Raw genomic sequence first — 56,833 nt, forward strand, 5'->3', positions numbered from 1 at the left:
GCCGGTCCGCGACGCGCAGCAGGAAGTCTCCGCGTTCGGGGGCGGGGAGCTGGGACCAGGTCCCGGTGTCGAAGGCGTGGCGGGCCGCGGCGATCGCGGCCTCGGCGTCCGCGGGCCCGGCCTCGGAGACGAGTGCTACCGGCTCGCCATTGGCCGGGCAGAAGATCTGCCTGGTCGCGGCCGAGCTGGCCGGGCCAAAGCTGCCGTCGATGAACAGCGTTTCGCCGCCGTGCAAGCGCGGATTCTGGTTGCCTTGAAGGCTCTTGGCTAGTTGAGGTTGCAGGTTCATGTGTTCTCCAGAGAAAGTTTCGAAGGTTATCGGTAGCGGCAGCGCCGGGTGCGGCAGTTGCCCTAGCGCTCGGGGTCAGTGATGGTTCCGTATTTCAGCGCGTTCCAGAAATCGCCGCGCACGTAGCGCTGTTCGGGCTCCGGATTGTAGTCCCAATGGTGCACCTTGCCCTGCTGCAGCGAGTTGGCGACCACCCGGCGGCTTGACTGGCTGTCCAGGATCTTGGACTCCAGCCGGGGCAGGTCGTACCGGAATTCCAACGCGCCGCGCATTGCCGCGACGACCTCGGCATGCTGCGGGTCGGTGGCTGCATTGTGCAGTTCATCGGGGTCGGCCGCCAGATCGAAGAGCTGCTCCGGGTCTCCCGGGCAGAGCACGAACTTGTAGTTCCCGCGGACGATGGTCAGCTGCGGACGCAAGGTCCCTTCGGCCAGGTATTCGATGACCACATCGCGGTCCCCGGCTCCGGCTGCGCCGCGCTGCGCGCGGCGCATCGATTCCGTCAAGGAACTGCCCGGAAGCTGCGCCGCTTCCATGCCGGCCAAGTCCAGGAGCGTCGGCGCGAGATCGAGCAGGGACACCGGCTCGGCGAAGCGGCCGGTGGGCACCAGATGCGCCGGCCCGTGCATGATCAGCGGGACCCGCGAAGACTGCTCATAGGGGGACATCTTGAACCACAGCCCCTTTTCACCCAGCATGTCGCCATGGTCGCTGATCACGATGATCACCGTGTTGTCGTCGAGATCCAGTGCCTGCAGCTGGGCGCGGATTCGCCCGATCTGGTCATCGATGTAGCTCACCGCCGCGTAGTAGGCGCGGCGCGCCCGGCGCACGCCGTCGAGATCCGGATAGCGCTGGTCGAAGCCGCTCATCGCGCGCAGGCGATGGCTATGCGGATCCTGGGCGCGGTCGGGAACCTCGGGGTGCGCCGGGTCGGGAATCTCGCCGTCGGCAAACCGGTCCCAGTGCTCGCGCGGCGGCTCATAGGGGTCGTGCGGGTGGATGAAGGAGGTGACCATCAAAAACGGCAGGTCCTCGCCCGCGGCCTGGTTCGCCCGCACCCGGTCGTTGAGATGGCGCAAGGAACGGAACGTGACCTCGTCGTCGAAGTCCTGCTGCACGCTTGCCTTGGACACCCCGGCCTCGAAGACCGCGGCGGCATCGTGGTACCACTGCAAGCGCTGTTCCAGCGGGCGGGTCCAATCCGGGATCATGTCCAGATCCGCCGGGTAGACATCCGTGGTGAGCCGCTGCTCGAATCCATGCTGCTGGTCCGGGCCGATGAAGTGCATCCGGCCAATGAGGGCCGTGTGGTATCCGGCCCCGCGCAGCCGGTGGGCGAAGGTGGGAATCGAGGCGGCGAAGTCGTCGCCGTTGTCGAAGCAGCCCAGATCCGAAGGCATCTGTCCGGTCATCATCGAGGCGCGTGACGGGGCGCACAGCGGGGTGTTACAGTAGGCGCGGTCGAAAACCGCCCCGGATTCGGCCAATGCGTCGATATGCGGCGTCTTGGCTGCCTGATCTCCGTAGGCGCCAAGCGCTTGGGCGGCCATCTGGTCGGCTTGGATAACAATGATGTTAGGTCGTTTGATTGACATCGTTTTTTCCTTTCGTAGTAACTGAAATTGGAGCTAGTTGATGAGTGCATGCTGTGGAGCCCAGCGATCGGGGAATACCCCTCCTGCGCGGCCGGTGCCGGCTGCGGCCCGGCAGGCAAGCCAGCTGGAGATCCTGGCGGCCCGGGCTCCGGAACAGCTGCGCCTGCTCGGATTGGCCGGCGGCAGCTTCCTGATGGGCAGCGAGGACGAACTGGCCTACCGGGCAGATGGCGAAGGCCCGGTGCGTGAAGTCGCCGTGCCGCCCTTCGCCATCGCCGCCACCGCGGTAACCGTCGCGGAATTCGCCGTTTTCGTCTTGGCCACCGGATACCGCAGCGATGCGGAAGTCCACGGGGATTCCCTGGTCTTCGCCGGGAACTTGTCAAACGAAACACGCAGGCTTGCAACGCCCGACGAGCATGCCCCGTGGTGGTGCACGGTCGCCGGGGCCAACTGGCAGCGACCCGAAGGTCCGGACTCGGATGCCCTGAAGCGGGCAAACCATCCGGTGACCCACGTATCTCTGCGCGATGCCCTAAGCTACGCGCAGTGGGTCGGCGCCCGGCTGCCCAGCGAGGCAGAGTGGGAATTCGCCGCCCGGGGCGGGCTGGAGCAGCAGCCTTATCCCTGGGGCGCCGAATTCGAGCCCGGGGGACAGGCCCGGATGAAGACCTTCGCCGGAGAATTCCCGCATGGCCCCACCAGCCCGGTCGGCACCGTGGAGGTGGCCGCATATCCGCCCAACGGATTCGGCCTCTACAACATGACCGGCAACGTCTGGGAATGGACCTCGGGGATCTTCTCCGCTGAGGATCCGCGTCCCGCCGTGCGCGGTGGTTCGCACATGTGCCACGCCTCGTATTGCCGGCGATACCGGACCTCGGCACGCACCGCCGTCACCGCCGACACCTCGCTGGCCCATACGGGATTTCGCTTGGCCGCAGACGTGAGCTGAGCTGCGCCTCCGGCGACCGGCTCAACGCCGCGGTTCGCCGCCGGGTTTATCCGGGGAGTCCACCACCGGCTGCAGCGAAATCTCCCCGGTTTTCGGATCCCAGCCGTCGGCCCACTCGCCCGTGGCGTAGCTGTACCCCACCGGCTGTCCGTTCTCGTCCGTGCGCTGATACCACTCGGTGTATTCCTCGCTGGTGGAATCCACATCGGCACCGGCTCCTTCGCCGGGCGTCGTGGCGACCACGTGCAGAGCGAAGTCGTCCCCGTAGCGGTCGACACCTTCGAATACCGCGTTATTGATCGCATTTTCGGCGTAGTGGTGCCGCAGCGCGAACGGATCGGTCCGCAAATCGCGGAACCAGGCGACGATGATCAGCAGCATGATGAAGGCAAATGGGACCGCGCTGACGATGACCAGTTGCTGGAGGCCTGCCAACGCAGAGGAATCGCCGAGCAAGAGCATGACGACGGCGATCCCGGACATCACCAGGCCCCAGAAGACCACGATCCACCGGCTGGGTTCCTGATTGCCCCGGGAGGTCAAGATGCCCATCACCACCGAGGCCGAGTCAGCGGAGGTGATGAAGAAGATCGCCAGCACCACGATGGCCACGTACGGCAGCCACTGCAGGTACGGCAGATTCTCGATCATGGTGAAGAACACCTGCGGGGCGGGCATATCGGCGCTGAACCCCGGCATTCCCTGCTGGTACATCCAGATCGAGGTGCCGCCCATGATGCCGTAGGCGACAAAGAGCAGCGATGAGGGAATCAGGATCGTGCCCAGCAGGAACTGCCGGATGGTCCGCCCCCGCGAGATGCGTGCGATGAACGAGCCGACGAATGGCGACCAGGAGATCCACCAGGCCCAGTAGTACACGGTCCAGACGGACTGGAACTCCTGGGTTTCCGCGCCCCAGGACAGCGAACGCCCCATCAGCTCGAACATCGAACCGAGATATTCCATCAATGACGAGGGCAGCAGATTGAGCAGAAACAGCGTGGGGCCAAGGAACAGCACCAGCCCGACGATGCCCACGGTGAGGATGATGTTGATGCTCGACAGATACCGGATGCCCCGCGAAACCCCGGAAACCGCCGAGATGATGAAGGCAACCGTCAGCAGGAGAATCAGGATGACCAGCATGTTATTGGTCAGTTCACCCGCGCCGGTGACGATGGTGATGCCGGTGCCGATTTGCATCGCCGCGATGCCAAGAGCCGCCGCGGTGCCAAATAGTGTGGCCACGATCGCGAACACATCGATGAGCTTGCCGGCGAAGCCTTCCGAATATCGCTGGCCGAATAAGGTGCGGAAGATGGAGGACATGAGCAGTGCCCGGCCGCGGCGGTACGCCGCGTAGGCGATGGCACCGCCAACCAGCGCGTACATGGCCCAGGCATGGAAGCCCCAGTGGAAATAGGTCTGCGCCATGGCGCCGTGCATGGCCTCGGTAGTTTCCGCTTGGTGCGTCAACGGCGGAGGGGCAATGAAATGGGTCAGCGGCTCGGACGGGCCGAAAAACAGTACTCCGATGCCGATGCCGGCCGCAAAGAGCATCGCGACCCAGGAGAAAGTGCTGAATTCCGGCTTTTCTCCGTCCTTGCCGAGGCATATTTTTCCATAGGGAGAGATCGCCAGGCCTATCAGGGAGACCAGGGTGATGATGGCGACGGTATTGAACAGCCAGCCCAGGTTGAGCGTGGACCAGGAGAACGCGGCGGAAGCTATATTGGCAACGCCGGCCGGATCGAGGATTCCCCACACGACGAATCCAATGGTCAGTGCCCCGGTGAGGCAGAGGACAAGCTTGCTGACCTGGTAGCGACGGCGCTGTTCGTCGATTCCGATACCCGGAACAAGCGCCGGGTGGATATTATGCGGATATCCGGGTCGGCGAAAATCGAGATTGGGCAACCGCCGCCGAGACTTTTTCCGTTTTCGGTCCTGCGCAGTTTCCGCCCCAGGGGTGGGCCGGGTTTCATCGGTTTTGGACATGGAAATTCTACCTTTGGTGATGCAGGGGCACCCCGGCGGCGTGGGAACAGGCATGGCGGATGAGAGAGCGAACGACATGACTGAACGGCCAACGGGGGCGCGGTGCGATTAAGGAGCTGGGATGAGTGAGCCGGCATCGAAGCCATGCTCAAGTGGAACCAAACCATCGAGGCCTGGTTCAAAAGTGCCTACACGGGTGCCGTGTGGCTACGGCTCGCAGCCCCACCAGCCAATGGCATTGGATTCCCAGGAATCATTCTCGTAGCCTGCGGTTCGCCGAGGAGAGTTTATGCGAAGCTTCTCAGCTGCATTGATGCTGGACAGATTGCGCGCAACAGAGATCGACCAGTCCGTGGACTGTGTGTGGAAATCGACGTGGCGCATGACACAAGACCCTAGACGTGGCGCATCACGGAGTCAAGGAAGCCTGGAAAAATCTTCGTACCAAGAAGCCGCGTCCGGCCCTCGAACGGTTCCTGCGCCAGCGGATGATCCGGCGCGGCGCCCGATCGGACGCACTTATCCACAGATTTTTCTGGCGCATCCCGGCGGGCCGCGCATCGGGGCACACTGGTCTGCATGGACACCACCGACCTGGATCAGGCCCTCGACGGGTACGGCCAGCTGCTGGAGACGCTGCAGCCGACCGACGCCGAGGCGTGCCGCCGGATCGACGGGGCCGCGCTGCGGGCGGTCATCGAACAAGAGACCCAGGTGCTCATCGGATTGCGGCGGGCATTGCAAGACACCGCAGACCCACGCCTGGCCCTGGAACTACTGGCCGCCGCGAAGCGGATCCAGGATGAATGCACCCGGATGAGCCTGGTGGCCGCGGATCGGCTGGCCGCCACCAACGCGCACCAGCTGGAAGCCGAAGAGCTCAACGAACTGCGCGTCCAGCCCGCCGATACCACCCGCGCCGCACGCCGCGCTTCCGGGCGCTCCTGCTTCAAAGACCCTGCAGAGCTGCTGGCCAGCTGGCTGAAGATCAGCTACGCCAAGGCCAAGCGGATGATGCTCGACGCCAGCGACCTGATCGGGCGTCGTGATCCCGCAGGGCAACCGGTGCCTCCACGCTTCCCGCATCTGGGCCAGCTGCTCGATGATCCGAAAGTCAGCCCCGAGGCGGTCTGCGAGACCAGCAAGAAGATCTCGCGCCGCGAACCGGAAGACACCACCTTTGAAGGCACCCCGACCGAGCCGACGCTGCTGGACAACTCCGGAATCGCGGTTGAAGAACGTGCGGCACAGATCCTGCACGATGAGCTGACCGAGAAGGAAGCCGAGAAGAAGATCGGCAGCCTGATCACGATCGCCAGCTCTCATCCCGAGACCTCCACCGCTGCGGCGCTGTGCCGGGGCATGTATCGGCGGCAAACCAGCAACCCACAGGTCGTTGAATTCGTTTTGCGCGTCGGGTTGCTCGAAGCCGAAATGCTCGACTCGCTGATCGCCCAGGCGAACAACCCGAAAACCCAGGCCGGCCAGCGCGCACGGCAAAACCCGGGTCATTCCGGGACGGCGCAGGGATCGGACTCCCTGCCCGAACAGCCCCAGCTGCCCGACTTCCTGCCTCCCGAGGCGGCCGGTGCCCGGTGGGAACCGGAGGCGCCGCAGATGCGGGTGAGCCCACCGGAACGAGCGTTGAATGCGCTCTTGGAACTGCTGGGCACTTCCGGAGAGGACGCCGGGAGACGCCGCATCGAACCCGAGGTCATCGTCCACATGAAAATCGATGATCTGCGAAACCTGGCCGGGGCCCACGGGCGAACGGCCCATGGAATGGATCTTCCGCCGGGGGAGCTGAGAAAACTCTTATGCGATGCGAAGATCATTCCGGCGGTGTTCGGCGGGCGCGGTGAACTTCTGGACTTCGGCCGAGCTAAGCGGCTGGTTCCGCCGAGCCTGCGCAAGGCGGTGCTGGCGCGGGACCGTGGATGCCTGGTGCCTGGCTGCACCACGCCTCCGGAACGGGTGGAAATCCACCACATCAAATCCCACGCCGACGGCGGGGATACGAGCCTGGAAAATTCCGGGCCAGGCTGCGACGCGCACCATACGGCCTATGACCTCGGAATTATCAAGGTCATCTTCCAGGACGGGCTGCCGTGGGTGATCCTGCCCAAGCACATCGACCCGGAGCAAAAGCCGCGGCGCAATACCTACTGGGGCGAGGACGGCTAGCCGGAGTTCCCGCGCGCCGAACCGCGGCCTGGTCAATACGAGACCGAGCCCCACGAGCCGGTCGGCTCAGGCAAGGCAACGTCCGCCCGCTGCACCCTGATCTATGCGGAACTGCTACGATGAGGCACCCCAAAGCAAAGGAGCGTCCCGTGGGCAAGGTGGTCATGTACGGCTCGGTGTCGGTGGACGGTTTTATCGCGGATGCGAACGACCAGCCCGGAGCGCTGTTCGACTGGTTGACCGCCGGCGAAGTCCCGTTGGACGGGAGCGGCGCCTTGAAGGTGTCGCAGGCATCCTACGACTACACCCGGCCATACTGGGACCGGATCGGGGTGACGATCGTCGGCCGCCACGTCTTCGACATGACGGATGGCTGGGACGGGAAGCCGCCGAGCGGGGTCGAGCACATGGTCGTCGTGACGCACCGGCCGAAGCCCGAGGGCTGGGATCCCGAGGCGCCTTTTCACTTCGTCGACGGCGTCGCAGCAGCCGTGGCCAAGGCGCAGGAGCTCGCCGGTGAGCGCATCGTCGAGGTCTCCGCTGGCGATGTTGGCGGCCAGGCGCTGGCCGCGGGCCTGGTCGACGAGGTGCGCATGGACGTCGTTCCCGTCGTGTTCGGCTCCGGCAAGCGCTACTTCGGGCCGGCCCACGCCCAGCACCCGCTGGAGGATCCCGACGCGGTGATTCAGGGCGACCGGGTGCTCCACCTGCGCTACCCGGTGCGCCGTTAACCGAGCGTGCTGCGACGACAAAATCCCGGGGCGCCGGCGAATTCAATCGCTAGCGCCCCGGGATTCGCGCGGAGTAGCGCAGGCAAGCTGCGCCGGCTAGGTGCCTAAGGTTCCCAGGTTCTGGAACTTCTGCTGCCGGCGCTCCAACCTGTATTCGTCGGGAATCACCCGGGCCAAGGAAACCTCGGCGGCGATCGCCGCACAGAGCTTCTGCGCGAATTCACGCGGGTGCCCGGCGGCCTCATCGAGCTCGTCGACCACGTGGTCGACCAGCCCGAAGCCGCACAGCGAGCCGACTCCGATGCGTTGCGCGCGGGCCATCTGGGGCGCCTGCTCGATGCTGCGGTGGATGATGGCGCTCGCGCCTTCCGGCGGCAGCGGCGAGAGCCACGAATTCTGCGCGGCAATGGTCCGGTCGGCCGGGAGCAGCGCCAGCGCGGCCCCGCCGGTGCCCTGGCCAAGCAGCACCGATACCGAGGGGGAGCGAAGCCCGATCAGCTCGCTCAGCGACCGGGCGATCTCGCCGGCCAGCCCGCCTTCTTCGGCCTCGGCCGAAAGCTCGGCCCCGGTGGTGTCGATGATGGTCACCAGGGCCAGGCCGAGCTCCTGGGCCAATTGCATGCCGCGGCGTGCCTCGCGCAAGGAGGCTGGGCCCATGCTGGAGGTGCTTAGGTGGCGTGGACGCTGCTGGCCAAGTACCACGCATCGCTGGTCGCCGAAGCGCGCCAGCGCGAGAATCAGGCCGGGGTCCTTTTCCCCCTGCCCGGTCCCGTTCAGCGGCAGCGCGTCGTCGGCGGAGGCGAGAACCATGCGGGTATCCGGGCGGCGCGGATTGCGGCTGATCTGCACCGAATCCCACACATCAGGCGTGCTGCCGGGCGCCGTCCGGCCCAGCGGCGCGGGCAACGAAGCGCCCACCTCGGCCGGCTGCAGGATCCGCAATGCCCGCAGCACCAGCTCGGGCAGTTCCTGCGGGTCGACCACCGCGTCGATCAATCCCTTGCGGAAGAGGTTCTCGGAGACCTGCACTCCTTCGGGGAACTTTTCCCCAGATAGCGACTCATAGACGCGGGGTCCCAAGAAGCCGAGCAGCGCTTCGGGTTCGGCCACGGTGATGTGTCCCAGCGAACCCCAGGAAGCCATCACCCCGCCGGTGGTCGGATGGCGCAAATACACCAAATAGGCCAGACCGGCTTCCTTATGCCGGCGCACCGCATCGGTGATCGCAACCATGCCGAGGAAGGCCAGGGTGCCTTCCTGCATCCGGGTGCCGCCCGAGGCGGGTCCGGCGAGCAGGGGCAGCCCTTCGCTGGTGGCCCGCGTGATCGCGGCGACGATGCGTTTCACCGCGGCTTGCCCGATGGACCCGGCCAGGAATTTGAACTCCGAGACGATCACCGCCACCGGCCGCCCTTGGATCATTCCCTTGCCGGTGAGCACCGATTCATCGGCACCGCTCTTGAGCCGCGCGGCGTCCAGATCCGCCGCGTAGCTTTCGCTGAGCTCGGGCTGGCGCGGGGTGCTGTCCCAGGATTCAAAGGAGCCTTCGTCCAGCACGATGCCGAGCAGTTCGGCCGCGCCGAGGTGAGCGGTTTTGGTGTTCATGACCGTTCCTCCCTTCCGGCGTCCAGCCATTGTTCGATGTCCGCGGCGTCGGCGTTCAGCAACGGTGGGGCGCTATGCCTGGTTTTGGTGGTTTCCGCGCTGGTGGCGGGGTCGAAGAAACGCAATGGCGGGCCGGGGAGGCTGATCTTGCCCAGCACCTCATGCTCGACCTCGACGATGAGCCCCTGGGATTTGACCTGTTCCCATTCGTAGACTTCCTCGATGCTCCGCACCTTGCCCGAGGGGATGCCCGCCGAGTCGAGCAGGGCCAGAAGTTCGGTTGCCCCGTAGCCGGAGAAGGCCTGCTCGATGAGCGGGTTCAGCTGCGACCGGTGCTCCACGCGGGCGGCATTGCTGGCGAAGCGGGCATCGTCGGGTGCCAGGCCGAAGGTCGCCGCGAATTTCTGCCAGAGTTTTTCGCTGCCGACGCTGATCTGCACCTTGCCTCCGTTGCAGGGGTAGAGGCCATAGGGGGCGATGGACGGGTGGTGGTTGCCGATGGCGCGGGGGTTCTGGCCGGCTACGGTGGCCCGGGTTCCTTGGAATGCGTGCACCCCAACGATCGAGGCGAGCAGCGAGGTGCGCACCACCTGTCCGCGCCCGGTCTGCTCGCGTTCCAGCAGTGCCGCCAGGGCGCCAAAGGCGCCGTACATCCCGGAGAGCAGATCCGCGATGGGCACCCCGACCTTCTGCGGATCCTCGGGGCCGGAACCGGTAATCGACATCAGCCCGGCCTCGCCCTGCAGGATCTGGTCGTAGCCGCTGCGGTGGGCCTCGGGCCCGTCGTGGCCGAAGCCGGTGATGGACATGATCACCAGCCGCGGATTGAGCTCGTGCAGCACCGCGGTGCTGAATCCGAGCCGCTCCAGCACCCCGGTGCGGAAGTTCTCCATCAGCACGTCGGCGTGCTTGATCAGCTCAACGAGCTTTTCCTTGTCCGCCGCGGCTTTCAGGTTCAGCGACAGCGACTGCTTATTGCGGTTGCAGGAGAGGAAATAGGTGGCTTGCGGGTTGTCCTCCGGTCCGGCAAAGGGCGGACCCCAGCCTCGGGTGTCGTCCCCGGTTTCGACGGATTCCACCTTGATCACCTTGGCGCCAAGGTCGCCCATCATCATTCCCGCATGGGGCCCGGCCAGCGCCCGGGTCAGGTCGAGCACCACGTATCCGTTCAAGGGGCCGGCGGTGGTTGACTGCATTTTCTCGGCAACGGCCGTCGTAGAGCTCAAGGCTCCTCCTAGCAAATCTTGGATTGAATGGGGAGTGCGGGCTTAGAGCCAGCCCGGCAGCACCAGCGTGGCCCAGGCCAGCAGCGGTCCGACGAGGACAACGATGCCGCCGTAGCCGAGGACCTGCTTGTAGAAGCGGTCCTTGTCCGTGCCTTCCGGCGCATTGGCCAGCACCAGCGCGCCGTTGGTGGAGAACGGGGAAACATCCACCACGGTGGAGGCGATGGCCAGCGCGCAGATCAGGCCGACAGCGCTGATGGATCCGGTGTTGAGGAAGGGGATGGCCAGCGGGATCAGCGCCGCCAGGATGGCGGTGGAGGAGGCGAAGGCCGAAACGAGTGCGCCGATGTAGCAGATCAGCAAGCCCGCCAGCAGCGGTGCGCCCAGGGTGGCCACGGCGTTGGAGGCGTATTCGATGGTTCCGGCTTCTTGGAGCACACCGACGAAGGTGAGCATGCCGCAGATGAGCAGCACCGTGGACCAGCTGATCTTGTTGACCGCGCCCTTTTGCCCGGCCGGGTTGACCAGGGCGAGGAAGACCGCGATGGTGATGGATACGAATCCGACATCGACCTTGAAGCCCAGGGCGATCACGGCCAGGGCGATCAGCCCGATGATCGTCATGGTCTGTCCGAAACGCTGGCCGGGCGCCTTGGGCGCTGCGCCGTCTCCGGCCGGATCGCGTGGCCCGTAGGTGCCCGATCCGCTGCCCTTGAAATCGACGTCGGCCCCGCGGGTGCCCACGGATACCGACAGGCGTGCCTCCGCGACGCGTTCGGCAATGGCGCCGGCGCGCTGTCCGGCGAGCTTCTTGCCGCCGAGCACCAGGAAGAGCACGACCGCGATGACGAGGTTGAATACGAAGCTGGTCAGGAACAATGCGGTGGGGCTGAAGGGGAAGCCGGCTTCTTCGATGAGTCCGTTGACGATGACGCCGTAGACGGCGATCGGGGAGAAGCCGCCGGCCTGCGCGCCGTGCACGATGAGCATGCCCATCATCAGCGGGTTGATCTTGTATTTCTGGGCGAAGGTCAGACCGATCGGCGCGATGATCGCTACCGCCGCCGGGCCCAGGGCGCCGATGGAGGTGATGGCCGCGGTGATGGCGAACATGACCCAGGGGATCAGCGAGATTCGATTGTCGACGAGCTTCACCGCCTTGTCCACCAGGACGTCGATGGTGCCGTTATTCTGCGCGATGGCAAACAGATAGGTGACGCCGACCAGGGTCAGGAACAATCCTCCGGGGAAGTTCGCGAGGATGTCCTTGGCATCCATGCCGAGAAAAACCGTGCCGAGCAGAAATGCTCCGACGAAGGCCAAAGCCCCCATGTTGATCGGGAACATCGTGGCAATTATGAACATCACCGCCAGCACGATGATGGAAACAAGCGCGACAGACATGGGAATTCCTTTTATTGAAGGTTGCGTGGTCGTTGATTTGCCTGTGATGGGCATCACTGGCTCACTGGCCTAGCCTCCTAGACTCTCGGTGTCTTGTCAAGCGAATTTTCGGTGTAGGTTTGAGCTATAACGCATTCGTGAGGAAGGAATCAAGGTGGCTGAAGCCAAGAAGCCCAGGCAGTTTGCAAAGGTGCAACGCCCGCGGCTCTATGAGCAACTGATGCAGCAGATCCTGACTTTTGTGGAAGAAGAGCAGCTCGGCCCCGGCGACCATCTGCCGGCGGAACGCGAATTGGCGGAGCAGCTGGGCGTTTCGCGGGCGACTCTCGCCCAAGCGCTGGTGGCTTTGGAAGTTCTCGGAGTCATCGATGTGCAGCATGGCACCGGAGCGGTGCTGATGTACCGGCCCAGCGTCGCCACCGTGCTGCGCGATCTGCGGGCGCACAAAAACCGCTTGCCGGATATCGTCGAGGCGCGCAGCACCTTGGAGGTCAAGCTGGCCGCGCTGGCCGCCGAGCGCCGCACGGAGGCCGACCTGCAGAAAATTGACCAGGCGCTGGAGGTGATGGCCGCAGAAATCGGCGATGGCGGACGCGGCGCGCGCGGGGATGAGCTGTTCCATGAGGCGATCACGGGAGCGGCGAAGTCATCAGTGCTGCAGAAGCTGATGACGTTCATCGCCGAGATGGTCCTTGAAACCCGCATCGAATCCCTCGGGCAGCCCGGTCGTCCCGAGCGTTCGCTGGAGTCCCACCACAAGATCGCCGACGCCATCCGCGCTGGTGATGCCCAAGGCGCCGCCGATGCCATGGGTGAGCATATTGAGATGGTGTCCGATGTGGCATTGCTGAAGGACGATAACTAGTCGCATCACAGGTGCCTTCGGCCCGTGGGACGGACGTGCCCCGGTGCCTCGGCTCTAGTATTCCTGCATGTGCGCGGCGATCTGCTGAATTAAGGCGCTGACCAGGGCAGGTTGTCGCCGCCTTGGCATCGTGAGGATCTGCGCGGTGCGTTCGGCCAACGCCGGATGGTCGATCGGGATGAATTTCAGGCCGTGGCTCAGGCCGTCGCGGCGGGCGAAATGGCTCAATAGAGTCACCCCGGCTCCGGAGCGCGCAAACTCCATTGCCGGGTTGATGTGATCCGTGGTCAGCACGATTTTAGGTGTGAGGCCTGCCATGGACGTGGCTATGTCGAAGAGCTCGCGTTGGGTGATGCCTTTCGCGGGCATGGACATCGGATAGTCGCATAGCTCGGCCAGCGACACCTCGGTGCGAACCGCCAGGGGATGCCCGGTGCTGACGACGGCATATGCCGGCGCAGGGCAGGAATGCTCGACGTTGACGCCGCGCTGCGGCCCCAGCGCAAAAATTGTGGCGAGGTCCGCCGTTCCTTCGATGACTTGCCGGGTGGCCTCCGCGGAGGGCAAGACGCTCAGGTGAACCGAAACCTCGGGGTGCTCCTTGCAAAAGGCCGACACCGCCCGCGGTGTCAGCGATGCCGCCAGCCCCTCCGAGCTGACCACCTCGATGATCCGCGATGCCCCGATGGACAGTTCGCTCAGATCATGGGTCAGCTGCTCGCCCTCGGCCAGCATGCGACGGGTATGCGCCAGCAACAGGACTCCCGCATCCGTCAATTCCATTCCACGGGCGTGGCGGCGGAAAACCGCGGACCCGACTTGATGCTCGAGCTGGGTGATCTGGCGGCTAATGGCCGAAGCGGAAACATGCTGGGCTTCGGCCGCTTCGGAGATGGAGCCGGTGCTGGCCACTTCGTGGAAATAGCGCAGCGCGGTCGGCAACGTTTGCATTCCTGGGAACTCCGCTCGACTAGCATTTTGCGTTTAACTCAAACCTCATGCAGGAAACGGCACTGGTGCGCACGTAATTCATCTCCTACTGTGATCTACAGTACCTCACTGGGATAAGGGAGAAACCATGCAGAATAGACGAGATTTACTGGCTACTGCGGATCAATATGTCGACTCGGGCCAGCTGTTCGAGGATCTGTCCGAACTAGTTGCCTGCCCTACCGTCAGCACCGACGCAGCCATGAGAGTTGCAATGAACTCATATCTTGATGAGGTATTGCGCGCCAGGCTGGAGCGCATGGGTTTCACGGTGCAGTTGGATCTCGACTGGCAAGGTTCGGGCAATTCCTTCCTTCGCGCGGTGCGCACCGAACACCATCAGCACCCAACGGTGCTCTGCTATGGGCACGCCGATGTGGTTGATGGCCAAGCCGGCCAGTGGGACGAAGGACGCGAGCCCTTCGTCCTGAGCGCCGAGGGCGACAGATGGTACGGACGCGGAACCGCAGATAACAAGGGCCAGCATTTGGTGAACCTCAAGGCACTGGAGATGGTCCTGGCCCAGCGTGGCGCGCTCGGGTTCAACCTCGTCTTCCTCTTCGAAGCCGGCGAGGAAATCGGTTCGCCGCACCTGCAGGAATACGCCGCCGCCCATCGTGGTCAATTGGCCGCAGACGTGTTCATCGCCTCCGACGGTCCCAGGCTGTCCGCCGAGCGGCCCACGATATTTCTCGGCGCGCGCGGTGGAGCCACCTTCGAACTCAGCGTTCCGCTGCGTCCGGGCGGCTACCATTCGGGCAATTGGGGCGGGCTCTTGCGCAACCCCGCGACCACCCTCGCAGGTGCCATCGGAGTGCTCGTCGATGGCCATGGGCGCATCCAGGTGCCGGAGTTGCTTCCTAGCCAATTGCCTTCCTCGGTGCGCCAGTCGCTCGAAATGGTCAAGGTGGGCGGTGGCGCGCAGGATCCTGAACTGGATCCCCATTGGGGCGACACCAGCCTGAGCCCCGCTGAGCGGCTCTATGGCTGGAATACCTTGGAGGTACTCGCCCTTCGCTCCGCCGATATTTCCCGGCCGGTTAATGCCATTCCCGGCGAAGCGCGCGCGGTATTGCAGCTGCGCTTTGTGGTTGGCACAGATATGCATGAGCTGGAGGGAGCGATTCGCCGGGCGTTGAACGAGGCCGGGTATCCAATGGTGCAGCTGAAAATGGGCCAGTGCTTCGCGGCGAGCCGAATCGACCCCGATAACCCATGGGTGCGCTGGGCCAGCGATTCTGTCCAGCAGACCACGGGCATGCCCACCGTGGTGCTGCCGAATATCGGAGGCTCGCTGCCCAATGAGGTCTTTGAAGCAACTCTGGGCCTGCCGACGTTGTGGATCCCGCACTCCTATCCGGGGTGCCAGCAGCACGGGCCCAATGAGCACGCCCTGGAATCGGTGCTGCGGCAGGGATTGAAAATGATGTGCGGACTCTTCCATGACCTGGGAACTCGCAATGACCTGCCACGCACGGTGGCGTTGACCAATGAGAAGATTTAGGACCCAGCATGGAAAATCACCAGCAATCACCAGTTGAGGAACAAGCCGGCCTGCATCAACGGCCGGAGCGTGCCGCCTCCGGCGCGCCGCAACGCCGCCAGTCAGCAGCCCGCGGGATTGCCGCGGCCACCGTTGGAAATGCGCTGGAATGGTACGACATGTCCATCTACGCGCTGCTGGCCATCTATATCGGCCACAATTTCTTCCCCTCGGATAATCCGGCGGTAGAAGTCATCCAGGCCTTTGCGGTCTTCGGCGTCTCCTATCTGATTCGTCCGCTGGGCGGGCTGGTGCTGGGGTCGTATGCGGACCGCAAGGGGCTGAAAAAGGGGCTGATCCTGACCATCAGGCTCATGGTGCTGGGCACGGCGATCATTGCCCTGATGCCGGGCTATGACACGATCGGGATGCTGGCCCCGCTGGGACTCATCGTGGGCCGGCTCGTTCAGGGATTCTCCGCCGGCGGAGAGTTCGGCGCGGCCACCTCCTACCTGCTGGCGCAGAACAAGGAGCGCAAGGGATTCCTCGGCAGCTTTCAATTCGCCAGCCAGGGGTTGGGTGCCTTGATGGCCGCGATCACGGTGGTCGTCTTGACGAGCATTTTCACCACCGAGCAAATGAACGAGTGGGCCTGGCGCATCCCGTTCTTCATCGGCCTGCTGGTGGGACCAGCCGGCTGGTGGATACGGCGTCACGTCGACGAAGCACCGTTGCCGGAACGCCCTGCCACCGGCCCGCAGGGCGCAGTGCCCGCGGTGCATGCTCCGGTACGCGAGCTCTTTCGCTCCAATAAGGTCTCGGTGCTCATGGCCGGCGGCGGGCTCGCCATTTCCACGGCGCTGAACTTTGTGCTGCAGTACATGCCGACCTTCGGCATCAACCACCTGGGGATGAGCCCTACGATCTCGTTCTCCTCGCTGATTATTTCCGGGGTCATCCTGACCTTCGCCACCCCGGTGGTCGGGCACCTTTCGGATCGCTTCGGCAGGCTGCGCATCATGGTTCCGGCGGCGCTGGCGATCATGGTGCTGACTATCCCGTTGTTCCTCTGGCTGATCGCGGGCCAGACCTTCCTGGTGCTCGCGGTCGTCATGACGATCCTGGGGCTGCTGAAGGCGTTGTATTTCGGTGCGCTGCCCTCGGTGATGGCGGACGTCTTCAGCGATTCCACGCGGGCTACGGGACTTTCGTTCAGCTATAACGCGGCGGTGGCGGTATTCGGCGGATTCACCCCGATGATTTGCGCTTTCCTCATCGAGGCCACCGGGCAGCCGATCGCACCAGGTTATTACCTGGCGGTGCTGTCCATCGTCAGCATCGTGGCGCTGGGCTCGGCATTCCGTTTCCGGGCGGTGCGGTAGGGCGGGTGGCGCACGAACCCCTGTGTGGCGCCCCGGCAGCCTGAAGGGGAATGAGGGGCAACGGCAAAACCCCGGGGCGCCAGCGAATCTAATCGCTAGCGCCCCGGGGTTTTCACGTAGTAGCTCAGGGAAGCTACGTCGGTGGGTTCCTAGACCTGGTTTCCGAGCTTGAAGCCCTTGGAAGCCTGGCCGCGGTAGGTGCCGGTCTCGTCCTTCTCGCGGGTGTAGGAGAAGCCGTCGGCGCCGACGGTCACCGCCATTTCCGAATTATCGGTGCGCTCGATGATTTCCTGCACGTTGCCGTCCAGGTCCAGCACCTTCGAGGCTTCGGTGTACCACGATGGAACTACTGGGTTGCCCCACCAGTCGCGGCGCTGGTTGTCGTGCACATCCCAGGTGATGACCGGGTTGTCCGGGTCGCCGGTGTAGTAGTCCTGGGTGTAGATCTCGATGCGGTGGTCATCTGGATCCAGGATGTAGAGGTAGAACGCGTTGGACACACCGTGGCGGCCCGGGCCGCGCTCGATGCGGTCCGAGATGCGCAGCGCGCCCATCTTGTCGCAGATCTGGATGATGTTGTGCTTCTCGTGGGTGGAGAAAGCCACGTGGTGCAGGCGCGGGCCGTTGCCGCCGGTCAGCGCGGTGTCGTGCACGGTGCCCTTGCGGTGCATCCAGGCGGCGTAGGTGGTGCCTTCTTCGTCCTGGATGTCCTCGGTGACGCGGAAGCCCAGGTCTTCGAGGTACTTGCGGCCGCGCGGCACATCCGGGGTGACCTGGTTGAAGTGGTCCAGGCGGACCAGCTCGCCGGCGGAGTACAGGTCATAGCGCATGTGCAGGCGCTCGACGTGCTCGGTCTCGAAGAAGAACTCGTACGGGAAGCCCAGCGGATCCTCGACGCGCACGGCATCGCCGATGCCGCGCACGAAGCCTTCGCTGCGGCGCTCGGTGCGGCAGCCCAATTCCTTGTAGTACGCCTCGGCGGCGTCGACCTCGGCGGTGGAGCGCACGCGGAAGGCCATGGCCTTCAGCGCGGCTACCGGGCCGAGGGTCAGCACCAGGTTGTGGTGGATGAACTCCTCGAAGGAACGCAGGTAGATCTGCGTGTCGTCCTCGTAGGACACGTGCAGGCCGAGCACGTCGACGTAGAACTTGCGCGAGGCGGCCAGGTCGGTGACGACCAGTTCGGCGTAGGCGCAGCGCAGGATGTCCGGCGCTGGAACCGTTGGGGTGGCGATGGGGTTGGAAATCTCTTTGCTCATTGTGTTGCTCCTTTGCGAATGGGCAGGGTAAGTAGTTAGGCGCCGAACTTCGGGGTGTGCACATCTCCCAGGGTGATGTGCACGGCCTGCTGGTCGGTGTAGAAGTCGATCGAGCGGTAGCCGCCCTCGTGGCCCAGGCCCGAGGCCTTCACTCCGCCGAATGGCGAACGCAGGTCGCGCACGTTGTGCGAGTTCAGCCACACCATGCCGGCCTCGATGTCCTGCGCGAAGTTGTGGGCACGCTTCAGGTCGTTGGTCCACAGGTAGGCGGCCAGGCCGTACTTGGTGTTGTTCGCCAGCTCCAGGGCTTCTTCCTCGGTGTCGAATGGGGTGATTCCCACGACCGGGCCGAAGATCTCTTCCTGGAAGATGCGTGCATCTGGTGCGACATCGGCGAAGACGGTCGGGGCGACGTAGGAGCCGTTTTCCTGGCCTTCGGGCAGGTTCTCCGGGCGGCCGCCACCGGCGACCAGGCGGCCTTCGGACTTGCCGATTTCCACGTAGCTCATGACCTTGTTGTAGTGCTCCGGGTGGACCAGCGCACCAACCTGGGTGGTTGGATCGTGCGGATCGCCGACCTTGATGTTCTTCGCCCGGGCCGCGTAGGCCTCGACGAACTTCTCGTAGATGCCGCGCTGGACCAGGATGCGCGAACCTGCGGTGCAGCGCTCGCCGTTCAGCGAGAACACGCCGAACAGGGTGGAGTCGATGGCCGCGTCGAAGTCTGCATCGTCGAACACGATGGCCGGGGACTTGCCGCCCAGCTCCATGGACATGCCCTTGAGGTTCTCCGCGCAGTTGCGGAAGATCAGCTGGCCGGTGGAGGATTCGCCGGTGAAGGAGATCAGCGGGACCTTCGGGTGCTTGACCAGTGCGTCGCCGGCTTCCTCGCCGATGCCGTTGACCAGGTTGAAGACACCGGCGGGCAGGCCGGCCTCTTCGAAGATGGTGGCCCACAGCGAAGCGGAGAGCGGGGTGAACTCCGCCGGCTTGAGCACCACGGTGCAGCCGGAGGCGATCGACGGGGCGAGCTTCCAGGATTCGAGCATGAACGGGGTGTTCCAGGGGGTGATCAGCCCGGCGACGCCGATGGGCTTGCGGTTCACGTAGTTCAGCTGCGAGCCCGGGACCTTGAGCGCATTGTCGTGCTGGGCGACGATCAGGTCGGCGAAGAAGCGGAAGTTCTCCGCGGCGCGCTGGGCCTGGCCCTTGGCCTGGGTGATCGGCAGGCCGGTGTCGAAGGTTTCCATCTCGGCCAGGCGGTCCTGCTGGGCAACGACCGCGTCGGCGATCTTGTACAGCACGTTGGCGCGTTCGCGTGGCTTCATCTTCGGCCATGGGCCGTTGTTGAAAGCCTCGGTGGCGGCGGCGACCGCTGCATCGATGTCGGCCTGCTGGCCGGCGGCGGCGGTGGCGTAGTCCTGGTTGGTGACCGGGTCAAGAACGCCGAAGGTTTCCCCGCCGATGGAATCGACGAACTTGCCGCCGATGTAGTGCTGCAGGTGGGTCGGCAGGTTTTCCGGAACGAAGTGCTTGCTCATGGATGTTTTCCTTTCGCGTGGCTTTCAACGGTGAAAGTCATGAAATTGTGAAATCTTTTTAGGTGGCTGGGCCGAGGCTAGATGACCGAGGGGGCCATTCCGGCCTGGTCCAGATAGGCGTTGAGCGTGTTGGTGCGGTGCGTGCGGGCGGCCTCTTCGATTTCCCGGGGGGAGGCGTGGGCGCGGATGAGTTCCAGCAGGTGCTGATGCTCTTCCACCGAGGCTCTGGCGCGGTGCGGGATGTGGGTGAAGGAGCTGGCTCGCATGGCCGCGAGCCGGCGCCATCCGCGCTGCACCAGGTCCAGGATGTGCGGGTTCGGGCACTGGCTGTAGAGCTGCTGGTGGAACTCGTTGTTCAACGCGGTGAAGGCCACCGGGTTGAAGTCCTCCAGGCACTGGCGCATCGCGTCGTTCAGCTCCTGCGCCCGCTTCAGCCACGCCTCGTCCATTGCCGCCGCCGCAAGTGCGGTGGCGGCCGGTTCGATGACCGCGAGGGTCTGCATGGTGTGCAGGTACAGGGTGGAGTCGACCTGTGCGACGGTGGCGCCCACATTGCGGGTGAAGTGCACCAGACCTTCGGCTTCCAAGCGTCGGATGGCCTCGCGTACCGGGACCACCGAGCAGCCCAGTTCTTCGGCGATGGTTCCCAGAACGAGTCGGTAGCCCGGGGAGTAGGCCCCGTTGACGATCCGTTCGGAGACCAGCGCGTAGGCGACCTCTGACTTGGAATTGCTCATTACAGTTCCCAGCTGGCCAGATCCGGGGATCCGGCGTCCTTCCAGGCGTTGTACTTGGTCTTCCACTCGGCGTTCATCGGGAACAGGCCCTCGATGCCGTGGCCGCGCTGGACCATGGCGAAGATGAACTCGTCGTTGGATTCGGTGATCATCGCTTCGGCGGCGACCTCTTCGACCAGTGCCGGCGGGATCACCACGATGCCGTCCGAGTCCGCCACGATGACATCCCCGGGCTGCACCGACACGCCGCCGCAGGCCACGGTCAGGTCCTTGTCCCAGGCCACGTGCTTGCGGCCGAGGACCGCGGGGTGCGCTCCGTTGTAGAAGACCGGGATCTCCAGGTTGCTCACCGCATCCAGGTCGCGCACGCCGCCATCGGAGATGATCGCCGCGGCGCCCAGCTGCTGGCTGCGCAGGGCGAGGATGTCGCCCAGGGTGGCCGAGCCGGTTTCCCCGCGGGCCTCCATGACCAGGATTTCGCCGTCGCCGAGGGAGTCGATGGACTGCTTCTGCATGTTGTAGCCGGCGCCGTGGGCCTTGAACAGGTCCTCGCGGTTAGGGATGTAGCGCAGGGTGCGGGCGGTGCCGATCACGCGCTTCATGCCCTTGGTGGCGCCGGGGACTTCGATGTTCACGTTGTTCAGCCCACGCTTGCGCAGGGTGGCGGACAGGGTGGCGGTGGCCACCGCGGCGAGCTGCTCGCGGACCTTGTCGGTGAGTACCGACTTGCCGGTGACAAGCGCTGGCATGCCGGCGGTTTCGCGGTCGCCGTAGGCGTCTTCCTTGTCCTTGTCGGTGACCTTTGGCTGGTTGCCGAAGGCCGCGAAGGTCTGGGTGCCCTCGACCGCGGTGGTCTTCAGCCGGCCGGTGGTGGCGCCGGAGAGCAGGTCGGTGACCTCAACCTCGACGACGTCGCCCGGGAAGAAGACGGTGGAGCCGGCCGGGGTGCCGGTGAGGATGACGTCCCCTGGCTGCAGGGTCATCTGCTGGGAAAGATCCGCGACGATCTGCGCGAAGGAGAAGAGCAATTCCGAGGTGTCGGCATCCTGGGCGATCTGGCCGTTGACCCAGGTCTGCACGCGCAGCTTCGCTGGATCCAGCTCGGCCGCCGCGAGGGCGGTGGGGCCCATCGGGGTGTAGCCGTCGCCGGACTTCGAGCGGATGTTCGAGCCCTTGTCCGCGTACTTGATGTCGTGGACGCCGAGGTCGTTCGAGGCGGTAACCGAGCCGACGTAGCTCCAGGCTTCCTCAACCGAGACGCGGCGGGCGGCCTTGCCGATGATCAAGGCGATTTCGCCTTCGAAGGCGAGTAGCTCGGTGCCGGCCGGGCGTTCAACGGTGGAACCGGTGGTCGCCAGCGAGCTGGTGGCCTTCATGAAGTAGCTCGGGAACTTCGGGGTGCGGCCACGCTGGGCTGCCCGCGAGGAGTAGCTCAGGTGCACTGCAAGGACCTTGCCAGCCTGGGCGAAAGTTTCTTCGCTCACCGGGATCGGATTACTCATCTTTGATCTTCCCACTTTCGTCGTACATCAAATCGTATACGATCAGTGTGCGCTGAATCTCAGGCACTGTCAAGTCACTGCGCGCGATTGCTTCGCCACTGGTTGCCTGAAGTTCCTGATTGGGTGGAATTTTCCCGTGATTCCGCGGAAGTTAACTCCGATTCTTCACCTGGGCGGTCGGTTAATCAACCACTTTTCCGGGCGCGAATCGGTTGTAGAAATAGGCGCAAGTCAGCGCGATGGAGCCAGAGATCGTATATATGATCCAGTTCAAAATGGGGCAGTTGAACAGAAATGATGGCGTTGTGCTCTTGCAGGACAAATGCCTGTAGCTGGAAAGCTGCAATCGGGGTGGGTGGCGAAAAAGTAGAAAATCCGTCGGTAGCGCGATTCTTCGCCAGAAACAGGACTTCTTCTGACCTGTAACCTGTCCTTTTCACAACAAGGAGACGGACGCGCGGGTGATCGCAATGGTCAGTAGCCATTACCTTGATTCGTACGTGATATCTGGTTCAGACTCATGCCAGAAGAATTAGGGTTGGTGGAGGTTTACCCACTTGTCTTGCGAACGAACAATGTCGGGCACAGAGAACCCTGGCGTCGTCTATTCGACGAATTCACAAGTCACGCCCAGTTAGGCCGGGCGCCTGAGCTGCTCGGACATTTGACTTGAAGAGCTTACTCCTGAGGTCAAGTGCTCGCACCGCCGTAGGGAGGGAAAGCCGATGACTGCCGCTAGATGCGTCATTTCAGAAATGCGAAACTGGTACGGCAGGCCCCTTGGAGTATTCGTGGTTAAACGGGCTGCCGTACCTGTGTCTTGCTTTTAGGACTCAATAGCCTTGGATGCCTTTGAATTCTCCAAGATTTCCTCCATGAGTGGATCGGTCCGCTGCTCGTGGGCAGGCAGGTTCATCACGCTGGAGAAGAGGTTTGCCATTCGACGGGCCGACTCCAACCCTTCGCCCTCGACGGCCCATGAGTCGAAGGTGAAGGTGAGGTTCTCGTCCTTGGTGATGATCTCCAAAGTAGGACCCTTTTTTGGCCTTTCAAGGAAGCGGACGTAACGGATATCGTTCAGCGGGGTGATGCGCTCAACGGCGCCTTCTTTAGTGAGTTCGCTCTGATCAGCCACAAAGAAATATTCTGAGGCAATTCCGAGATATACGTTGTTCGCGAGGAGTCTTTCCTGATTTGCATCGGCCAAGGCAAGAACCTGTGCAGGCTCAGGAAGGGACCAAGCAAGGATATCTGTCAGTTTGCTTGGGGTCTCGGACTTGAATACGGAAACCTTCGGAGCCACGGCCCTTCTTCGGGGGAGTACCTGGCTGCGCAGATCGGCGACGGAGGCCGAGAGGGCTTCTGCCATCGCCATGGCCTCGTCAATATTGCGACGCTTCGACGTGAAGGGAAGGCTGCGTGCGGAGGGCAACAATGACAGCAATCGCACGTTGCGTTCAACCTCGGCGAGCAAGTGGGCGATTTCCAACATGGCTTCGTCATGTTCGGACTTGGTTTCCTCAACGAGGTGGGTAAGCAGACGTTCGTTTGCGTCCAGATTTTGTGCGTCGTGGCTGATGAGGCTGCCGCGCAGCGCTTGGGCGCGGTACCAAGCGAATTCGGCCATGAGCATCCCGTGAGCATCGGCGATGATCTGGTCGAAATTTTTCTGGATATAGCTTCGACTGGTTTTGGCGTCCGCATCCAGTGCCTTGAGGTGATCCCGCACGAAATCCACGAACAACTTGCGGAACTTGCGCAGATCGGCCTGACGGCTGGCCAACGGGGCAAAGATGTGCTCGTTGACCGTTCCAGCCGCCTCGGCTTCGTTCAGGGCCTGGAGGCTAGTTTCATGCAGGCCGATTAGTGTGGCCCACTGGTCTTGGTGGATGGCACGCAACACGTCACGGGTCAGCTCGATGTTCTCGTCAACCCGACGCGAGATTGAGGCGAGCTGCATTTGTAGCGCCAGCAAGACCAAGGCCGGACCCAGCATCGGCGCCAAGAGTGCACCCTGAGCCCCTACTGCGGGAAGAAGGCGTGCGTGGGCAACTAACTTCCCGTTTGCAGTAACGATGGTTCCCAGACTTTGGCCACCGGATTGCATCAACGAATTTCCTGCCTGGTTCAGAAGCTGCAGCGATTCTGGAGCCAAGCGGACAAGCCCTTGGGCTTTAGGCAGGGCGCTGGCACCCAGTGCGGCGAGGTTCCCGACACCGGCCGCGGTCGAGAGGCGGTCGGTGAGCCGCTCTCCGGCTGCCTGGCCCAGCACATTGAATTCGAGCAGGTCCATACCCTTAGGGGCGTGGTCGGCAAAAAGTAACGCATAGCCGTCTCCGACGTTCAGCAAAGTCAGTTCGGACTCAGTGGCAGCCAATGCCGACTCTGACTCATTGTCCCGGACGACGTCGGAAATTTCGGTCGTTGGATCTACTGGAGTGGACATGAAGTTCCTTTGCTGGACAGGAAGCGAATGAAGGGCGGCAATAAGGCAGGATCTGATTGGGTGAGTATCCGTGTCGACACCAGCAGTCTATCGTTCCCAATGGTCCGGGGTTGGGCGTTTCATCCGCGGTGGTGCCGATCAAGCAGCGAAGCCCCCCGGAAGTTCCACTGACGTGTGAGCTCCGGGGGCCAAAGCCACAGAATTTTCCTTAGACAGCGGTGGTGCGCGCAACTGCCGCAGCGCGTTCATCGGCTTCGCGCAGGGCACGCTCCACGCGGTCCACATCGCGCACCGCGCCCTTGTCCGCGGACAGTGCCATCGCGGCGTAGGCACGCAGTGCAGGGGAGACCACGCGTTCGCGGTTGGCCGGGCGGTAGCCGGTGGTGGCCAGCAGGCGCTCGCGGCGCTCGGCCAGCACGTTGTCGGGCACGTTCAGCGTCAGGTCGCGGGTCGGGATGTCGATGGAGATCGAGTCGCCATCCTCAACCAGGGCGATGATGCCGCCGGACGCTGCCTCGGGGGAGACGTGCCCGATGGATAGTCCGGAGGTGCCGCCGGAGAAGCGGCCATCGGTGATCAGCGCGCAGGACTTGCCCAGGCCGCGGCCCTTGAGGAAGGAAGTCGGGTAGAGCATTTCCTGCATGCCCGGACCGCCCTTGGGGCCCTCGTAGCGGATGACCACTACATCGCCGGCCTTCACCTGCTTGTTCAGGATCTTCTCTACCGCCTCGTCCTGGGACTCGCAGACTACCGCCGGACCGGTGAAGCTCCAGATGGAGGGATCCACGCCAGCGGTCTTGACCACGGCGCCATCCACGGCAATGTTGCCGCGCAGCACAGCCAATCCGCCGTCCTGGGAGTAAGCGTGCTCCACCGAGTGGATGCAGCCTTCGGCGGCGTCCGTATCCAGTTCTTCCCAGCGCGCGGACTGCGAACCGGCGGTGGAGGAACGTACCCCGCCAGGAGCGGCATGCCACAATTCGAGGGCCACGTCGGTGGCTTTGCCGCCGCGGATATCCCAGTCGTCCAGCACCTCGCCCATGGTGGCGGCATGCACGGTGTTCACCGTGTCATCGAGCAGTCCGCCGCGGCGCAGTTCGCCGAGGATGGCAGGGATGCCACCGGCCCGGTGGACATCTTCCATGTAGTAGATCTTCCCCGCGCCGGCGGAGTTCGGGGCGACCTTGGCAAGGCAGGGCACCCGGCCGGAAATTTCATTGATTTCTTCCAAGCCGAACTCGACGCCAGCCTCGTGGGCGGCGGCCAGCAGGTGAAGAATCGTGTTGGTGGAACCGCCCATGGCAATATCCAGGGTCATCGCGTTGCCGAAGGCCTCGATGGTGGCGATATTGCGTGGCAGTACCGTCTCGTCGCTGTCCGCGTAGTAGCGGTTTGCGATATCCACGATGGTCTTGCCGGCGTTTTGATACAGTGCCGTGCGTGCGGTGTGGGTAGCCAAGGTGGAACCGTTGCCCGGCAGGGCCAAGCCCATGGCTTCGGTGAGGCAGTTCATCGAGTTTGCGGTGAACATGCCCGAGCAGGAGCCGCAGGTGGGGCAGGCCGATTCCTCGATGCGCAGCAGGTCCGCGTCGGAAACGTTTTCGTTCACTGCCTCCGAGATGGCATCCACCAGGTCCAAGGTGCGCACGGTGCCATCGACCAGGGTGGCGCGTCCTGATTCCATCGGGCCGCCGGAGACGAACACGGTAGGAACATTCAAGCGCAGGGCTGCCATGAGCATGCCCGGGGTGATCTTGTCGCAGTTGGAGATGCAGATCAGCGCGTCGGCGCAGTGTGCGTTGACCATGTATTCGACCGAGTCGGCAATCAGATCGCGCGAAGGCAGCGAGTAGAGCATGCCGCCGTGACCCATGGCGATGCCGTCGTCCACGGCAATGGTGTTGAATTCGCGGGGGATCCCGCCGGCCTCGATGATGGCCTCGGAGACGATGCGGCCCACCGGCTGAAGGTGGGTGTGGCCGGGAACGAATTCGGTGAAGCTGTTGGCCACGGCGATGATCGGCTTGCGGCCGAGATCAGCGCCGTTGACGCCGGCTGCGCGCAGCAGTGCGCGGGCGCCTGCCATGTTGCGGCCGTGGGTAATGGTGTGCGAGCGATAAGTGGTCATCCTCAAATCCCATCATGGATTTGTTCGCTAACCCAGACGGCCTTGATACTAGTAGTACTACTACCACATTGAGGAGAAGTGCCCATGGATGCCGAGCAGAGACGCCGCGATGAGCTGGCGGCTTTCCTCAAGGACCGCCGGGCGCGCGCAGACCGCGACGCGCATGGGCTGCCGGCGGTGGGCCGCAGCCGGCTGCGCGGCCTGCGCCGCGAAGAAGTCGCGACCCTGGCCGGCGTTTCGGTGACCTGGTATACGTGGCTGGAGCAGGCGCGGGATATCAACCCCTCACGCCAGGTGCTGGTCTCACTGGCCCGGCTGTTTCGGCTGACGCCGGTGGAGAGCACCTACCTGTTGTCCCTGGGCGGGCATCGGGAGATCGTACGAGAGGCCTCGGGCGGGATCACTCCGGCGCTGCAACAACTTCTCGATTCTCTGGAATTCCCGGCTTTCCTACTCGGATCCGACTGGTCCATCATCGGATGGAACGAAGCCTATGCGCAGCTTTATCCGCGGATCAAATCGCTGGATAATGCAGACCGGAACCTGCTCTGGCTGGTGTTCACCGACGCCGCGCTGCGCGAGATGCTGCCGGATTGGGAAGAGCAGAGCCGCAGCTTTGTCGGAAGCTTCCGCGCGGAAACCCGCGGGTGGCTGAACCCGGCGGGGGACAGCGGCATCGTCGGACAGGTGTCGGCGGCCTCGCCAGAATTCGCGGAGATTTGGAAGGAGCGGGACGTGGCAGGATTCCAAAGCGGTCAACGATACTTCCGGCACCCGATAAAAGGACTAACACGTTATGAGCAACACAACTTGACACCAGTTCAAGCCTCAGATCTCACTCTGCTGATGTATATACCACATCAATTCTAGTGAAATTAAGGGAAATGTTGATAGTATTCCAATTCTCTAGAGACTCGGAACTACAAAATCAGATTCAATACTGCAAATGAAATAATTTACGAAAGACCACCATCTAGCTTAAGCTGTCCATGATTCTTTCAAATCTTGACCGTTCAACTGAATTCATTTGCTCGCGTTTGGCTCGGAAGTGTTCATCTTGCCACAATCTGAGCATGTCGGAAGAATGAAGTTTGAAAAGACTGATTGTTTTCTTTCCTTTTTCGGAAATCCCAGAAATTGGTTCTGGCTTAGATAGTGGTGACGGGTATCCGCCCTCGAAATGATCAGATGCCTCATCCATATATGGGTGAAATATTTCGAATATCAAGTCAGTGTAGCGCCTCATTGGTCTAATTCGGCTTGAAGTTGAAAGTGTGTCCTTGTCACCTTTCCTGTCCTCATTACAAGTGGGGCACGATAAGGTGAAATTCCGAGGTTCATATGTCCATTCTGGATATTTTTTCCATGGCGCAAAATGATCAATTTGCGGGACGCGATGCGCGGAATCATTTCCCACAGGAAGTAAGCAATAAGCACAGCGACCAGTCTGCGCGTGGTGTAGTTGTTGCCGTGCTATACGTTTGAATTCTTTTACTTTTGGTGTGGAGGATGTCCATTTTCTTCTCATACCCTTCTGAGCACCTGCTTGCAGGGTAGAGATCGAGGGGTCTTCCATAAGCCCTATAATGGGGAAATTTCGCAAAGTACTTAGATCTCTCGTGCAATAGCCTGCAAAACGCTATTCAGCTCTACAGTGTCAGAATCCGCTATTTTAGATAATCTTTCATATGAATTCTTAATCAGATCCTTGTCATGGCTTTCGATACCCGCAATTTGTTCTAAGAGAACTTGAACGTCGCGCTGCACAGCCGTGTTACCCGCGACAGTGGAGCCAAATACACGATATAAAATATCATCTATTGAACGAGCTGCGACGGAGTCTGGATACTCGATAAACTCACCCCATTTGCTGCCGGGGATCAAAATGTCGTGCGCCTCGGAAGCGACGAATGGGGAATGGGTCGCGAGAAGAAAGTGGCACTTGTAGGCGGCGGGGATAATCTCCGAAATCATAACTATGATTTTTTGTTGCCAATTGGGGTGTAATCCAACTTCGGGTTCATCGATTAATACGAGGGATTGCGGTTCGATGTTTGCCGCAATTCGAGCTATTGTGGAGAGCAATAATTGCTCACCGGTGCTTAGTTCTTCTACTGGAAAAGATCCAAATTTTTTTGAAACCAATAATTCTATAGAAGCGCTATTAGTTTGCCTTAGCATTCTATAAACAGTCGAGGGTTTAACGTTAAAATTTTGGCATATTGAAAGAAGTTCCTGAAGGGAAATGCTAGACAGTCGAAATCGACTTGAAATGTCGGATCCATAAGAGATAGCCTTATTTGCCCATTCTGAAATATCGAGTGCAAATGAGTCAACCAAAACCTCGGAAGAGATCGATTCGAACCCTGGCTTATGAACTCTACGGGTATTTTCGGCATGTTCTTCGTTGCGGCTTGCAAGGTAATTGGATATTGTCTTCTCTAGATTTATTGAAACCTTCCCATTTATCATGAAATTTATTTCTCCTAGATCAAGATATTTCTTGATCATACGTGTATATGAGGAGAATAAATTAGGGTACAAAAGTAAGTCCAGCAACGAAGACGTCGTGAGGTAATTCAAAGACCCCGTTGTGAACATATTGTTATTTCGTTTGTGGCCGAGGTATTTATAACGCTCGTCAACCTTGCGGGTGAAAGGGAACGTGTCCGTGAGTAAATTTGACACGACAAGTAGAGCGGGATGGTTTTTCATCGTTTGTCTAGTTGGCAACGATGGTTGAACTTTTCCAGTTTCCTTTCGAGATGGGCTGATGTCTTCGTGAGACTGTAAGTAGCTAGATGCGATGTCAGTTAGGAGGCGGCTCTTTCCGCTACCGTTTGCACCGATAATCGCCGTGAAACGATTTTTCGATTCCGTGGCTATACTGCTTAGTTCGAAGGAGAACCTTTTGGTTTTATAAATTGTTAACATGGGACCTACTTATGATGCTAGAAGGTAGTTGTTCATTTTCAGATGCTGTTCTGGTGAATAGTGGTACGGAAGATGAGCTTCTAAAATCGATCAGAGGTCGTGAAGACTAGGGCTTTCTCCTTGAATTCAAGGCTGGTCACCGCGTTGGCGTGATTGCGTCCGGCGAGCCACAGCACCTCATTGGTGGTACCCGCATCCTTCAGCAGTCGGCGCAGATGCGGCATGGTCGTGGCCAGCTCATCTCGATCCCCGGCGACGAGCAGCGTCGGAACCGTGGGCACCTTGGCGGCTGGATCGTACGGCTCGGATTTGATCGCTTCGATCAGCTCGAATAGCGCGGTTAGATCGTTGCTGGGCTCGGCCGCGGCAATCTTCATGATGGTGGCGGTGTAATCATCATTGATTTCCTCGCCGGTAGCCTGGTTGGCGCGAGCCTGATCCAGGGCGAAGGCGGCCAGCGGATCACCGGCGCCGGGGCCGCCGATCACCAGATGCTCCACCAGGTCCGGGTTGTAGGCGGCGAATTCCCAAGCCAGGCGTGAACCCAGGGAATAGCCGATGACATCGACCGGACCCTCATCGCGTTCCATGACGATCGCGGCCAATGCCTGGCGAATCTGGCTCGGTGCCCAGCTGCCGCTATTGCGGCGGGGGTCCTCGCCGTGGCCCGGCAGGTCGATGAGCAGTACGTTACGTCCGGCATCGGTGAAATATTTCAGCCAGCGAGAACGCGCCCAATTCAATTCGCCGGATGAGGCGAAACCGTGGATGAACAGCACGGATGGGCCGTTCACCTCATTGTTTGCGGGAATCACTCGAAGATTAAGATCCAGGGTCATGCCTTCGATCATAGGTCATTTTGACCTGCGACTGTGATCTGGAACTAGCGCGGCAATGCTGTTAATGTCAGAATGACTCTAACCAATTCTACAGCACTGGAAATGAGGCAAGGCATAGATGTCATCGGCACCCGGTTGGGCCAACGTCGACGAGCGGCGCAATCTCCCGCCTGCCCTCGCGGTCTCCACCGTGATCCTCGGGATCCGGGAGGGCCAGGATGGCGGACCTGACAAGCTCTGCCTGCCACTGGTGCGCCGGATCCGCCAGCCGCACGCCGGAAGGTGGGCGTTGCCCGGCGGTCCGGTGGAACCCCGCGAATCCCTGGGCCAAGCCGCCGGACGGAGCCTGGCCGACACCACCGGCCTGCGGCCCAGCTACCTCGAGCAGCTCTACACCTTCGGGGATATCGACCGCTCGCCCACCGGGCGGCTGGTGACCATCGCGTACTTCGCGCTGCTCAACGCCGACCAGGTGGGGGCTACGGTGCGCGACGAGAACGTGGCCTGGTTCGATATCGATGACCCGCAGATCGCCCAGCTGGCCTTCGACCACCGCAAGATCGTGGACTATGCGCTGTGGCGGCTGCGGAACAAGACCGAGTACGGGCAGATCGCCCACCGGCTGCTCGGCGAGCGGTTCACCCTGGCGGCCCTGCGCGGAGTGTACGAAGCGATTCTCGGACGGCGCCTGGACCCGGCGAACTTCCGGCGCACGCTGAAGAGCACCGCGACCATCGAGGCCACAGACGAATACCTCGCCGGCGGGCAGCACCGCCCGCCGCGGCTCTACCGCTATGTGGGCCACGGGCCGGATCCGCTGGAAGTCGACCCGCAGCAAAGCTAAGCACCCCCGACTCACCGATTTTTTTGGCAAGGAATGGACAACACACCATGAGCACGCAACTCACCGAAAACAACTCCGGATCCGTGGCGCAGAACATCACCCGGCTGACCCTGCTGGCCCCGGGATCCACCTGCTCCACCGAGCTGGCCTCCAATCCTTGGGACACCCCGGCCGGATACGGCCCGGGCGCCTCGCAGGAGGACCAGATCCCGTCCGGCTACCCGGTGCAGGGCAGCCTGCCGGAGGAATACCTCAAGGCCAGCGATGCCGAACTCGATACCCGCATCCGCGCCGCCAAGGACACCCTGGGGGAGCGTGCGGTGATCCTCGGGCACTTCTACCAGCGCGACGAGGTGGTGCAGTACGCGGACTTCGTGGGCGACTCCTTCCAACTGGCCAATGCGGCGCTGACCCGCGACAAGGCCGAGGCGATCGTCTTCTGCGGCGTGCATTTCATGGCAGAGACCGCCGACATTCTCTCGCGCCCCGAGCAGGCGGTGATCCTGCCGAACCTGGCCGCGGGCTGCTCCATGGCCGATATGGCCGATGGCCCCAGCGTCCAGCAGTGCTGGGATGAGCTCACCGAGCTGTACCGGGATGAAGAAGATGACGGCCGGATGCCGGTGATTCCGGTGACCTACATGAACTGCTCGGCCGAGCTGAAGGCCTTTGTGGGACGCAACGGCGGGCTGGTGTGCACCTCCTCGAACGCCGCGACGGTGCTTGAATGGGCCTTCGAGCGCGGGCGCCGGGTGTTGTTCTTCCCGGACCAGCACCTGGGCCGCAATACCGCCAAGGCCATGGGGGTGCCGCTGGAAAACATGCCGATGTGGACCCCGCGCAAGGCGCTGGGCGGAAACAGCGAGGAAACCATGCGCGAGGCGCAGGTGATCCTCTGGCACGGGTTCTGCTCGGTGCACAAGCGCTTCAACACCAACCAGATCGCCAAGGCCCGTGAGGACTACCCCGGTGTGCGCGTGATCGTGCACCCCGAATGCCCGATGGAGGTGGTGGATGCCGCCGATGAGGCAGGGTCCACCGACTACATCCGCCGGGCTATCGCCGAGGCCACCGAGCCGACGGTGTTCGCCATCGGCACCGAGATCAACATGGTCAACCGGCTGGCGGCCGAATACCCGCAGCACACCATCTTCTGCCTGGACCCGGTGATCTGCCCCTGCTCCACGATGTACCGCATCCACCCGGGCTATCTGGCCTGGGTGCTGGAGGAACTCGTGGAAGGACGCGTGGTCAACCAGATCCGCGTGCCTCAAAACCAGCAGGCAGACGCCAGGATCGCCCTGGACCGCATGCTCGCGGCCAAGCCATGAATGAAAGCACCGGGAAGCGGATCGTCATTATCGGTTCCGGGGTCGCCGGGCTGAGCGCCGCACTGGAAGCGGTGCGCCTCGGCTTGACGGTGACGGTGCTGACCAAGGATGCGCTCGGGGACGGGAACAGCAAGCTCGCCCAGGGCGGGCTCTCGGCGGTGACGGCACAAGGTCTGGCCGCCGGAGACAGCGTGGCGACCCATGTGGCGGACACCTTGAAGGCCGGGGCCGGGCACTGCGGGCACCATGCCGTGCAGGAAATGTGCGGCGCGGCCGGGAGCCTGGTCGCCAGCCTGGAAGAGCACGCAGTGGCCTTCGACAAGAACACGGATGGAAGCTACCAGCTGGGGCTGGAGGCGGCGCATAGTGCGCACCGGATTCTGCACTTGGATGGGGATGCCACCGGTGCGGGGTTGATCCAGGCGCTGCGACGGGCCGTGCGCTCCGCCCAGGCGGCCGGGCAACTGGAGATTATCGAGCATGCGCTGGCCGCCGAGCTCGAATTTTGTGCCCAGCGGCTCGGCGCGGTCCGCTACCTGCACGGCGATGAAGAGCTAATGCTGGAAGCCGACGCGGTGCTGCTGGCCACCGGGGGATTGGGCGCGCTCTACCAGGCGAGCACCAACCCGAAGGGCGCCACCGCGGACGGGATCGCTCTGGCCGCCCAGGCCGGCGCGGTGATTAGCGATGCCGAATTCATCCAATTCCACCCGACCCTGGTGGACCCCGAAGCCTACCCGGGAGCCGGAATGATCAGCGAGGCGGTGCGCGGCGAAGGCGCAATCCTGGTCACCGAAACCGGTGACCGCTTCATGCCGGGGATGCACCAGCGGGCCGAGCTCGCCCCGCGCGATGTGGTGGCCCGGGCGATCCACGCGCAAAACCTTGCCGGGCACCGGGTATTTCTCGACGCGCGGGGCGTGGAAGCCGCGCGCGGAGCCGGGTTCCTGGCGCGGCGTTTCCCCTCGATCTCCGCGCGGCTGAAGGCCGCCGGGCTGGATTTGGCCGCAGAGCCGATTCCCGTGGTGGCCGCCCAGCACTATGCCATGGGCGGGATCCACACCGATACCCACGGACGCAGCAGCGTGCCCGGGGTCTATGCGGCCGGGGAATGCGCGAATACCACGGTGCACGGGGCGAACCGGCTGGCGAGCAACTCGCTGCTCGAAGCAATGGTCTTCGCCCGCAATGCGGCGGCGGCCATGGCCCGGGACGAGCCCGGAAGCGCCTGCGAGCTGGATAACGTGGAGCTTGGCGCATTGCCGCCGGGGCGCAACGACGCGCCCCTGGAACTGCCGCAGCTGCAGGCGCTGGCCAGCGAGCACCTCGGCGTGCACCGCACCGGCCAGGGCCTGCAAACCTTGCTCCGGGTGCTGGGCTCCAGCGCCCCGGTGGCCCAGGGGCGGCGCGAACTGATCGAACTGGGCAACCTCTGGATCACCGCGAGGATAGTCGCCCAGGCGGCCGCCGCGCGCGGCACCAGCCTCGGCGCGCACCATCGGCTCGACGGCGCGAGCCCGGGCGAGCACACCACCACACGATACGGCTGGGTTCTGGATGCTGCGCAGCGCACCGGCAGCCGGCCACAAAGCAAGGAAGTCAACGCGTGAACCAGCCAATCCACCCGGTGCCCACCGCGGCCATCGACCGCATCCTCGAATTCGCCTTTGCCGAGGATAATCCGCGCGGGGATCTGACCGCTGATACCATCGTGCCCGCCGGGGCCAAGGCCACCGCCGCGGTGCGGGCCCGCGAGGCAGGGGTCATGGCCGGCGGCGCCGTCTTCGCCCGGGCGATGAAAATGGTCAACCCGGAGATCCACGTGGTCCAGCTCGTCAAGGAGGGGCACGTCTTCGAGACCGGGGACAGGCTGTTGACGGTGGCCGGTCCGGCCGCCTCGGTATTGACCGCCGAACGGGTGGCGCTGAACCTGCTGCAGCGGATGAGCGCGATTGCCACCGCCACGCGTCAGCTGGTGGACCTGGTGGCGCACACCAACGCAAGGATCGCCGATACCCGAAAAACCACCCCGGGGCTGCGCGTGCTCGAACGCTATGCGGTGCGCTGCGGCGGCGGAGTGAACCACCGCGACAACCTCTCCGAGGCGTTCATGGCCAAGGACAACCACCTGGCCTTGTTGGATGACGGCGAGGAACTGACCACGGCGTTGAAATCGGTGCGCGCCCGGCTGGGGCACACCACCGCCATGGAGGTGGAGGTGGACTCCATCGACCAGCTTCCGGCGGTGCTGGCGGCGAAGGTGGATGTGATCATGCTGGATAACTTTGCGCTGGCGGATCTGCCGGCGGCCATCAAGCTGATCGACGGGCAGGCGATCATCGAGGCCAGCGGCAATGTGCGCGCCGAGACGGTGGCGGGCATCGCCGAGACCGGGGTGGATATCATCTCCTCCGGGGCGATCACCCACTCGGTGCAGGCCATCGACCTGGGGCTGGATATGGTGGTTGCATGATCTACATGGATGCCGCCTCCACCGCCCCTCCGCGCCAGGAGGTGCTGGACCTGGTTACATCGCTGCTGACCAGCAACTTCGGCAATCCCGCCTCGCTGCACGAGCTGGGGCACCAGGCCAAGCGCGCCAACGACTGGGCTCGCACGCAGGTCGCGGCCGCATTGGGCGTCACCGAGCCGGAAATCTACTTCACCTCCGGAGGCACCGAGGCGGATAACACCGCGATCATCGGCGCCGCGCTCGCTGCGGCGCGCGGCAAGGTCGTGGTGACCAGCTCCATCGAGCACCCGGCGGTGCTCGAGGCCTGCGCCTATCTGGTGACCTTCCACGGATTTGAGCACCGGATGATTCCGGTGGATGCGTATGGAATGGTGCGCCTCGATGAGGCGGCCGCGCTGATCGACGAGCAGGTTGCAGTGGTCTCGGTGATGGCGGTGAACAACGAGGTGGGCACGATCCAGCCGATCGCCGAAATCGCCCAGCTGGCGCGGGCGGCCGGGGCTCTCATGCACACCGATGCGGTGCAAGCCGCCGGCTGGCTGGATTTGGCGCAGCTGGCCGCGCAGGTGGATGCCTTGAGCCTGTCCGGGCATAAGATCGGTGCGCTCAAGGGCAGCGGGGTGCTGTACTTCTCCAAAGATCACGCGCTGGTGCCGCTGCTGCACGGCGGCGGTCAGCAGGGCGGGGTGCGTTCGGGCACCGAAAATCCGGCCGCCGCGGTGGGCCTCGCCCGCGCCCTGTCGCTCTGCGCCGAACAGCGCCTGGCCGGAGTGGGGGATAGCTACGGCGACTATCTGATTGAACGCATCAGCAAGGGCCTCAACTCCGAAGAAGAAGGCCTGGTCCAGCTGACCGGGCATCGAGCGCAGCGTGTGGGCGGGATCGTCTCCTTCGTCTTCCCGCGCACCGCGGGGGAGACCGTGCTGATCGAATTGGAACGCCGCGGGGTGCTCTGCTCCTCGGGTTCGGCCTGCTCGGCCGGAAGTACCGATCCCTCGGCGGTATTAACCGCGATGGGCTACGAGGCGCAGCTGGCGCACACCGCCGTCCGGCTGTCCTTCACCCGGGGGATCAAGGAAAACGAAATCAGCCAGGTGGCTAGCGCCGTGGTGGCCACGGTCAAGGCGCTGGTTGGCTAAGTCCCCGAAGCAGGACCGGGACGATATAACAGTTCGCTTGTTGACCGCGAACTCAGGGCAACGGCAGCGGCTGCACGGTGCCCGAACTGTGCGGGATTCGTTGGGCGCGACTAGCGCTCGGCGATGAAGCGCTTGGTCACCGCCAGATCCCTATCACCCAGCCCGGCGTCGATGACCTCGTCCACCGCCTGCCGCAGGGCAGGCAGCAACACTGCGTGCGTACTGGTAGCCTCGGCGAGCTCCCGCGCGCAGTCGAGGTCCTTGCGCAGATACTTGATGACCCCGGATGGCGAATCATCCCCGCTTACCAAGCGATCCCTGCGGCTGTCCAGCAACCGCGAAGAAGCGTAGCCGCCACCTAGCAATTCCCACATGGCCGCGAGATCCAGTCCCGAGCGTTCAGCCAAGACGGAGGCCTCTCCCAAGGCGAAGATCGTAGCGCTCACCACCAGCTGATTGCATGCCTTGGCCACCTGGCCCGCACCGAGCTCACCCAGCCGTACGGCAGTGCCGCAAGGTGCCAGCATTTGGGCGGCCCGGTAGCAGTGCTCCTCGACGCCGCCGAGCATGATCGACAACGTCCCCGCCTTCGCCCCGTCCTCTCCACCCGAGACCGGCGCGTCAACCAGCACTATGCGCTCGCCGTGCGTTCGGTGCAGTCGTCCGGCCAAGTTGCGCACTCCCGGAGCCGAGCAGGTGGAGCCAATGGCCAGCAACAAGGCCGGCGCCGCAGCGGTACGGCGCTCCAGACCCGCCAACAGTCCGTCAACCGCGTCCAGGCATTCGATGATCTGTGGCAGATCGGGGAGCATCAGCAGGATTTCATCGCAGGAAGCTGCCAGATCCGCAGGGGTTTCGCACCAATGGATACTCCCCGAAACCTGCGAACCTTCCGAATCGAGGTCGGATAGAACTTGCCTCGCCGGACGGCTTGAGGTGACATATGCGTCCCCATGTCCGGCCGCAAGCAGGCGGGCCATGGGCCAGCCCATGGCCCCCAGCCCGATAACTCCCACGCGGTTTGGCCGTTCTTCGGTCACAGCATTCATGGGCTAATCCTCTGTCTTTGGGCGCCGCAGTTAACTCTCGACACACGTGGTCAATATGTAGAACTCTGTTCAATATACTGTCTAAGCGGTTATGCTGTCATCTAAACGGAAGGATGAAGGAACCATGAATCCAATGAAACAGAAGCTGCGGGTGGGCATCGCCATAGATTTGCCGGACGCAGACCTCGAATTGATCAGCGAAATTGAGCCCCGGCTCGACCTGGTCCACGAACCTGGGCTCTATCGTCCGCATCGCTGGAACGGCGACTGGGAAGGCGACCCGGATTTCACCCGGACACCAGCGCAGAACGAGCGCTACACCCGCATGCTGAACTCGGTGGACGCGCTGTTCGGAATCCCCGATGTCAACCCGGCCCTGCTGAGCGAGACGGTGCGCGCCAACGGGGATCTGCGCTGGGTGCACACCACGGCCGCCGGGGGAGGCGCGCAGGTCAAGGCCGCCGGGCTGACTGCCGCAGAGCTGGAGCGCGTAGCCTTCACCACGAGCGCCGGGGTGCATGGTTCCACTTTGGCCGAGTTCGCGCTCTTCGGGGTGCTGGCCGGGGCCAAGAACCTGCGCAAGCTTCAGGCAGACCAGGCGCAAAAGCTGTGGCCGGCCCAACGCTGGCGCATGCGCCACCTGGACGAGATGACTGTTCTAGTGGTGGGCCTCGGCGGCATCGGTGCCACGGTGGCCGAGCGCTTCAAGGCCTGCGGCTCCACCGTCTGGGGAACCTCGCGCAGCGGGAAGGCGGTGCCCGGGGTGGACCGGCTGATCGACCCGTCCCAGCTGGCGCAGGCCGCGGGCAAGGTGGATGCCATTGTGGCCACCCTGCCGGGGACCGCAAGCACCGAGGGACTACTTGGCTCCGAGGTCTTTGCCGCGGTGCGGCAGGGAACAATTCTGGTGAACGTGGGACGGGGCACCGTGGTGGACGAAGCGGCCCTGATCCCCGCTTTGGACGACGGGCGGATCGGCTTCGCCGCGTTGGACGTGGTGGCCCACGAACCGCTGGTGGCCACCAGCGCACTCTGGGATCATCCCAGCGTGCTCATTAGCCCGCATACGGCTGCGCTCAGCGATCAGGAGACTAGTCGGATCGCCCGCCTGTTCGCGCAAAACGCGACGTGCCTGCTGGAGGGAAAGCTGTTGCGCAATCGGGTGGATACCGTAGAGTTCTACTGATGACAAGCGTAAATGAGGCGGAAAGCGAAGCAGCTGAACGTGCCACGCGTGACCCCGCGCCCGCGGTCAGCCGTGCACTGGGCATTCTGGGACTTCTGGCCGAGTCTGATGGGCGGGCGTTGTCGCTGAGCGAATTGGCCCGCACTCTGGGCATCGCCAAATCGTCCTGCGCCAATCTCTGCCAGGCCTTGGAAGATGGCGATATGATCCGGCGCACCAGCGAAGGCTTCGGGCTGGGCCGCCGCACCGCCGAACTCGGAGGCGCCTATTCGCTGCAATTCAACCAGGTGCGTGAATTCTTCGGCCTGATCTCCTCCTCGCCAACCTTGCGCGGCGAGGTAGTGCAGATCGCCATGCTGGACGGCGCCGATGCGCTGTACCTCGCCCGCCATGAGGGTCGCGCCCCCTACCGGTTCGGCACGCCGCTCGGATCGCGCCTTCCCGCCGTATTCAGTGCCGCCGGCAACGCCCTGCTGCTTTCGCTAGATGCCCTGGAGCTGGAGCAGCTGCTCGCACCGGTCTTGCCGCTGCGCAGCGGGGTAGACGGATTGGAATTGAACCTCGACGAGCTGCAGGGTCGACTGGAGGTGGCTCGCCAGCGCGGCTACGCCGTGGACGAGGGGCATTCCACCGTTGGCGTGCTCGGAGTTGCCGTGCCGCTGCCGGCTTGGTCGCCCGGGGATCCGCCGCTGGCCCTAGGGGCTGCGATACCATCCGACCAAGCTGATCAGGTGCGCATCGCCGCCATTGGAACCGCGCTTCGCGAGGTCGCCGCGCGGCTGGAGAACCCTTGGCGAGCACGCACCGCACGCGACTGAGCTAACTACGCGGGAATGTCCGCATTGCCGTCAAAGAGCAACCCTGTTGCCCCTTTTAGGGGCGGCGGGGTTGCTCTTTTTTGACCGTTCGGCGGCTCGGATCGCAAAAACGTCGTTCAATGGGTTGTACGACGTTCGCTATGCTGATATCTTCGATGCACAGGAAGAAGTGATGCGACTCACTCGTCGAAGGAGACCTCCATGAACACCACACCAGCCACACCCACCGGGTCGGACGGACCCGCCGCGGATCCGAACTACGCCAAGAACCTGCAGCGGGCCACGCTCGCAGCCAGCATCGGCAGCGCCCTGGAGTATTTCGACTTCGCGCTCTACGGACTGGCCACCGCACTGATCTTCAACGTGCTGTTCTTCCCGCAGGCAGATCCCGCCATGGCCACGGTGGCGGCCTTCGCGACCTTCGGCGTCGGATTTGTCGCCCGCCCCTTCGGCGGCCTGTTCTTCGGAATGCTCGGCGATCGTCTGGGGCGCAAGCTCGTGCTGATCATTACGATCATGCTCATGGGCGGGGCCTCCACGCTGATCGGCGTGCTGCCCACCTACGAAACTGCCGGGATGTGGGCGCCGGCCCTGCTGGTGCTGCTGCGCCTGCTCCAGGGCTTCGGAGCCGGCGCCGAACAGGCCGGAGCTACCGTATTGATGGCCGAATATGCTCCGCCGGCGCGCCGAGGATTCTTCTCCGCGCTGCCATTCATCGGAATCCAGGCCGGTACCCTGCTGGCCGCGGTGGTCTTCTCGCTGCTGACCATGCTGCCCGAGGAAGCCCTGATGACTTGGGGTTGGCGTGTGCCTTTCCTCGCGTCCTTTGCCTTGATCATCCTGGCGGTACTCATCCGCGCCAAGCTCGAGGAGACGCCGACCTTCGTGGAGATGGAGAAGCGGGACCAGGTTTCCGAGCACCCGCTGCGGGAACTATTCCGCAACGGGCTGCCCGGCGTGCTGGTGGGCATCGGCCTGCGCATGGGGGAGAACGGCGGATCCTACATGTTCCAGGGGCTAGCGCTGAGCTTCTTCGTCACCGTTGTCGGACCGGAAGCCGACAAGGGCTTGCTGACCTGGGGCGTGACCATCGGTTCGCTAATCGGAGTGTTCACCGTTCCCTTCGCCGGGGCCCTTTCGGACCGCTATGGGCGGCGGATCATCTACCGTTTCGGTGCCGTCTTCATGCTGGCCTATTCCATCCCGGCCTGGTGGGCCCTGACGCTGGGCAACCATGCACTGGCCATCGCCGTGATCGCAGTGGGTATCGGGGTGGCCGTGTGCACCATGCTCGGCCCGCAGTGCGCCATGCTGCCCGAACTCTTCGGCAGCCGCCACCGCTACCTGGGTGTGGCCATGGCCCGCGAGCTTTCCGCGGTGCTGGCCGGCGGCCTGGCCGGTGTGCTCGGCGCGTACCTGATCGCCATCACCGACGCGAACTGGCTGGTGCTCGGCCTCTACATGGCTGCACTGGCCGCAATCACCGTTGCCTCCACCTTCCTGGTACCCGAAACCCTGCGCCGGGACCTGACCCGCACCGATGACGCGGTCAAGATTTCCTCGGTGGAAGCCGGAGACGACGTCTGGCTGGCCGGGAGCCAAGGTGCGGGAGCCTCTGTGGTCACCGCGCACACCTCCTTCACCGCAGAACGCACGGTCTCCGCGGGAGAGAAGCATTGAGCCCGGCGGCGGAGCAGGGCTTCGACCTGGGCGGAAAGCTCGCCCTGGTGACCGGAAGCTCGCGCGGCATCGGCCGTGCGCTGGCCGCAGGGCTTTCCGCGGCCGGAGCCACCGTGATCGTGCACGGGCGGAACGAGGGTGCGGTACGGGCCACCGCCACGCAGATCGCCGCCGGAACCGGGCGGCCGGTGCACACCACGGTCTTCGACGTCACCGACGAGGCTGCGGTGGAAACCGCGCTGGCTGCGCTGGCGGCCGAGCATGGAGTGCTGGACATCCTGGTCAACAACGCCGGCATGCAGCTGCGCGCACCAATCACCGAATTCTCGCTCAAGGATTGGCACACCCTGATCGAGACGAACCTGACCAGTGCCTTCCTCATGTCCCGCGCGGTGGCATCCTCGATGGCCAAGCGCGGGAGCGGACGCATCATCAACATCGGTTCGGTCCAATCCCAGCTGGCCCGTCCCGGAATCACGCCCTATGCGGCAACTAAGGGCGGGATTGTGATGCTCACCCGCGGGTTGTGCGCCGAACTGGCCCCGCACGGCATCACCGCCAACGCCCTGGCTCCGGGCTATTTCAGCACCGAGCTGACCGCCGGCCTGGTGGCGGACGCGGAATTCTCCGCCTGGGTGGCCCAGCGCACCCCGGCCGGACGCTGGGGGCAGATCCAGGAGCTGGTCGGGCCGCTGGTCTTCCTGGCTTCGGACGCGGCCACCTTTGTCAACGGCCAGGTGCTCTACGTCGACGGCGGGATGACTTCCGTTGTCTAGTCCCGAAAACCTGGCGGTGGTAGCGCACGCTGCAGATGATGTGCGCCTGGAAATCCTTCCAGAGCCGGTTCCGGCAGCAGATGAAGCGGTAGTGGAGATCGCCTACGGCGGGATCTGCGGCTCGGATCTGCATTACTGGAAGCACGGTGCGGCAGGCGCCTCGATCCTGCGCGAGCCGATGGTGCTGGGCCACGAGGTGGTGGGCACGGTGCATACCGCCGCTGCCGATGGCTCCTCGCCTCCGGCAGGCACGAACGTGGCAGTGCACCCGGGCACCGCCCATGCCGACGGAGAGACCCGCTGGCCACAGGACAAGCCGCATCTGGCGCCCGGTGCCACCTACCTGGGCTCGGCGGCCCGCCTGCCGCATACCCAGGGCGCCTTCGCCCGGCGGGTGGCTCTGCCCTCGCGGATGCTGCGGGTGCTGCCAGCAGGTCTGGAACTGCGCACTGCGGCTCTGGCCGAGCCTGCCTCGGTGGCCTGGCATGCGGTGCAGCGCGCGGGCTCGGTGGATGGCCGGAGCGTAGCGGTCATTGGCGGCGGGCCAATCGGCCTGCTCTGCGTGGCCGCGGCCAAGGCCCTGGGCGCGTCGCGGATTGTGCTCAGCGATTTGGCGCAGGCCCCGCGGGATCGCGCGGAGCAGCTTGGCGCCGACGAAACCATTGACGCGACGGACGCGCAGCAGATCGCGGCGCTTGGCGCCGACGTGGTCATCGAGGCCTCCGGTTCGGTGCCTGGGTTGGCCTCGGCCATCAGCGCGGCACTGCGCGGCGGCACGGTCATCATGGTGGGCCTGCAACGCCAGGGCGAGGTCGCGGTGCCCATGGCGCATGCCATCGCACGCGAGCTGGATCTGCGCGGAGCCTTCCGCTTCAATGACGAGATGGACCGAGTGCTGGCGGCGCTGGCAGATGGCTCGCTGGACGTGGATGGGATCGTGACTCACACCTTCGCGGCCCGGGACCTCCACGGTGCGCTGAAGACGGCGCTGAACAGTGAGGAATCGGGAAAGGTGCTGCTGGACTTCCGCGGCTGAACGGCGAATGTTGCTGGCTCCCAAGTGGTGGTGTCCCCACGGCAAACGCCGCGGGGACACCACCACTTTTGTTTACTGCCGCCGGTGGGCCCGGGTCCCAGAGGAACAAACGGAGTTGGCCGAAAATCTCATGGTGACGATGCACTGCCTGCACTGGGCTTTCGTGACCCGCTGAATGGCCCCCCTGATGCTTGCCTTCGTACCGAAATGCGGGGCATGGGACTGGAAGCGGAAGCTCCGCTATGATTCCATGACTTCATGAGGATCGTGCTGGTCGAGGGGGAAAGCGACGCGGTAGCGGTGCGGACGCTGGCCGCAAGGCTGCAGATGCCCGTCCCGCGGGTGCTGCCGGTGGGCGGATCCAAGGGCGCCCGCCGTGCCGCCCAGCAACTGGCAGGCGCGCAGTTGTTCGGCTTGGTGGACGCCGCCGAGCGGCGCGACTTCGAACGCGTACTGGCAACGGTGTTCGTCTGCGACCCCGATCTGGAAGACGAATTCATCCGGGCGCTCGGACCGCTGGGCGTCGAATCGGTGATCGCCGGGCAGGGAGAGCTGGGGTCCTTCCGCCGCTTGCAGGCCCAGCCCTACCAGCGGAACCAGCCCGTGGAACGGCAGCTGGCCAGATTCTTCGGCGGGCGCAGCGGCAACAAGGTGCGCTACGCGCGGCTGCTGGCGCAGGCGGTGCCGCTGGAGGACATCCCGGCTCCGCTCGCGGCCTTGCTTGAGTGTCTTGGCTGCTCGCATGCTCCGGAGGAAGCCTGAGCACTCGAGTACGCCGCAGATCCACCTTGGAGACTGTGGATACTACTTGAGGTAAGTTCCCGAGACCCAGCCCGTCTTCGACTTGTACTTCACCGGGTACCAACCGGACTTCTTCGACCCGGTGACTTCGACCTTTTTGCCCTTCGGGATGGTCAGGATGATCTTTTTCTTGGTGCTGCTGCCGGTACGCATATTCAAGTTCGCCGTCGTCTGCTTGGTGCTGGACTTCTTCTTTGGCGTGCTTTCGCTCTTCGGCTTGGACTTCTTCGGCGCGGAGGTATTGGCCAAGTACGTCCCGGAGACCCAGCCAGTCTTCGACTTGTAGGTCACCTGCAGCCAGCCGGAGGTGCTCTTGCCCGTGGCCTTGACGCGCTTGCCCTTCGGGATCGTGAGGATGACGCGGTTGCCCGTGCCGGCGCCGGTGCGCATGTTCAGGTTTGCGGTGGTCTTCTTCGTCGAACCGGTATTCTTCTTCGGCGCCGGTTTCTTCTTGGTTTCGGTCTTGGGCTTCGAGGTCTTCGGCATCGACACGTTGCTCAGGTAGGTCCCGGAGACCCAGCCGCTCTTGGACTTGTAGCTGACCTGGTACCAGCCGGATTTCTTGGAGCCGGTGAGCTTGATGGTCTTGCCTCGCGGGATCGTGAGGACAACTCGATTGCCGGTCCCCACTCCGGTGCGCATATTCAGGTTCGCGGTAGTTCGCGCGGTGCCCTTCCCGGACTTGGGAGGGCTCTTCTTGGTGGCGGCCACGCCGTGGAAGTGCTCGAAGGTTTTGGCGCCCGAATTTGTGTAGGACTTGGCCAGCGAGGTGCCGACATAGCGGAAGTGCCATGGCTCGTACGCGTATCCGGTGACCGACTCCTGGCCTTTGGGGTAGCGCAGAATGAAGCCATACTTGTGGGCGTTCTTCTTTGTCCATTTGCCGACGGGAGTGTTTTCGAAGCAGGACTGCAAGGCGCAGGCGCCATTGCTGTTTCCTACGTCTGCGGCTAGTCCGGTCTGGTGCTCGCTGGCGCCGGGCCTAGCGGAGATGCGTTCGGCATACTTCTTGCCACACATCCTGGTGTATTGGTTGAACAGCTGCGCTTGGCGGTCATAGGAGCGGTAGCCGCTGATCAGCTTGATGCGGACCCCGGACTTCTTGGCGTCCTTGACCATCTTGTTGTAGGACTTGGCCGCCTCCGGGTGCAGCCGGATGCCGGTGCCCTGCACCTTACTGGTCTTCGGTACGTACTTCGCTGGCTTCAGCGGGTAGCTCTTATTGACGAAGACATCGAGGTGGCTTGGATTCCGGTCTAGCTTCCTGGCTGCGGCCACGGGAAACGAGGCGGGGTTCACCGCGGACTGTACCGCGCTTGGTTGGCCGGCGGCCATGGCCGGTCCGGGCAGTACTCCGAGCGCGAGGACCGTGCTGACGGAAAGAGCCATTAAAAGCTTGGTGCGAGAATATTTGGGCATCTCGTGTCGCTCCGTTGTCCGAGTGATAATGATTCATTCGACCATCCTTGACCATGTGTGGGCAAGGGTTCAAGCGACTTATTGCGCAAAGTTCATCTGCCGATTGTTGTTTATTTCGGCGGGTGAAGAATGGGAATTCACCTATAGGGCATGGATTTAATCGCCCTGAGGCCACGTGAGCGTGAGATCCTGTGAACTATCGAGTCTTCATCGGACCCACAATTTTGGTAAGTTATCCATCATGCAGATCAGGCAAGAAGTCTTCGATGACAGGGCGGGAATCTACGCTGTGACGCATGCGGCCTTCAGCAAGGACGACCATCTGGTCGAGCCGATCGAGGTCGGATTAGTGCAACGGCTTTTTGATTGCAACGCCTATTCGCCGACCTTTTCGCTGGTGGCGACGAACGACAAAACGGTGATAGCGCATGTGATTGCCACCTGGGGTACGGTCGATGGGAAACACAGCCTGCTGGGCCTTGGGCCCCTTGCGGTAGCACCCGAATACCAGAATATGGGCGCCGGGACCGCGCTGATGCAGGCCATCTCGGACCGCGCGGAAAATGAACGCATTTCCGGGATCGTGTTGCTGGGCGCGACGAAGTACTACCAGCGCTTCGGCTACGAGCCGGCCATCGCCCGCGGCATTATTCCCACGCAGCGTTCGTGGGGAGATAACTTCATGGTTCGCGTTTTTGACGAGCGAAGCCTGCCCGCCGGACAGTATCGGTACGCCTCCCCGTTTGGGTGTTGAGCTAACTCTTGAGTTCCAGGGTCCGGGCTAGTTCGCCCAGGGCTCCGGGCACCACGGAGTAGTAGGCCCAGACTCCGCGTTTCTCACGGTGCAAGAGGCCCGCGTCCACCAGGATCTTCAGATGGTGGGAGACCGTGGGCTGCTTGAGTCCCAGCGGTTCGGAGAAGTCGCAGACGCAGGTTTCGGCCTCGGCGCTGGAGGAAATGATGGACAGGATGCGCAGCCGGTTTGGATCGGCCAGCGCCTTGAAGCGCGCGGCCAAGAGCTCGGCATCGGAAGCGTTCAGCGACGGTTGGCCGCTCTCGGGCACGCAGCATCCGGGGCCCTGGGAAAGGTCGGTGCGGTTGGTTTCGAGTACGACGTTTTGTGGCATCCTTGTGTTTCTTCCTGAACGGCTACGGGCAGATCGATCATATTGACAACCTTCGATGCATCTCATCATACTAGGTATATCGATATTCTTCGATGTCTATGATTTGGATGTACTCGTGAGTCAATCTGTAGCGCCCGTTGACACCGCCAAGGTGGCAGCAAAAATGTCGACCCTTGATCGCTATCTAGCCGTCTGGATCCTCGCCGCGATGGTCCTTGGCCTTGCCTTGGGGCGCGTGATTCCCGGGCTGGGCGAGGCGTTGGACTCCCTGCAAGTTGCCGGGGTTTCACTGCCTATCGCCATCGGTTTGCTGGTGATGATGTATCCGGTTTTGGCTAAGGTGCGCTATGACCAGACGCATCGGGTGATCGGCGACAAGAAGCTGATGATTACCTCGCTGCTGATCAACTGGATCCTTGCCCCGGCATTCATGTTCGTGCTGGCCTGGGTATTCCTGCCCGATTTGCCCGAATACCGCACCGGCCTGATTATCGTCGGTCTGGCGCGCTGCATTGCCATGGTGCTGATCTGGAACGACCTGGCCTGCGGCGACAGCGAAGCGGCCGCGGTGCTGGTGGCGATCAACTCGGTATTCCAGGTATTCGCCTTCGGCGTGCTCGGCTGGTTCTACCTGCAGGTGCTGCCGGGCTGGCTGGGACTGGAAACCACGAGCGCGCAATTCTCCGTCTGGGCCATTACGCTCTCGGTGCTGGTCTTCCTCGGCATCCCGCTGCTCGCCGGATTCCTCACCCGCACGCTGGGCGAAAGGGCCAAGGGGCGCGAATGGTACGAGTCGCGCTTCCTGCCGAAGATCGGCCCGTTGGCGCTCTATGGCTTGCTGTTCACCATTGTGCTGCTCTTCGCGCTGCAGGGGGACACCATCATTTCCCGTCCGTGGGATGTGGCCCGCATGGCCGTGCCGCTGCTGACCTACTTCGTGGTGGTCTTCGGGGCCAGCATGCTGGTCGGTTGGGCGCTGAAGCTCGGATACGCGCGCACCACCACCTTGTCCTTCACCGCGGCCGGCAACAACTTCGAACTGGCCATCGCGGTGGCCATCGCCACCTTCGGCGTCACCAGCGGCCAGGCGCTTGCCGGCGTCGTCGGACCGCTGATCGAGGTGCCAATCCTGGTCGCCCTGGTCTACGTGGCGCTTTGGTCGCGCAAATTCTTCCCCACCCAAGTCCTCGCCAACTCGGCACCAAGCAAAGGCTAAGATCTTGTCTACTTCTCTAAAGAAGCCATCGGTCCTGTTCGTCTGCGTGCACAACGCCGGCCGCTCGCAGATGGCGGCAGCATTCCTGTCCAACCTCTCGGATGGTCGCATCGAGGTCCGCTCGGCCGGCTCGGCTCCGGCCGCGGAAATCAACCCTTCCGCCGTGGCCGCGATGACCGAGGTGGGCATCGACATGTCCGCCGAGGTGCCGAAGGTGCTGACCACCGAAGCGGTCAAGGAATCCGACGTGGTCATCACCATGGGCTGCGGAGACACCTGCCCGGTCTTCCCGGGCAAGCGCTACGAAGACTGGGTGCTTGAGGACCCGGCCGGGCAAGGCATCGATGGGGTGCGCCCGATCCGCGACGAGATTCGCGCACGCATCGAAAACCTCATCACCGAATTGCTCGAAAACAAAGCCTAGAGTTTGTAGCGAAGGAGCACCATGGAATCCCAGTTCCCCGTCGTCGTCATCGGCGCCGGCCCCATCGGCTTGGCGGCCGCAGCGCACCTGCTCGAACGCGGACAGGCGGTTCGCGTCCTGGAAGCCGGAGCAAGCGCCGGAGCCGCCATCAAGCAGTGGGGGCATATCAAGCTGTTCTCCACCTGGCGCTACAACATCGACGAGGCCAGCCGCCGGCTGCTCGAAACCCCGACCGAGCACTACGCTGGCGACTGGGAGGCGCCGAATCCCAAGCGCCTGCCCACCGGTGAAGAGCTGGTCTCCGAATACCTTGAGCCATTGGCCGCCCACCCGCAGCTGCGCGAAGCCATCGGCTACGGGCAGCGCGTCAGCTCGGTCAGCCGGGTGAGTGCCGAGGGCGGCGGGCTGGACAAGGGACGTTCGGCCGCGCGCGACGAATCGTTGTTCCTGGTCCGGGTCGAAACCGCGGACGGCGCAACCGAGCTGACGGCGCGTGCGGTCATCGATGCCTCCGGAACCTGGGAAACTCCCAACCCGATTGGCCGCTCCGGACTCAGCGCGTTCGGTGAAGAAACGGCGAGAAGCGAAGGTCTCATCACCTCGCCCTTGCCGGATCCCTTGGGCGCCGATGCGCAGCGTTTTGCAGGCAAGAGGGTGCTGGTGCTCGGAGCCGGGCACTCGGCCGCCAACACCTTGATCCTCTTGGGACGGCTGAAGCAGCAGAATCCGGAAACCCAACTTCTCTGGGGACTGCGTGGGCAGGCTAACCCGGTTCGCCTCTACGGCGGCGGATCCGCCGATGAACTGCCGGCTCGTGGCCAGCTGGGCACAAGCCTGCGACGCCAGGTGGAGACCGGACAGGTGACCTTGCTCGAACACGTCTCGGTGCGCGAGCTGCACTCGGCAGAAAGCTTGCAGGTGTCGCTCGCCGATGGGCGCGAGCTCGAGGTTGACTTCGTGGTGCCTGCCACCGGCTTCCGCCCCGACCTGAGCATGCTTTCCGAGCTGCGCCTGGATCTGGACCTCGCGGTGGAAGCACCGCGTGAACTGGGCCCGCTGATCGATCCCGAGTTCCATAGCTGCGGCACCGTCTCGGCCCACGGCGAACGAGTACTGGGGCACCCGGAGAAGAACTTCTACATTGCCGGCATGAAGAGCTACGGCCGCGCCCCGACGTTCCTGTTGGCTACCGGATACGAGCAGGTTCGCTCGCTGGCCGCCGCCCTGTCCGGAGACCGCACCGCGGCGGATCAGGTGGAACTGGATTTGCCGGAAACCGGAGTGTGCTCCACCGACACCGGCAACTCCTGCGAGGTGCCGGCAGCCTCCGCCGCCGGAGCGAGCAGCTGTTCCGCAGAATCGGCCCAAGCGCCTGCGCAGGAGGACTCCTGCTGCTCGGCTCCTGTGCCGGTGAGCTTCGGGATAGCCACCGGAACCCAGCATGGATTCGCCGAACTGGTTGAGCGGACTTAACCGCAACCGTTGACGTGCGGAGGGCTGCCGGGTAAGGATGCAGTATGGAAACTAATCTGCCGTCCGAACCGCTGTCCTTCGACGTCACCGGCCGCATCTCCACCTCGTGCCACGAGGTCTACGAAGCCGTGGCGGATCCGGAAAAACTATCCGCCTACTTCACTACCGGGGGAGCGCAGGGACGCTTGGAAACCGGCGCCGAAGTCAGCTGGGATTTCCACGATTTCCCGGGCCGCTTCCCGGTGCAGGTGCTCGAAGCCATTCCGGACGAGCTCATCGTGTTGAAATGGGCGGGCGAGGGTGTCGCCGCGGACGACGGAATGAACACCGTCACCTTCGAATTCGAGGCGATCGACGATGCTGCGCGAACCAAGGTGAAGATCACCGAGTCGGGATGGCTCTCCTCGCCGCAGGGGCTCACCGGGGCCTTCGGCAATTGCGAGGGCTGGACCGGGATGCTCTGCGCGATGAAGATCTGGCTGGAGCATGGAATTAATCTGCGTGAGGGCTTCTACAAGTAATTATGGCTACTCCATCAGGGGCCGGATCTCCACGCTCCCATAGGGCAGATGCGGCATGCGCCGGGCAATTTCCTGAGCCTGCGCTTCATCGGAGACCTTGATCGCGTGCACGGCGAAGACGATCTCCGCTTCAGTGTCCAACTCGGCGTTGGTTTCCTGCGAGCACACCGAGCCGCGGTCCTGGAGAGCATAGGCCGAGATCAGGATGTCTTCGGAGCGCAATTGGGCATCCAGCGATTCCCACTGGAGCATTTCCGCATCGAACTCTTCGCTCGGCGGTTGCGGGCCGCTGCCCGGAAGATAGCGGTGGATCAGAAGGTGCGTTGCGATGTTCACGAGAACTCCTGCACGTCGGTTGGTTGCTGCCACAGACGATACCGGATCAGGCCTGCATGTACAGGGGAAGTTGTTCCGATTGGGCAAATCGTCGCCGGGAATTCATTTCTCGACGAATGCCGGGATAATTCTCAGCACGTCATTAGCGCTGGGGACCTAAGCTGAGTGGATACGCCAAAGGGCTACCAGTACTTAACTGGTAGCCCTTTTGGCATGAACTTGCAGTCCCTACTCCACCGCGTTGCGCAGCTTGGTGCTCAACCGCTGGAGCTCGATGAATTCTTCTTCGCTCATTGCCTCGCCCATCAGCCGATGCAGCTGCTTGACGTGAGCCCGGCCGATGTCCCGCTGCGTGGCCAGGCCCGCTTCGGTGAGCCTGATCCGGCTCGCCCGCTGATCGGTGGGATCGGTGCACCGGGAGACCAGCCCGCGCTCTTCGAGGCGAGTGATCATCCGGCTCAGGCTGGGCTGGGAGATCAGCAGGTGCTTATTCAAATCCACCAAGCGAGTCTCGTTCTCCGGTGCGTGGCGCAGGTTGAACAACACGTCGTACTCCCGGATGGAGAGCTTGGCGAATTCGGGCATCGCGGTGATCTGGCGCATCACCGCGACCTGCGCCCGGAACAGCGCCTCCCACGCGTCGGTGGTGACCTTCAACGAGGCCTGGGTGCTACTGGTCCCGGTCACTGACTTCTGGCTCCTTCGGGGCGTTGGCTTGCTCGGCTTCCAGTTTAGCCTTGCGGGCAGCCACGCGACCCACGTGGGTTGGGGCATCGGCGATATCCGGGGCCGCCCGCGATGCCATTTCCTTTTTCAGCTCCGGCAATACGTACTCGCCGAACATATCCAGCTGGTTCAGCACGGTCTTCAGCGGCAACCCGGCATGGTCGATGAGGAACAGCTGGCGCTGGTAGTCGCCGAAGTACTCCTGGAAGCTCAGGGTCTTCTCCAATACCTGCTGCGGGGAGCCGACGGTGAGCGGGGTCTGCGCGGTGAAGTCCTCCATGGATGGGCCGTGTCCGTAGACCGGGGCGTTGTCGAAGTACGGACGGAATTCCTTGACCGCCTGCTGGGAATCCTTGGCCATGTAGAACTGGCCGCCCAAGCCCACGACCGCCTGGTGCGCCTTGCCGTGGCCGTAGTGCTCGTAGCGCTCACGGTAGAGGTCGATCAGTTGCTTGTAGTGCTCCTTGGGCCAGAAGATGTTGTTGGCGAAGAAGCCGTCCCCGTAGTAGGCGGCGATCTCTGCCACCTGCGGGGTGCGGATCGAGCCGTGCCAGACGAACGGCGCCACGTCGTCCAGCGGGCGCGGGGTGGAGGTGAAATTCTGCAGCGGGGTGCGGAACTTGCCTTCCCAGTTCACCACGTCTTCGTCCCAGAGTCGGCGCAGCAGGTTGTAGTTCTCCACGGTGAGGTTCACCGAGTCCTGCATGTTCTTGCCGAACCATGGGTAGACCGGACCGGTGTTGCCGCGGCCCAGGACCAGATCCACGCGTCCGTTGGACAGGTTCTGCAGCATCGCGAAGTCCTCGGCGATCTTCACCGGGTCGTTCGTGGTGATCAGCGTGGTCGCCGTGGAGAGGATGATGCGTTCGGTCTGCGCGGCGATGTAGGCCAGCGTGGTGGTGGGCGAGGAGGAGAAGAATGGGCGGTTGTGGTGCTCGCCGATGGCGAAGACATCCATGCCGATCTCTTCGACCTTCTTGGCGATGGCTACCGAAGCGTCGATGCGCTCTTTTTCGGTAGGCATCTTGCCGGTGGTCGGGTCGCGGGTGATGTCGCTGACTGAAAAGACTCCGAACTGCATGTCCGCTCCTAAGCTGTCGAGATACGCTGTGTGCTTACCTCTAATTTATATGCGTATGCATGTAATAACAAGTTGATGCGTCAAATATTCCCTGAGGTGGAGTATGGCGTCGGACACGCGCCTGTGCGAGAGTTCGGAAAATTGCGCATTCGAAGCAGTGCCACCCTATGCGGATTGAATGCTTGGTAGTTGCCGGCGAGTGCGGGTTGCGGTGGTGGGTGGCGTGTTGACCCGGGGATCTGCAGTCCGCATTATTGGACCGCAGTAGTGGCCAACTTGCCCATTGCATCGTTGCGTGCCATCGGGGCCGTCGGCTGAAGCTTGGGCCGACCCTCATTCGTTAGTTGGTTATGAGGTGAATTCTAGGCATCGCAATGTAGCTATTTACACTCACTGTATGCGATAATGTTTATAAGTAGCTACATTAGGAGCTTAAATGCTTGAGGCTCAAAAGCTCGGTGCAAGCCTGCAGGAATGGCGCATTATTCTTGGGTTGACTCAAGAACTGGTTGCCGAGCGGGCCGGCATCTCCAGGAGCACGCTGATCAAACTAGAACAAGGCGCAGGAGCAAAACTCGAAACCTTCCTTGTAGTCGCCAAGGTTCTCGGCATTGTCGACCGTATAAATGATGCTGTCGAGCCACTCAACACCGACTTGGGTCGTGCCAGATCACGACTGCTTAGTCGCCAGCGTGCACCAAGGGGGAGTTCATGAGCCCGCGGAACCGCATAAAAATCAGGCGTGTCGAGGTACTGACTGGCGAGACTGCAACGGGCACTTTGACGATCGAGTCCGATGCCCTCTCACCACTGGAGCATATAGCCTTCACGTACTCCGACTCCTGGCTTGCCTCTGACTGCTCCTTCGCTATCTCGCCCGAACTTCCGTTGATAAAGGGGCCGCAGCGCTCCACCTTTGGACGGGAGATGTTCGGCTCGTTCATGGATGCTGCACCGGATGCATGGGGTCAGGGACTCCTCCATGAGGAGGCACGGCTGCATTCCAAGGCAACTGGCGTACCAGCACCGAGGAATACGCAGATATCCCGGCTCTTCATGGTCAACGACCAGACGAGGCAAGGCGCACTGCGGTTCCGGGAAAACGGAAAATTCCTCTCCAGCTGGGGACAATGGGCGGGTGTTCGCGACCTGCCAGAGCTTGCCGAACAGTCACGCGCTTATGAGGAGACCGGGTACATAGACGAGCAAAACAGCTTGCTCATCGGGGCTGGATCATCTCCTGGAGGTGTTCAGCCAAAAGCTTGGGTTCGCGACGCGGATGGGTCGATGTTGCTCGCCAAATTCCCAAAGACCTCGGACCTGGGCAATGTCCAGCTCTGGGAAATGGTAGCGATACGCCTGCAGCAGCGAGCTGGAATCGAAGTCCAACCTTCCCGGCTGATGAGGCTGGATGAATACCACCAGATCTTCCTCACCAAGCGTTTCGACAGGACGGGCGATGAGCGCATACCATACATGAGTGCACGCACGGCCCTCCAGCTAAACGACGGCGAGCACCCAAGCTATGTCAAGCTTGCCCGTGAAATTTCGATGGTCTCATCCAATCCCGTGGCAGATTCCAAGGAGATGTTCAGCCGAGCAGCGTTCGGCGCTATGGTCAACAATATCGATGACCACATGCGAAATCACGGCCTGCTCAAGATTGGCAGGGGCTGGAGGTTATCGCCGTCGTTCGACGTGAATCCCATGCGGACAGGCACCTCCGACACTCCTCTCGTGCCGGGTGGGGATACATTCGACCGGAACGTACTCGAACTGCTGGGCCACCTTGACTCGTTCCGGCTCACCCGTACCGAGGCCGTCACGCGTCTGCGCCGGATCAATGAAGCTGTCTCCCATTGGGCCGAGGAGGCGATCAGGCTCGGTGCCGAAGCCGACGCGGCCGAATCAATGCACCGCGCCTTCGAGGGCTCGAACCGCAACCGAGTCGCGGGCCTCAAAGACATTTCGCCACCCACTGCCATCAGCCTCGGGGAAGCGGCTGGAGAACCCGGAGATTCCGGCCAGCCGAAAACCGGACAGGTGTGGATCAAAGCCCACCACCGCGCAGGCAGGTACGTCCCAGGACACTACCGGTCCCGCCCTAAGTAGCAGCAGTACTGGATGGACGGGCAGCTTCCACCGGTCGCCGCTCGGCGCGCTGGGTTGCAGGAATGATCTATCCATGACGTCCTACGAGTTTTCTCCGGCCGAACTTCCGCCGATGTCAGCTAGGGATCCTCGGACCAGCTGAAAGTGCCAACAGCGAAGGCGTTTCGCGGGGTGGTTCAGCCTCGCTGGGAATCCACTTGGTTTGTCAAGGGAATCCCGATAATGCGGACGGACGGTATAGGGATAACTGGCACGAAACCCGAGCAGTTCTGGGAAAGCCGGCTGGCCTTCATCCCTGGTCTTCCAGAACGGATGAACGACCAATGGCCTGAATCCGAATAGCTCCTCTTCGGCATGCTTGAATACAGGTCGACCATTGTTGCCATATCATCTGATGGCGTTTAAATCCCTGCCGCAACCTCGACGAACTCAGTTTCGATGAACGTGTCGAGAAGGCCGCATGCTGCGATGAGATCAACGGGCTGCTGCGTCGTGAAAAGCCACCTTTTGGGATGAGCGGTGCGTTCAACATTCTCCGCCCCTGCCGGCAGCCTGCGAAACATGTCGTGAGCCGCTACGGGTGGACAACACCCGCGCGATAGGCGATCAGGGCGGCATCCACGCGGTTGCGCGCACCGAGCTTAAGCAGGATCGCGGTCATATGCCCCTTGACCGTCGCCTCGGTGAGGACCAGCCGGGCGGCGATCTCCGCGTTGGTCAGGCTCGCTCCCACCAACGCCAGCACCTCGCGTTCGCGCACGGTCAGCCCTTGGACCAGAGACCGGGCGCGGGCCAGCGAGGCGGTATCGATGCCGCGCACCTTGTCGATCACCCGCCGGGCAATGCGCGGGGACAGCGCCGCGGCGCCCTCGGCCACCGCATGGATGGCTCCGAGCAGTTCCTCGGGCCCCGAGCTTTTGAGCATGAATCCGCAGGCTCCGCCGGACATGGCCCGGTCGATGTAGTCTTCCTCGCCGAAGGTGGTCAGGATCAGCACCTTGGCCTCCGGGGCGTGGGCCAGGATCGCTTCCATGGCGCCCAGCCCATCGAGCTGCGGCATGCGGATATCCATGAGGATTACCGACGGCGCCAGGCGTTCGGCCAATTCGATGGCGCGCACCCCGTTCTCCGCTTCGCCGATAATCGAGATGCCTGGGTCGCTGGACAGGATCGCGCGCAGCCCGGCGCGGATCAGGGCGTCGTCATCCACCAGCAGGACGCTGACTGGGGTATCCATGCTCATCTGCAGCTCCTTTGGCTAGCCGGCGGGGTAGAGGTGGTCGGTGGAGACCAATACGTCATCGGTGAAGCACAGGCGGAACATCTCGCTGCCCAGATCCAGCAGGCCGGTCCGCGCCGCATAGTAGCGGCACTGCGCATTCTCCGGCGGCGCCGGTTCGTCGATCACGGGAAGCGGTTCATCCAGGCCCGGGGCGCGGACCAGCGAAGCTACCTCGCCCGAGTCCATGCCCACTTTGAGCTTCTGGTACTCCGACGGGTGCAGGGCCGTGGCTTGGTAGGTGGCATGCTGCAACAGCAGCAGGGCCGCGGAAATCACCGTGACGGCGAGGATCGGCAACAGCACCAGCATCGAGGTGCTGGTGCGCTTCACCGGAGAGTGCACCCCGGCAGACGCCGAAGGCGAGGATGCCTGGGCAATGCAGGCGCGCAGTTCGAAGCGCTCCCTCGTGCGGTGCACCGCCAGCGAACCGCCGGCGGCTTCGAGGGCGCCGCGCAGCGAAGCGATCCCGGTGGCCCCGGGCCGGACCGGCGGGACGGGGCCAACGAGCTGGTTGGAAATTCTCAGCACCGCCTGCTCCGAGCGCGTATCGAGTTCCAGCTCCACCTCGGCGTGCGGCGCGTACTTCGCCGCATTGGTCAACGCCTCCTGGGCCACTTGGCGCAGCACGGCGGCCCACCGGAGGGATCCGGGGGCCTGCGGTGGTGGGCCATGCCGGGTGAAGTTGATCTTCATGCCCTTGGCCCGGGCTTGCTCGACCAGCTGCTCCAGCGATGAACCTGCCGGACCCAGCGGCGCTTGCTCGCCGTCCTCGTGCAGCACCCCGATGATCTGGTGCAGATGCTCGATGGACTCATCGGCCTGCTCGCGGATCCGCGCCGCCTGGACATAGGCCGGCGTGCCCTTTTCCAGGGACACCTGCAGCCCGCTGGAGGACAGCGCCAGCAGCGCCAGATCGTGGCCCAGCTGATCATGCATGGCTTCGGCGATGCGCGCCCGTTCGCGCAGCTCGGCTTGCACCACCACATGCCGGCGCTCCTGGCTGCGGAACAGCACCGCATTGCGCCGCGCCCGGCCGGCCCACCAGGGCAGCAGCGCAAAGAGCACCAAGCCGGTGAGGATATTCAGCGCAAAGGTCAACAGGCTCAGGTGCGAGGACAGTGCCAGCGTCACCCCGGCGGCCAGCGTCCCCGCCCCAAGGGCCAGCAATCCATGGGCCAGGGAGGAAACATGCCGTCCGGCCAGGTAGCTACAGGCCGCGGCCAGGGGAGCGAGCACAACCCAGGCCCCGTTCGTGGAGATGGGGACCAAATAGGCGCAGAGAGCCAGCAGCAACAGCAGAACCAGCTGCTTCCACGAGGTAGTCATGAACAACATGCTACGCAGAACCGCCCCGGGCAGACACCGACCAAGGTAGGGGTTCGGTGCCAAGGGAATGCAGACCTCCAGCCGGTGCGCGGCGGCAGGGGCGAATCCTAGGGTGGAGAGCAGAACCCAAGGAGCACACCATGATCGCACTCGAAGCATTGAGCAAGGACTTCGGCGCCACCCGCGCAGTCAATGCGCTGACCGCAACCATAGAACCCGGGCAAGTGACCGGATTCCTCGGCCCCAACGGGGCCGGCAAATCGACTACCATGCGCATGATCCTCGGACTGGACGCACCAAGCAGCGGGCAGGCACTGCTCAACTCCGTTCCCTACGCACAGCTGCGCTACCCGCTGCATACGGTCGGTGCGCACATTTCCGGCACGGCGGGGCACCCGGGGCATAGCCCGCGCACCTTCCTCAAGGCCCTGGCGCAAAGCAATCGGATCCCGGTAGACCGCGTGGACGCGGTGCTGACCGAAGTCGGCTTGCAGCCGGTGGCCGGCAAACGGATCGGCGGGTTCTCCCTCGGCATGCGCCAGCGGCTGGGAATCGCCGCCG

At 63.2% G+C, this 56,833-nt stretch carries 51 protein-coding genes (1 of these 51 cut by a window edge); 26 read left to right on the forward strand and 25 right to left on the reverse strand.

Translation table 11 applies throughout. The features are described from left to right. Both CQ017_RS14980 and betC read right to left on the reverse strand, forming a co-directional pair. The coding region (locus tag CQ017_RS14980) for an aldehyde dehydrogenase family protein (RefSeq protein WP_146112499.1) at window positions 1–289 on the reverse strand (289 nt) is incomplete at its 3' end. 62 nt (window positions 290–351) lie between these two features. Then, on the reverse strand, window positions 352–1,887 hold the full coding sequence (gene betC / locus CQ017_RS14985; protein WP_105554359.1) for a choline-sulfatase: 1,536 nt from the start codon (window positions 1,885–1,887) through the stop codon (window positions 352–354). A 40-nt stretch (window positions 1,888–1,927) separates the two neighbouring features. On the opposite strand from betC, the gene CQ017_RS14990 reads away from it, so the two are divergent. After that, a complete protein-coding gene (locus CQ017_RS14990) occupies window positions 1,928–2,842 on the forward strand; it encodes a formylglycine-generating enzyme family protein (RefSeq protein ID WP_105554360.1) in 915 nt (304 codons plus the stop codon). 21 nt (window positions 2,843–2,863) lie between these two features. Here CQ017_RS14990 and CQ017_RS14995 read toward each other — a convergent pair whose 3' ends face one another. Next, on the reverse strand, window positions 2,864–4,840 hold the full coding sequence (locus tag CQ017_RS14995) for a BCCT family transporter (RefSeq protein WP_105554361.1): 1,977 nt from the start codon (window positions 4,838–4,840) through the stop codon (window positions 2,864–2,866). A gap of 579 nt (window positions 4,841–5,419) precedes the next feature. Between CQ017_RS14995 and CQ017_RS15000 the strand changes: the two genes are divergently transcribed. Together CQ017_RS15000 and CQ017_RS15005 are read left to right on the forward strand one after the other, a co-directional pair. Next, window positions 5,420–7,024, forward strand: a complete 1,605-nt coding sequence (locus CQ017_RS15000) for an HNH endonuclease signature motif containing protein (protein ID WP_105554362.1) — start codon at window positions 5,420–5,422, stop codon at window positions 7,022–7,024. A gap of 149 nt (window positions 7,025–7,173) precedes the next feature. After that, the gene (locus tag CQ017_RS15005; RefSeq protein ID WP_105554363.1) at window positions 7,174–7,755 is read left to right on the forward strand and encodes a dihydrofolate reductase family protein; all 582 of its coding nucleotides are present in this window, start codon (window positions 7,174–7,176) and stop codon (window positions 7,753–7,755) included. A gap of 96 nt (window positions 7,756–7,851) precedes the next feature. On the opposite strand, the gene CQ017_RS15010 is transcribed toward CQ017_RS15005, so the two are convergent. The 3 genes from CQ017_RS15010 to CQ017_RS15020 form a co-directional block, all read right to left on the reverse strand. Then, window positions 7,852–9,360, reverse strand: coding sequence for a carboxyl transferase domain-containing protein (locus CQ017_RS15010; RefSeq protein WP_105554364.1), 1,509 nt, complete (start codon window positions 9,358–9,360; stop codon window positions 7,852–7,854). Further along, complete coding sequence (locus CQ017_RS15015) at window positions 9,357–10,556, reverse strand: CaiB/BaiF CoA-transferase family protein (protein ID WP_105554365.1); 1,200 nt, start codon at window positions 10,554–10,556, stop codon at window positions 9,357–9,359. The genes CQ017_RS15010 and CQ017_RS15015 overlap by 4 nt, the downstream gene beginning before the upstream one ends. Window positions 10,557–10,628: 72 nt before the next feature. Next, entirely contained in the window at window positions 10,629–11,990 is a 1,362-nt protein-coding gene (locus CQ017_RS15020; protein ID WP_105554366.1) for an SLC13 family permease, read from the reverse strand. A 154-nt stretch (window positions 11,991–12,144) separates the two neighbouring features. Here CQ017_RS15020 and CQ017_RS15025 point away from each other — a divergent pair, with 154 nt between their 5' ends. After that, window positions 12,145–12,855, forward strand: coding sequence for a FadR/GntR family transcriptional regulator (locus CQ017_RS15025; protein ID WP_258133727.1), 711 nt, complete (start codon window positions 12,145–12,147; stop codon window positions 12,853–12,855). 54 nt (window positions 12,856–12,909) lie between these two features. On the opposite strand, the gene CQ017_RS15030 is transcribed toward CQ017_RS15025, so the two are convergent. Next, entirely contained in the window at window positions 12,910–13,806 is an 897-nt protein-coding gene (locus CQ017_RS15030) for a LysR family transcriptional regulator (RefSeq protein WP_105554367.1), read from the reverse strand. A gap of 127 nt (window positions 13,807–13,933) precedes the next feature. Here CQ017_RS15030 and CQ017_RS15035 point away from each other — a divergent pair, with 127 nt between their 5' ends. Both CQ017_RS15035 and CQ017_RS15040 read left to right on the forward strand, forming a co-directional pair. Next, complete coding sequence (locus tag CQ017_RS15035) at window positions 13,934–15,349, forward strand: M20 family metallopeptidase (protein WP_105554368.1); 1,416 nt, start codon at window positions 13,934–13,936, stop codon at window positions 15,347–15,349. 8 nt (window positions 15,350–15,357) lie between these two features. Next, complete coding sequence (locus CQ017_RS15040; protein ID WP_105554369.1) at window positions 15,358–16,710, forward strand: MFS transporter; 1,353 nt, start codon at window positions 15,358–15,360, stop codon at window positions 16,708–16,710. Between the two features lie 149 nt (window positions 16,711–16,859). Here the strand turns inward: CQ017_RS15040 and hpaD are convergent, their stop codons facing one another. The 7 genes from hpaD to ilvD form a co-directional block, all read right to left on the reverse strand. Further along, window positions 16,860–17,969, reverse strand: coding sequence for a 3,4-dihydroxyphenylacetate 2,3-dioxygenase (gene hpaD, locus CQ017_RS15045; protein ID WP_258133730.1), 1,110 nt, complete (start codon window positions 17,967–17,969; stop codon window positions 16,860–16,862). Window positions 17,970–18,004: 35 nt separating this feature from the next. Beyond that, the gene (hpaE, locus tag CQ017_RS15050; RefSeq protein WP_105554370.1) at window positions 18,005–19,510 is read right to left on the reverse strand and encodes a 5-carboxymethyl-2-hydroxymuconate semialdehyde dehydrogenase; all 1,506 of its coding nucleotides are present in this window, start codon (window positions 19,508–19,510) and stop codon (window positions 18,005–18,007) included. A gap of 77 nt (window positions 19,511–19,587) precedes the next feature. Then, window positions 19,588–20,247: a GntR family transcriptional regulator gene (locus CQ017_RS15055; RefSeq protein ID WP_105554371.1), complete on the reverse strand. Its 660-nt coding sequence runs from the start codon at window positions 20,245–20,247 to the stop codon at window positions 19,588–19,590. Continuing rightward, on the reverse strand, window positions 20,247–21,749 hold the full coding sequence (locus CQ017_RS15060; RefSeq protein ID WP_105554372.1) for a fumarylacetoacetate hydrolase family protein: 1,503 nt from the start codon (window positions 21,747–21,749) through the stop codon (window positions 20,247–20,249). Before CQ017_RS15060 ends, CQ017_RS15055 begins: the two co-directional genes overlap by 1 nt. A gap of 185 nt (window positions 21,750–21,934) precedes the next feature. After that, a complete protein-coding gene (locus CQ017_RS17930; protein WP_141393498.1) occupies window positions 21,935–22,234 on the reverse strand; it encodes a hypothetical protein in 300 nt (99 codons plus the stop codon). 341 nt (window positions 22,235–22,575) lie between these two features. Further along, complete coding sequence (locus CQ017_RS15065) at window positions 22,576–24,195, reverse strand: hypothetical protein (RefSeq protein ID WP_105554373.1); 1,620 nt, start codon at window positions 24,193–24,195, stop codon at window positions 22,576–22,578. A 208-nt stretch (window positions 24,196–24,403) separates the two neighbouring features. Next, on the reverse strand, window positions 24,404–26,323 hold the full coding sequence (gene ilvD, locus CQ017_RS15070; protein ID WP_105554374.1) for a dihydroxy-acid dehydratase: 1,920 nt from the start codon (window positions 26,321–26,323) through the stop codon (window positions 24,404–24,406). A gap of 84 nt (window positions 26,324–26,407) precedes the next feature. Here ilvD and CQ017_RS15075 point away from each other — a divergent pair, with 84 nt between their 5' ends. After that, window positions 26,408–27,193 carry a helix-turn-helix transcriptional regulator gene (locus CQ017_RS15075; protein ID WP_105554375.1) on the forward strand — a complete coding sequence of 262 codons (786 nt, stop codon included), beginning with the start codon at window positions 26,408–26,410 and terminating at the stop codon, window positions 27,191–27,193. A 103-nt stretch (window positions 27,194–27,296) separates the two neighbouring features. Here the strand turns inward: CQ017_RS15075 and CQ017_RS17935 are convergent, their stop codons facing one another. From CQ017_RS17935 to CQ017_RS15085, 3 genes are all read right to left on the reverse strand, one after another. Continuing rightward, entirely contained in the window at window positions 27,297–27,899 is a 603-nt protein-coding gene (locus CQ017_RS17935) for an HNH endonuclease (RefSeq protein ID WP_146112500.1), read from the reverse strand. 32 nt (window positions 27,900–27,931) lie between these two features. After that, window positions 27,932–29,257 (reverse strand): ATP-binding protein, encoded by a 1,326-nt coding sequence (locus CQ017_RS15080; protein ID WP_096288510.1) that lies wholly within the window; start codon window positions 29,255–29,257, stop codon window positions 27,932–27,934. 80 nt (window positions 29,258–29,337) lie between these two features. Then, window positions 29,338–30,096, reverse strand: a complete 759-nt coding sequence (locus CQ017_RS15085) for an alpha/beta fold hydrolase (RefSeq protein ID WP_181150561.1) — start codon at window positions 30,094–30,096, stop codon at window positions 29,338–29,340. Between the two features lie 118 nt (window positions 30,097–30,214). Here CQ017_RS15085 and CQ017_RS15090 point away from each other — a divergent pair, with 118 nt between their 5' ends. Genes CQ017_RS15090 through CQ017_RS15110 form a run of 5 tightly spaced genes read left to right on the forward strand, consistent with a single transcriptional unit; the run spans window position 30,215 to window position 35,883 of the window. After that, a complete protein-coding gene (locus CQ017_RS15090; RefSeq protein ID WP_105554377.1) occupies window positions 30,215–30,940 on the forward strand; it encodes an NUDIX domain-containing protein in 726 nt (241 codons plus the stop codon). A 47-nt stretch (window positions 30,941–30,987) separates the two neighbouring features. Next, window positions 30,988–32,271, forward strand: a complete 1,284-nt coding sequence (gene nadA / locus CQ017_RS15095) for a quinolinate synthase NadA (protein WP_105554378.1) — start codon at window positions 30,988–30,990, stop codon at window positions 32,269–32,271. Next, window positions 32,268–33,881, forward strand: coding sequence for an L-aspartate oxidase (locus tag CQ017_RS15100; protein ID WP_105554379.1), 1,614 nt, complete (start codon window positions 32,268–32,270; stop codon window positions 33,879–33,881). Before nadA ends, CQ017_RS15100 begins: the two co-directional genes overlap by 4 nt. Further along, window positions 33,878–34,744, forward strand: coding sequence for a carboxylating nicotinate-nucleotide diphosphorylase (gene nadC / locus CQ017_RS15105; RefSeq protein WP_096288521.1), 867 nt, complete (start codon window positions 33,878–33,880; stop codon window positions 34,742–34,744). The genes CQ017_RS15100 and nadC overlap by 4 nt, the downstream gene beginning before the upstream one ends. Continuing rightward, a complete protein-coding gene (locus tag CQ017_RS15110) occupies window positions 34,741–35,883 on the forward strand; it encodes a cysteine desulfurase family protein (RefSeq protein WP_105554380.1) in 1,143 nt (380 codons plus the stop codon). Before nadC ends, CQ017_RS15110 begins: the two co-directional genes overlap by 4 nt. A gap of 110 nt (window positions 35,884–35,993) precedes the next feature. Here the strand turns inward: CQ017_RS15110 and CQ017_RS15115 are convergent, their stop codons facing one another. Further along, entirely contained in the window at window positions 35,994–36,932 is a 939-nt protein-coding gene (locus tag CQ017_RS15115) for an NAD(P)-dependent oxidoreductase (RefSeq protein ID WP_105554381.1), read from the reverse strand. Between the two features lie 133 nt (window positions 36,933–37,065). Between CQ017_RS15115 and CQ017_RS15120 the strand changes: the two genes are divergently transcribed. The 6 genes from CQ017_RS15120 (at window position 37,066) to CQ017_RS15145 (ending at window position 43,190) form a co-directional block, all read left to right on the forward strand. Then, window positions 37,066–38,118 carry a D-2-hydroxyacid dehydrogenase gene (locus CQ017_RS15120; protein WP_258133733.1) on the forward strand — a complete coding sequence of 351 codons (1,053 nt, stop codon included), beginning with the start codon at window positions 37,066–37,068 and terminating at the stop codon, window positions 38,116–38,118. Further along, on the forward strand, window positions 38,118–38,936 hold the full coding sequence (locus CQ017_RS15125; RefSeq protein WP_105554383.1) for an IclR family transcriptional regulator: 819 nt from the start codon (window positions 38,118–38,120) through the stop codon (window positions 38,934–38,936). Before CQ017_RS15120 ends, CQ017_RS15125 begins: the two co-directional genes overlap by 1 nt. A gap of 201 nt (window positions 38,937–39,137) precedes the next feature. Further along, window positions 39,138–40,616, forward strand: coding sequence for an MFS transporter (locus CQ017_RS15130; RefSeq protein WP_105554384.1), 1,479 nt, complete (start codon window positions 39,138–39,140; stop codon window positions 40,614–40,616). Further along, window positions 40,613–41,392 carry an SDR family oxidoreductase gene (locus CQ017_RS15135; RefSeq protein WP_105554385.1) on the forward strand — a complete coding sequence of 260 codons (780 nt, stop codon included), beginning with the start codon at window positions 40,613–40,615 and terminating at the stop codon, window positions 41,390–41,392. The genes CQ017_RS15130 and CQ017_RS15135 overlap by 4 nt, the downstream gene beginning before the upstream one ends. Beyond that, window positions 41,385–42,428 (forward strand): zinc-binding dehydrogenase, encoded by a 1,044-nt coding sequence (locus CQ017_RS15140; RefSeq protein WP_105554386.1) that lies wholly within the window; start codon window positions 41,385–41,387, stop codon window positions 42,426–42,428. The genes CQ017_RS15135 and CQ017_RS15140 overlap by 8 nt, the downstream gene beginning before the upstream one ends. A 258-nt stretch (window positions 42,429–42,686) precedes the next feature. Continuing rightward, on the forward strand, window positions 42,687–43,190 hold the full coding sequence (locus CQ017_RS15145; protein WP_105554387.1) for a hypothetical protein: 504 nt from the start codon (window positions 42,687–42,689) through the stop codon (window positions 43,188–43,190). 42 nt (window positions 43,191–43,232) lie between these two features. On the opposite strand, the gene CQ017_RS15150 is transcribed toward CQ017_RS15145, so the two are convergent. Then, window positions 43,233–44,648, reverse strand: coding sequence for a D-alanyl-D-alanine carboxypeptidase family protein (locus tag CQ017_RS15150; RefSeq protein ID WP_105554388.1), 1,416 nt, complete (start codon window positions 44,646–44,648; stop codon window positions 43,233–43,235). A gap of 241 nt (window positions 44,649–44,889) precedes the next feature. Here CQ017_RS15150 and CQ017_RS15155 point away from each other — a divergent pair, with 241 nt between their 5' ends. Further along, window positions 44,890–45,402, forward strand: coding sequence for a GNAT family N-acetyltransferase (locus CQ017_RS15155; RefSeq protein ID WP_105554389.1), 513 nt, complete (start codon window positions 44,890–44,892; stop codon window positions 45,400–45,402). 1 nt (window position 45,403) lies between these two features. Here CQ017_RS15155 and CQ017_RS15160 read toward each other — a convergent pair whose 3' ends face one another. Beyond that, a complete protein-coding gene (locus CQ017_RS15160; RefSeq protein WP_105554390.1) occupies window positions 45,404–45,775 on the reverse strand; it encodes a helix-turn-helix transcriptional regulator in 372 nt (123 codons plus the stop codon). Window positions 45,776–45,938: 163 nt separating this feature from the next. On the opposite strand from CQ017_RS15160, the gene arsB reads away from it, so the two are divergent. From arsB to CQ017_RS15180, 4 genes are read left to right on the forward strand one after another with little or no spacing between them, the layout of a single operon-like run. Next, window positions 45,939–46,991 carry an ACR3 family arsenite efflux transporter gene (gene arsB, locus CQ017_RS15165; protein WP_181150570.1) on the forward strand — a complete coding sequence of 351 codons (1,053 nt, stop codon included), beginning with the start codon at window positions 45,939–45,941 and terminating at the stop codon, window positions 46,989–46,991. Window positions 46,992–46,995: 4 nt separating this feature from the next. After that, the gene (locus CQ017_RS15170) at window positions 46,996–47,415 is read left to right on the forward strand and encodes an arsenate reductase ArsC (protein ID WP_105554392.1); all 420 of its coding nucleotides are present in this window, start codon (window positions 46,996–46,998) and stop codon (window positions 47,413–47,415) included. Window positions 47,416–47,436: 21 nt separating this feature from the next. Beyond that, on the forward strand, window positions 47,437–48,888 hold the full coding sequence (locus CQ017_RS15175) for an FAD-dependent oxidoreductase (RefSeq protein ID WP_105554393.1): 1,452 nt from the start codon (window positions 47,437–47,439) through the stop codon (window positions 48,886–48,888). 44 nt (window positions 48,889–48,932) lie between these two features. Next, window positions 48,933–49,409: an SRPBCC domain-containing protein gene (locus CQ017_RS15180; RefSeq protein ID WP_105554394.1), complete on the forward strand. Its 477-nt coding sequence runs from the start codon at window positions 48,933–48,935 to the stop codon at window positions 49,407–49,409. 6 nt (window positions 49,410–49,415) lie between these two features. On the opposite strand, the gene CQ017_RS15185 is transcribed toward CQ017_RS15180, so the two are convergent. The 3 genes from CQ017_RS15185 to CQ017_RS15195 form a co-directional block, all read right to left on the reverse strand. Next, on the reverse strand, window positions 49,416–49,745 hold the full coding sequence (locus tag CQ017_RS15185; protein WP_105554395.1) for a YciI family protein: 330 nt from the start codon (window positions 49,743–49,745) through the stop codon (window positions 49,416–49,418). Window positions 49,746–49,973: 228 nt separating this feature from the next. Next, window positions 49,974–50,432 (reverse strand): MarR family winged helix-turn-helix transcriptional regulator, encoded by a 459-nt coding sequence (locus CQ017_RS15190; protein ID WP_105554396.1) that lies wholly within the window; start codon window positions 50,430–50,432, stop codon window positions 49,974–49,976. Continuing rightward, window positions 50,416–51,552 carry an LLM class flavin-dependent oxidoreductase gene (locus CQ017_RS15195; RefSeq protein ID WP_105554397.1) on the reverse strand — a complete coding sequence of 379 codons (1,137 nt, stop codon included), beginning with the start codon at window positions 51,550–51,552 and terminating at the stop codon, window positions 50,416–50,418. The genes CQ017_RS15190 and CQ017_RS15195 overlap by 17 nt, the downstream gene beginning before the upstream one ends. A 436-nt stretch (window positions 51,553–51,988) precedes the next feature. Between CQ017_RS15195 and CQ017_RS15200 the strand changes: the two genes are divergently transcribed. Together CQ017_RS15200 and CQ017_RS15205 are read left to right on the forward strand one after the other, a co-directional pair. Then, the gene (locus CQ017_RS15200) at window positions 51,989–52,267 is read left to right on the forward strand and encodes a helix-turn-helix transcriptional regulator (RefSeq protein WP_096288557.1); all 279 of its coding nucleotides are present in this window, start codon (window positions 51,989–51,991) and stop codon (window positions 52,265–52,267) included. Next, on the forward strand, window positions 52,264–53,664 hold the full coding sequence (locus CQ017_RS15205) for a type II toxin-antitoxin system HipA family toxin (RefSeq protein WP_105554398.1): 1,401 nt from the start codon (window positions 52,264–52,266) through the stop codon (window positions 53,662–53,664). Before CQ017_RS15200 ends, CQ017_RS15205 begins: the two co-directional genes overlap by 4 nt. A gap of 574 nt (window positions 53,665–54,238) precedes the next feature. On the opposite strand, the gene CQ017_RS15210 is transcribed toward CQ017_RS15205, so the two are convergent. Both CQ017_RS15210 and CQ017_RS15215 read right to left on the reverse strand, forming a co-directional pair. Further along, a complete protein-coding gene (locus CQ017_RS15210) occupies window positions 54,239–54,907 on the reverse strand; it encodes a response regulator transcription factor (RefSeq protein ID WP_105554399.1) in 669 nt (222 codons plus the stop codon). Between the two features lie 15 nt (window positions 54,908–54,922). Then, window positions 54,923–56,272, reverse strand: a complete 1,350-nt coding sequence (locus CQ017_RS15215) for a sensor histidine kinase (RefSeq protein WP_181150562.1) — start codon at window positions 56,270–56,272, stop codon at window positions 54,923–54,925. A gap of 140 nt (window positions 56,273–56,412) precedes the next feature. Here CQ017_RS15215 and CQ017_RS15220 point away from each other — a divergent pair, with 140 nt between their 5' ends. After that, on the forward strand, window positions 56,413–56,833 hold the start of the coding sequence (locus tag CQ017_RS15220) for an ATP-binding cassette domain-containing protein (protein WP_105554461.1). It continues 506 nt past the right edge of the window; the window shows 421 of its 927 coding nt (coding positions 1–421); its start codon is at window positions 56,413–56,415; its stop codon lies off the right edge, out of view.

The organism is Arthrobacter sp. MYb224 (assembly GCF_002975455.1).
GTDB lineage: Bacteria > Actinomycetota > Actinomycetes > Actinomycetales > Micrococcaceae > Glutamicibacter.

Excerpts from the sequence above, each read along its gene's own strand:
- betC (WP_105554359.1), bottom strand. The coding sequence starts at position 1,887 with ATGTCAATCAAACGACCTAACATCATTGTTATCCAAGCCGACCAGATG.
- CQ017_RS14990 (WP_105554360.1), top strand. The coding sequence starts at position 1,928 with ATGAGTGCATGCTGTGGAGCCCAGCGATCGGGGAATACCCCTCCTGCG.
- CQ017_RS14995 (WP_105554361.1), bottom strand. The coding sequence starts at position 4,840 with ATGTCCAAAACCGATGAAACCCGGCCCACCCCTGGGGCGGAAACTGCG.
- CQ017_RS15000 (WP_105554362.1), top strand. The coding sequence starts at position 5,420 with ATGGACACCACCGACCTGGATCAGGCCCTCGACGGGTACGGCCAGCTG.
- CQ017_RS15010 (WP_105554364.1), bottom strand. The coding sequence starts at position 9,360 with ATGAACACCAAAACCGCTCACCTCGGCGCGGCCGAACTGCTCGGCATC.
- CQ017_RS15015 (WP_105554365.1), bottom strand. The coding sequence starts at position 10,556 with ATGCAGTCAACCACCGCCGGCCCCTTGAACGGATACGTGGTGCTCGAC.
- CQ017_RS15020 (WP_105554366.1), bottom strand. The coding sequence starts at position 11,990 with ATGTCTGTCGCGCTTGTTTCCATCATCGTGCTGGCGGTGATGTTCATA.
- CQ017_RS15030 (WP_105554367.1), bottom strand. The coding sequence starts at position 13,806 with ATGCAAACGTTGCCGACCGCGCTGCGCTATTTCCACGAAGTGGCCAGC.
- CQ017_RS15035 (WP_105554368.1), top strand. The coding sequence starts at position 13,934 with ATGCAGAATAGACGAGATTTACTGGCTACTGCGGATCAATATGTCGAC.
- CQ017_RS15040 (WP_105554369.1), top strand. The coding sequence starts at position 15,358 with ATGGAAAATCACCAGCAATCACCAGTTGAGGAACAAGCCGGCCTGCAT.
- hpaD (WP_258133730.1), bottom strand. The coding sequence starts at position 17,969 with ATGAGCAAAGAGATTTCCAACCCCATCGCCACCCCAACGGTTCCAGCG.
- hpaE (WP_105554370.1), bottom strand. The coding sequence starts at position 19,510 with ATGAGCAAGCACTTCGTTCCGGAAAACCTGCCGACCCACCTGCAGCAC.
- CQ017_RS15055 (WP_105554371.1), bottom strand. The coding sequence starts at position 20,247 with ATGAGCAATTCCAAGTCAGAGGTCGCCTACGCGCTGGTCTCCGAACGG.
- CQ017_RS15060 (WP_105554372.1), bottom strand. The coding sequence starts at position 21,749 with ATGAGTAATCCGATCCCGGTGAGCGAAGAAACTTTCGCCCAGGCTGGC.
- CQ017_RS17930 (WP_141393498.1), bottom strand. The coding sequence starts at position 22,234 with ATGGCTACTGACCATTGCGATCACCCGCGCGTCCGTCTCCTTGTTGTG.
- CQ017_RS15065 (WP_105554373.1), bottom strand. The coding sequence starts at position 24,195 with ATGTCCACTCCAGTAGATCCAACGACCGAAATTTCCGACGTCGTCCGG.
- ilvD (WP_105554374.1), bottom strand. The coding sequence starts at position 26,323 with ATGACCACTTATCGCTCGCACACCATTACCCACGGCCGCAACATGGCA.
- CQ017_RS15075 (WP_105554375.1), top strand. The coding sequence starts at position 26,408 with ATGGATGCCGAGCAGAGACGCCGCGATGAGCTGGCGGCTTTCCTCAAG.
- CQ017_RS17935 (WP_146112500.1), bottom strand. The coding sequence starts at position 27,899 with ATGGAAGACCCCTCGATCTCTACCCTGCAAGCAGGTGCTCAGAAGGGT.
- CQ017_RS15080 (WP_096288510.1), bottom strand. The coding sequence starts at position 29,257 with ATGTTAACAATTTATAAAACCAAAAGGTTCTCCTTCGAACTAAGCAGT.
- CQ017_RS15085 (WP_181150561.1), bottom strand. The coding sequence starts at position 30,096 with ATGACCCTGGATCTTAATCTTCGAGTGATTCCCGCAAACAATGAGGTG.
- CQ017_RS15090 (WP_105554377.1), top strand. The coding sequence starts at position 30,215 with ATGTCATCGGCACCCGGTTGGGCCAACGTCGACGAGCGGCGCAATCTC.
- nadA (WP_105554378.1), top strand. The coding sequence starts at position 30,988 with ATGAGCACGCAACTCACCGAAAACAACTCCGGATCCGTGGCGCAGAAC.
- CQ017_RS15100 (WP_105554379.1), top strand. The coding sequence starts at position 32,268 with ATGAATGAAAGCACCGGGAAGCGGATCGTCATTATCGGTTCCGGGGTC.
- CQ017_RS15110 (WP_105554380.1), top strand. The coding sequence starts at position 34,741 with ATGATCTACATGGATGCCGCCTCCACCGCCCCTCCGCGCCAGGAGGTG.
- CQ017_RS15115 (WP_105554381.1), bottom strand. The coding sequence starts at position 36,932 with ATGAATGCTGTGACCGAAGAACGGCCAAACCGCGTGGGAGTTATCGGG.
- CQ017_RS15120 (WP_258133733.1), top strand. The coding sequence starts at position 37,066 with ATGAAACAGAAGCTGCGGGTGGGCATCGCCATAGATTTGCCGGACGCA.
- CQ017_RS15125 (WP_105554383.1), top strand. The coding sequence starts at position 38,118 with ATGACAAGCGTAAATGAGGCGGAAAGCGAAGCAGCTGAACGTGCCACG.
- CQ017_RS15130 (WP_105554384.1), top strand. The coding sequence starts at position 39,138 with ATGAACACCACACCAGCCACACCCACCGGGTCGGACGGACCCGCCGCG.
- CQ017_RS15145 (WP_105554387.1), top strand. The coding sequence starts at position 42,687 with ATGAGGATCGTGCTGGTCGAGGGGGAAAGCGACGCGGTAGCGGTGCGG.
- CQ017_RS15150 (WP_105554388.1), bottom strand. The coding sequence starts at position 44,648 with ATGCCCAAATATTCTCGCACCAAGCTTTTAATGGCTCTTTCCGTCAGC.
- CQ017_RS15155 (WP_105554389.1), top strand. The coding sequence starts at position 44,890 with ATGCAGATCAGGCAAGAAGTCTTCGATGACAGGGCGGGAATCTACGCT.
- CQ017_RS15160 (WP_105554390.1), bottom strand. The coding sequence starts at position 45,775 with ATGCCACAAAACGTCGTACTCGAAACCAACCGCACCGACCTTTCCCAG.
- arsB (WP_181150570.1), top strand. The coding sequence starts at position 45,939 with ATGTCGACCCTTGATCGCTATCTAGCCGTCTGGATCCTCGCCGCGATG.
- CQ017_RS15175 (WP_105554393.1), top strand. The coding sequence starts at position 47,437 with ATGGAATCCCAGTTCCCCGTCGTCGTCATCGGCGCCGGCCCCATCGGC.
- CQ017_RS15180 (WP_105554394.1), top strand. The coding sequence starts at position 48,933 with ATGGAAACTAATCTGCCGTCCGAACCGCTGTCCTTCGACGTCACCGGC.
- CQ017_RS15195 (WP_105554397.1), bottom strand. The coding sequence starts at position 51,552 with ATGCAGTTCGGAGTCTTTTCAGTCAGCGACATCACCCGCGACCCGACC.
- CQ017_RS15200 (WP_096288557.1), top strand. The coding sequence starts at position 51,989 with ATGCTTGAGGCTCAAAAGCTCGGTGCAAGCCTGCAGGAATGGCGCATT.
- CQ017_RS15205 (WP_105554398.1), top strand. The coding sequence starts at position 52,264 with ATGAGCCCGCGGAACCGCATAAAAATCAGGCGTGTCGAGGTACTGACT.
- CQ017_RS15210 (WP_105554399.1), bottom strand. The coding sequence starts at position 54,907 with ATGAGCATGGATACCCCAGTCAGCGTCCTGCTGGTGGATGACGACGCC.
- CQ017_RS15215 (WP_181150562.1), bottom strand. The coding sequence starts at position 56,272 with ATGACTACCTCGTGGAAGCAGCTGGTTCTGCTGTTGCTGCTGGCTCTC.